Origin of the sequence: Thioalkalivibrio sp. ALMg13-2 (assembly GCF_000381185.1) — a bacterium.
Taxonomy (GTDB): domain Bacteria; phylum Pseudomonadota; class Gammaproteobacteria; order Ectothiorhodospirales; family Ectothiorhodospiraceae; genus Thioalkalivibrio; species Thioalkalivibrio versutus.
Genome location: NZ_KB906105.1, coordinates 56530 through 113275, shown reverse-complemented (window position 1 = coordinate 113275; position 56746 = coordinate 56530). Strand labels below are relative to the sequence as shown.

The 56746-nt window shown below is 66.2% G+C and carries 53 protein-coding genes and 4 tRNA genes (2 of these 57 running past the window's edge); 46 read left to right on the top strand and 11 right to left on the bottom strand.

Going from position 1 to position 56746, the window contains the following annotated elements:
* The 12 genes from F618_RS0106075 to arfB form a co-directional block, all read left to right on the top strand.
* Positions 1-1146, top strand: the 3' portion of a protein-coding gene (locus F618_RS0106075; RefSeq protein ID WP_019568047.1) for a DNA mismatch repair protein MutS. It extends 438 nt beyond the left edge of the window; the window shows 1146 of its 1584 coding nt (coding positions 439-1584); its start codon lies beyond the left edge, outside the window; the stop codon is at positions 1144-1146.
* Positions 1147-1476: 330 nt separating this feature from the next.
* Positions 1477-3195, top strand: coding sequence for a biosynthetic-type acetolactate synthase large subunit (ilvB, locus tag F618_RS0106070; protein ID WP_019568046.1), 1719 nt, complete (start codon positions 1477-1479; stop codon positions 3193-3195).
* A gap of 22 nt (positions 3196-3217) precedes the next feature.
* Positions 3218-3712, top strand: coding sequence for an acetolactate synthase small subunit (gene ilvN / locus F618_RS0106065; RefSeq protein ID WP_018143980.1), 495 nt, complete (start codon positions 3218-3220; stop codon positions 3710-3712).
* A gap of 85 nt (positions 3713-3797) precedes the next feature.
* Positions 3798-4814: a ketol-acid reductoisomerase gene (ilvC, locus tag F618_RS0106060; RefSeq protein ID WP_019563448.1), complete on the top strand. Its 1017-nt coding sequence runs from the start codon at positions 3798-3800 to the stop codon at positions 4812-4814.
* 61 nt (positions 4815-4875) lie between these two features.
* The gene (locus tag F618_RS0106055) at positions 4876-5550 is read left to right on the top strand and encodes a phosphatidylserine decarboxylase (RefSeq protein WP_018938865.1); all 675 of its coding nucleotides are present in this window, start codon (positions 4876-4878) and stop codon (positions 5548-5550) included.
* Entirely contained in the window at positions 5547-6377 is an 831-nt protein-coding gene (gene pssA / locus F618_RS0106050) for a CDP-diacylglycerol--serine O-phosphatidyltransferase (RefSeq protein ID WP_018176075.1), read from the top strand. The genes F618_RS0106055 and pssA overlap by 4 nt, the downstream gene beginning before the upstream one ends.
* Before the next feature lie 4 nt (positions 6378-6381).
* On the top strand, positions 6382-7125 hold the full coding sequence (locus F618_RS0106045) for a uracil-DNA glycosylase family protein (protein WP_019568045.1): 744 nt from the start codon (positions 6382-6384) through the stop codon (positions 7123-7125).
* A 91-nt stretch (positions 7126-7216) separates the two neighbouring features.
* A complete protein-coding gene (gene rimI / locus F618_RS0106040) occupies positions 7217-7696 on the top strand; it encodes a ribosomal protein S18-alanine N-acetyltransferase (protein WP_018938867.1) in 480 nt (159 codons plus the stop codon).
* 174 nt (positions 7697-7870) lie between these two features.
* Entirely contained in the window at positions 7871-8677 is an 807-nt protein-coding gene (locus tag F618_RS0106035; RefSeq protein WP_038050166.1) for a tetratricopeptide repeat protein, read from the top strand.
* 131 nt (positions 8678-8808) lie between these two features.
* Positions 8809-10401 (top strand): peptide chain release factor 3, encoded by a 1593-nt coding sequence (locus tag F618_RS0106030; protein ID WP_019563445.1) that lies wholly within the window; start codon positions 8809-8811, stop codon positions 10399-10401.
* 182 nt (positions 10402-10583) lie between these two features.
* Positions 10584-10898: a hypothetical protein gene (locus tag F618_RS0106025; RefSeq protein ID WP_019568044.1), complete on the top strand. Its 315-nt coding sequence runs from the start codon at positions 10584-10586 to the stop codon at positions 10896-10898.
* Between the two features lie 7 nt (positions 10899-10905).
* Positions 10906-11322, top strand: coding sequence for an alternative ribosome rescue aminoacyl-tRNA hydrolase ArfB (gene arfB, locus F618_RS0106020; protein ID WP_018143971.1), 417 nt, complete (start codon positions 10906-10908; stop codon positions 11320-11322).
* Positions 11323-11567: 245 nt separating this feature from the next.
* Here arfB and F618_RS0106015 read toward each other — a convergent pair whose 3' ends face one another.
* The 3 genes from F618_RS0106015 to F618_RS0106005 form a co-directional block, all read right to left on the bottom strand.
* A complete protein-coding gene (locus F618_RS0106015; protein ID WP_018951124.1) occupies positions 11568-13388 on the bottom strand; it encodes an ABC transporter ATP-binding protein/permease in 1821 nt (606 codons plus the stop codon).
* 171 nt (positions 13389-13559) lie between these two features.
* The gene (locus F618_RS0106010; protein WP_019568043.1) at positions 13560-14558 is read right to left on the bottom strand and encodes a diguanylate cyclase; all 999 of its coding nucleotides are present in this window, start codon (positions 14556-14558) and stop codon (positions 13560-13562) included.
* Positions 14559-14563: 5 nt separating this feature from the next.
* Positions 14564-15025, bottom strand: a complete 462-nt coding sequence (locus F618_RS0106005) for a c-type cytochrome (RefSeq protein WP_019568042.1) — start codon at positions 15023-15025, stop codon at positions 14564-14566.
* 199 nt (positions 15026-15224) lie between these two features.
* On the opposite strand from F618_RS0106005, the gene recQ reads away from it, so the two are divergent.
* Both recQ and F618_RS0105995 read left to right on the top strand, forming a co-directional pair.
* Positions 15225-17114, top strand: a complete 1890-nt coding sequence (gene recQ, locus F618_RS0106000; protein WP_019568041.1) for a DNA helicase RecQ — start codon at positions 15225-15227, stop codon at positions 17112-17114.
* Between the two features lie 43 nt (positions 17115-17157).
* Positions 17158-17913 (top strand): DUF3581 family protein, encoded by a 756-nt coding sequence (locus F618_RS0105995; protein WP_019563439.1) that lies wholly within the window; start codon positions 17158-17160, stop codon positions 17911-17913.
* A gap of 204 nt (positions 17914-18117) precedes the next feature.
* Here F618_RS0105995 and asd read toward each other — a convergent pair whose 3' ends face one another.
* Positions 18118-18972 carry an archaetidylserine decarboxylase gene (gene asd / locus F618_RS0105990; protein WP_019563438.1) on the bottom strand — a complete coding sequence of 285 codons (855 nt, stop codon included), beginning with the start codon at positions 18970-18972 and terminating at the stop codon, positions 18118-18120.
* A 78-nt stretch (positions 18973-19050) separates the two neighbouring features.
* Here asd and prmB point away from each other — a divergent pair, with 78 nt between their 5' ends.
* The 22 genes from prmB to F618_RS0105880 all read left to right on the top strand — a co-directional run bounded on the left by prmB (position 19051) and on the right by F618_RS0105880 (position 38764).
* Positions 19051-19947 carry a 50S ribosomal protein L3 N(5)-glutamine methyltransferase gene (prmB, locus tag F618_RS0105985; protein ID WP_019568040.1) on the top strand — a complete coding sequence of 299 codons (897 nt, stop codon included), beginning with the start codon at positions 19051-19053 and terminating at the stop codon, positions 19945-19947.
* Between the two features lie 87 nt (positions 19948-20034).
* A complete protein-coding gene (gene ruvB, locus F618_RS0105980) occupies positions 20035-21078 on the top strand; it encodes a Holliday junction branch migration DNA helicase RuvB (protein WP_026313016.1) in 1044 nt (347 codons plus the stop codon).
* Positions 21075-21494, top strand: a complete 420-nt coding sequence (ybgC, locus tag F618_RS0105975; protein WP_018143962.1) for a tol-pal system-associated acyl-CoA thioesterase — start codon at positions 21075-21077, stop codon at positions 21492-21494. Before ruvB ends, ybgC begins: the two co-directional genes overlap by 4 nt.
* 32 nt (positions 21495-21526) lie before the next feature.
* Positions 21527-22201, top strand: coding sequence for a protein TolQ (tolQ, locus tag F618_RS0105970; protein WP_018168448.1), 675 nt, complete (start codon positions 21527-21529; stop codon positions 22199-22201).
* Between the two features lie 3 nt (positions 22202-22204).
* Positions 22205-22657, top strand: coding sequence for a protein TolR (tolR, locus tag F618_RS0105965; protein ID WP_019568039.1), 453 nt, complete (start codon positions 22205-22207; stop codon positions 22655-22657).
* Positions 22658-22668: 11 nt separating this feature from the next.
* On the top strand, positions 22669-23682 hold the full coding sequence (tolA, locus tag F618_RS0105960; protein ID WP_018951117.1) for a cell envelope integrity protein TolA: 1014 nt from the start codon (positions 22669-22671) through the stop codon (positions 23680-23682).
* Positions 23683-23716: 34 nt separating this feature from the next.
* On the top strand, positions 23717-25003 hold the full coding sequence (gene tolB, locus F618_RS0105955) for a Tol-Pal system beta propeller repeat protein TolB (protein ID WP_026331166.1): 1287 nt from the start codon (positions 23717-23719) through the stop codon (positions 25001-25003).
* Positions 25004-25049: 46 nt separating this feature from the next.
* Positions 25050-25604, top strand: coding sequence for a peptidoglycan-associated lipoprotein Pal (pal, locus tag F618_RS0105950; RefSeq protein WP_018168451.1), 555 nt, complete (start codon positions 25050-25052; stop codon positions 25602-25604).
* Positions 25605-25619: 15 nt separating this feature from the next.
* A complete protein-coding gene (gene ybgF / locus F618_RS0105945) occupies positions 25620-26462 on the top strand; it encodes a tol-pal system protein YbgF (protein WP_019568037.1) in 843 nt (280 codons plus the stop codon).
* Positions 26459-27154, top strand: coding sequence for a 7-carboxy-7-deazaguanine synthase QueE (queE, locus tag F618_RS0105940; RefSeq protein WP_019568036.1), 696 nt, complete (start codon positions 26459-26461; stop codon positions 27152-27154). The genes ybgF and queE overlap by 4 nt, the downstream gene beginning before the upstream one ends.
* 1 nt (position 27155) lies before the next feature.
* Complete coding sequence (gene queC, locus F618_RS0105935; protein WP_019568035.1) at positions 27156-27842, top strand: 7-cyano-7-deazaguanine synthase QueC; 687 nt, start codon at positions 27156-27158, stop codon at positions 27840-27842.
* Positions 27843-27966: 124 nt separating this feature from the next.
* Positions 27967-29238: a YeeE/YedE family protein gene (locus F618_RS0105930; RefSeq protein WP_019568034.1), complete on the top strand. Its 1272-nt coding sequence runs from the start codon at positions 27967-27969 to the stop codon at positions 29236-29238.
* A 139-nt stretch (positions 29239-29377) separates the two neighbouring features.
* Positions 29378-29453, top strand: a tRNA-Lys gene (locus F618_RS0105925).
* Between the two features lie 122 nt (positions 29454-29575).
* A tRNA-Leu gene (locus F618_RS0105920) sits at positions 29576-29662 on the top strand.
* Between the two features lie 82 nt (positions 29663-29744).
* Positions 29745-31052 carry a trigger factor gene (gene tig / locus F618_RS0105915; protein WP_018938882.1) on the top strand — a complete coding sequence of 436 codons (1308 nt, stop codon included), beginning with the start codon at positions 29745-29747 and terminating at the stop codon, positions 31050-31052.
* Positions 31049-31687 (top strand): ATP-dependent Clp endopeptidase proteolytic subunit ClpP, encoded by a 639-nt coding sequence (gene clpP, locus F618_RS0105910; protein ID WP_018938883.1) that lies wholly within the window; start codon positions 31049-31051, stop codon positions 31685-31687. The genes tig and clpP overlap by 4 nt, the downstream gene beginning before the upstream one ends.
* A gap of 141 nt (positions 31688-31828) precedes the next feature.
* A complete protein-coding gene (gene clpX / locus F618_RS0105905) occupies positions 31829-33109 on the top strand; it encodes an ATP-dependent Clp protease ATP-binding subunit ClpX (RefSeq protein WP_018143950.1) in 1281 nt (426 codons plus the stop codon).
* An 82-nt stretch (positions 33110-33191) separates the two neighbouring features.
* Entirely contained in the window at positions 33192-35657 is a 2466-nt protein-coding gene (gene lon / locus F618_RS0105900) for an endopeptidase La (RefSeq protein ID WP_019568033.1), read from the top strand.
* A 260-nt stretch (positions 35658-35917) separates the two neighbouring features.
* Positions 35918-36190, top strand: a complete 273-nt coding sequence (locus tag F618_RS0105895; protein WP_018938885.1) for an HU family DNA-binding protein — start codon at positions 35918-35920, stop codon at positions 36188-36190.
* 11 nt (positions 36191-36201) lie between these two features.
* Positions 36202-36277 (top strand) — tRNA-Val (locus F618_RS0105890).
* Between the two features lie 36 nt (positions 36278-36313).
* Positions 36314-36390, top strand: a tRNA-Asp gene (locus F618_RS0105885).
* 484 nt (positions 36391-36874) lie between these two features.
* Complete coding sequence (locus F618_RS0105880; RefSeq protein ID WP_019568032.1) at positions 36875-38764, top strand: SurA N-terminal domain-containing protein; 1890 nt, start codon at positions 36875-36877, stop codon at positions 38762-38764.
* Positions 38765-38884: 120 nt separating this feature from the next.
* On the opposite strand, the gene F618_RS0105875 is transcribed toward F618_RS0105880, so the two are convergent.
* Positions 38885-39685 (bottom strand): enoyl-ACP reductase, encoded by an 801-nt coding sequence (locus F618_RS0105875; protein ID WP_018938774.1) that lies wholly within the window; start codon positions 39683-39685, stop codon positions 38885-38887.
* A 253-nt stretch (positions 39686-39938) separates the two neighbouring features.
* Here F618_RS0105875 and F618_RS0105870 point away from each other — a divergent pair, with 253 nt between their 5' ends.
* Genes F618_RS0105870 through F618_RS0105855 form a run of 4 tightly spaced genes read left to right on the top strand, consistent with a single transcriptional unit; the run spans position 39939 to position 46105 of the window.
* Positions 39939-41798: a peptide-binding protein gene (locus F618_RS0105870; protein WP_019568031.1), complete on the top strand. Its 1860-nt coding sequence runs from the start codon at positions 39939-39941 to the stop codon at positions 41796-41798.
* 47 nt (positions 41799-41845) lie between these two features.
* Positions 41846-43225, top strand: a complete 1380-nt coding sequence (locus F618_RS0105865; RefSeq protein WP_018143944.1) for an ABC transporter permease — start codon at positions 41846-41848, stop codon at positions 43223-43225.
* Positions 43218-44486: an ABC transporter permease gene (locus F618_RS0105860; protein WP_019568030.1), complete on the top strand. Its 1269-nt coding sequence runs from the start codon at positions 43218-43220 to the stop codon at positions 44484-44486. Before F618_RS0105865 ends, F618_RS0105860 begins: the two co-directional genes overlap by 8 nt.
* Before the next feature lie 2 nt (positions 44487-44488).
* On the top strand, positions 44489-46105 hold the full coding sequence (locus F618_RS0105855) for an ABC transporter ATP-binding protein (RefSeq protein WP_019568029.1): 1617 nt from the start codon (positions 44489-44491) through the stop codon (positions 46103-46105).
* 154 nt (positions 46106-46259) lie between these two features.
* Here F618_RS0105855 and mutM read toward each other — a convergent pair whose 3' ends face one another.
* The 3 genes from mutM to F618_RS0105840 are packed head-to-tail and all read right to left on the bottom strand — an operon-like array spanning position 46260 to position 49233.
* Complete coding sequence (gene mutM, locus F618_RS0105850) at positions 46260-47075, bottom strand: bifunctional DNA-formamidopyrimidine glycosylase/DNA-(apurinic or apyrimidinic site) lyase (RefSeq protein ID WP_019568028.1); 816 nt, start codon at positions 47073-47075, stop codon at positions 46260-46262.
* On the bottom strand, positions 47068-48018 hold the full coding sequence (locus F618_RS0105845; RefSeq protein WP_019568027.1) for a hypothetical protein: 951 nt from the start codon (positions 48016-48018) through the stop codon (positions 47068-47070). The genes mutM and F618_RS0105845 overlap by 8 nt, the downstream gene beginning before the upstream one ends.
* The gene (locus tag F618_RS0105840) at positions 48019-49233 is read right to left on the bottom strand and encodes an EAL and HDOD domain-containing protein (protein ID WP_019568026.1); all 1215 of its coding nucleotides are present in this window, start codon (positions 49231-49233) and stop codon (positions 48019-48021) included.
* Between the two features lie 374 nt (positions 49234-49607).
* On the opposite strand from F618_RS0105840, the gene F618_RS0105835 reads away from it, so the two are divergent.
* Positions 49608-49838, top strand: coding sequence for a hypothetical protein (locus F618_RS0105835; RefSeq protein WP_018143938.1), 231 nt, complete (start codon positions 49608-49610; stop codon positions 49836-49838).
* Positions 49839-50083: 245 nt separating this feature from the next.
* Here F618_RS0105835 and rpmG read toward each other — a convergent pair whose 3' ends face one another.
* The 3 genes from rpmG to F618_RS0105820 all read right to left on the bottom strand — a co-directional run bounded on the left by rpmG (position 50084) and on the right by F618_RS0105820 (position 52418).
* Positions 50084-50254 carry a 50S ribosomal protein L33 gene (rpmG, locus tag F618_RS0105830; RefSeq protein ID WP_017941410.1) on the bottom strand — a complete coding sequence of 57 codons (171 nt, stop codon included), beginning with the start codon at positions 50252-50254 and terminating at the stop codon, positions 50084-50086.
* A gap of 12 nt (positions 50255-50266) precedes the next feature.
* Positions 50267-50503, bottom strand: coding sequence for a 50S ribosomal protein L28 (rpmB, locus tag F618_RS0105825; RefSeq protein ID WP_018143937.1), 237 nt, complete (start codon positions 50501-50503; stop codon positions 50267-50269).
* A 169-nt stretch (positions 50504-50672) separates the two neighbouring features.
* A complete protein-coding gene (locus F618_RS0105820; protein ID WP_019568025.1) occupies positions 50673-52418 on the bottom strand; it encodes a bifunctional diguanylate cyclase/phosphodiesterase in 1746 nt (581 codons plus the stop codon).
* A 188-nt stretch (positions 52419-52606) separates the two neighbouring features.
* Here F618_RS0105820 and F618_RS0105815 point away from each other — a divergent pair, with 188 nt between their 5' ends.
* The 5 genes from F618_RS0105815 to F618_RS0105795 all read left to right on the top strand — a co-directional run.
* Positions 52607-53539 (top strand): LysR family transcriptional regulator, encoded by a 933-nt coding sequence (locus F618_RS0105815; RefSeq protein ID WP_018143935.1) that lies wholly within the window; start codon positions 52607-52609, stop codon positions 53537-53539.
* 6 nt (positions 53540-53545) lie between these two features.
* Positions 53546-54292 carry a type 1 glutamine amidotransferase gene (locus tag F618_RS0105810; RefSeq protein WP_018143934.1) on the top strand — a complete coding sequence of 249 codons (747 nt, stop codon included), beginning with the start codon at positions 53546-53548 and terminating at the stop codon, positions 54290-54292.
* A complete protein-coding gene (locus F618_RS0105805; RefSeq protein ID WP_019563487.1) occupies positions 54289-54777 on the top strand; it encodes a hypothetical protein in 489 nt (162 codons plus the stop codon). Before F618_RS0105810 ends, F618_RS0105805 begins: the two co-directional genes overlap by 4 nt.
* Entirely contained in the window at positions 54774-55883 is a 1110-nt protein-coding gene (locus tag F618_RS0105800) for an AI-2E family transporter (protein WP_019568024.1), read from the top strand. Before F618_RS0105805 ends, F618_RS0105800 begins: the two co-directional genes overlap by 4 nt.
* A gap of 77 nt (positions 55884-55960) precedes the next feature.
* Positions 55961-56746: the 5' portion of an Rne/Rng family ribonuclease gene (locus F618_RS0105795; protein ID WP_019568023.1), read on the top strand. It continues 756 nt past the right edge of the window; only the first 786 of its 1542 coding nucleotides appear in the window; it begins with the start codon at positions 55961-55963; its stop codon lies beyond the right edge, outside the window.

Sequence of the window (56746 nt, the reverse complement as noted above, 5' to 3'; positions counted from 1 at the left end):
GAGCTGGTCGAGGCCTTCGGGCAGCGCGGGCGGCTGCGTGACGAGGTCGAGGCGGTGGTGAAAAAGCGCCTGGCGGACTCCGATCTTGCGCAGAAGGGCGAGGATGCGCTGAAGGTGCAGTGGCACCAGGAGCGCGCAGTCATGGTGCTGCGCGGCGACGCGGCCGGGGCGGTCAAGGGTGTGCGTCGGGGCACCGCGATGGGTGGGCGCGACCAGATCGTGGAGCCGATCGAGGCGGTCCCGTTGAACAACCAGCTCGATACGGTCAACAGTCAGATCAACACCGAACAGCAGCGTCTGTTGCGCGAGCTGACCGATGGGGTGCGCCAGCATGGCGAGCCGTTGGACCTGATGCTGACCGCGCTGACCTGGATTGATCTGGCCTCGGCCGCCGCACAGCTTTCGGCGCAGATGAATGCCCATGCCCCGAGGCTGGAGCCCGAGGCCGGCGTGGAGCTGATCGAGGCCTACCACCCGCTGCTGCTGTTGCAGTTCGCCGAGGGGAACGGCCCGCAGCCGGTTCCCCTGTCGATCCGGCTGGATGGCGAGCAGCCGCTGTTGCTGATTACCGGCCCGAACACCGGCGGCAAGACGGTCGCGCTGAAGACCCTGGGCCTGCTGGTCACCATGGCCTGGTGCGGGCTGCATATCCCGGCCGAGCAGGACTGTCGCATCGGTCGTTTTGATCGGGTCATGGTCGATGTCGGTGATCATCAGAGCCTGTTCCACCATCTGTCGACCTTCGCCGGACATGTGGAGGTGCTCAAGCGGATCCTCGACCATGCGGGTTCCGAGAGCCTGATCCTGCTGGACGAGCTGGGTACCGGTACCGACCCCGACGAAGGTGCAGCCCTCGCCATGGCGATGCTGGACGAGCTGCGCGCCCGCGGTACGCGCGGGATCGTGAATACCCACCTGGCACCGCTGAAGGATTACGCGGCGCAGCATGCGGGCATCGTGAATGCCTCGATGCAGTTCGACGCGGACACCCTGTCGCCCACCTACCGGCTGCTGATCGGCGAGCCGGGGGTCTCCTTCGGGTTGACCATCGCCGAGAAGAACGGCCTGCCACCGCAGCTGGTGGCGCGGGCCCGCGAGCATTTCGCCGAGCTGCCCACCGCGCAGGCCGGGGGCGAGCACAGCTGACCTTGCCGCGCCCGCTCGGTTTGACGTCGGGGCCGCCCAAACAGATCGCCACGTCGCTGCGCTCCTCGCGATGACGGTGCTCGCAACCCCGTCATTGCGAGGCCCCGCCAGGGGCCGTGGCAATCTCGCGGGACCGGCAGGCCGGCGGGGTCAGCCAGCCCCGTTTGCAGGTGGCTACATCGCTGGCTCCTCGCGACGTCTGCCGCGTGCCCATCCGCTTTATGGCGTGAAATGGGGGCGATTTCATATTAGAATGGTGGGCTATTTTGATTTGTGGTGCGTGATCGCCCGACGATCGTGCACAAGCCCCCGGTAAGGAAGTCGACCACCATGTCCGAGTCCGCAAGCTCCGCCACCGCCATCACCGGCGCCGAAATCTTCTGTCGCAGCCTCCAGGCCGAGGGCGTCGAAGTCGTATTCGGGTATCCCGGTGGTGCGGTATTGCACATCTATGATGCGCTGTACCGGCAGGACAAGGTCTCCCACGTGCTGGTGCGCCACGAGCAGGGTGCGGTGCACGCGGCCGAGGGCTATGCCAAGTCCTCCGACAAGCCGGGCGTGGCCCTGGTCACCTCGGGCCCCGGCGCGACCAACGCGATTACCGGGATTGCCGATGCCTACATGGATTCGGTGCCGCTGGTGGTGTTCACCGGCCAGGTGCCGACCAGCATGATCGGCAACGACGCCTTCCAGGAAGTGGATACCGTGGGGATCACGCGTCCCTGCGTGAAGCACAACTTCCTGGTCAAGGACGTGAAGGACCTGGCGTCCACGATCAAGAAGGCCTTCTACGTGGCGACCACCGGGCGTCCCGGCCCGGTGGTGGTCGATATCCCGAAGGACGTGACCGCCGATACCTGCGTGTTCGAGTACCCGGAGAGCATCCACATGCGCTCCTACAACCCGACCACGAAGGGGCATACCGGCCAGATCCGCAAGGCGGTGGACCTGATCCTGTCGGCCAAGCAGCCGATGATCTACACCGGCGGCGGCGTGATCCTGGGGCGTGGCTCCGAGGCCCTGACCGAGTTCACCCGCCAGCTGGGCTATCCGATCACCAACACCCTGATGGGGCTGGGTGGCTATCCGGCGTCGGACAAGCAGTTCCTGGGCATGCTGGGCATGCACGGCACCTACGAGGCCAACATGGCCATGCACCACGCGGATGTGCTGATCGCCATTGGCGCGCGCTTCGATGACCGCGTGACCGGCAACATCGAGAAGTTCTGTCCGCATGCGAAGATCGTGCACGTGGATGTCGATCCGTCCTCCATCTCCAAGAACGTGAAGGTGGACGTGCCGATCGTCGGCGAGGTAGAGCCGGTGCTGCGCGAACTGATCAAGGGCCTGAACGAGGCCGGCGGCAAGCCGGACGCCGAGGCCCTGGCCACCTGGTGGAAACAGATCGCGGAATGGCAGGCGCAGGACTGCCTGAAGTACGACCAGACCTCCGGGCTGATCAAGCCGCAGTACGTGGTGCAGAAGTTCTGGGAACTGACCGAGGGCGATGCCTACGTGACCTCCGATGTCGGCCAGCACCAGATGTGGGCGGCGCAGTTCTATCGCTTCGACAAGCCCAATCGCTGGATCAACTCCGGTGGCCTGGGCACGATGGGCGTGGGTCTGCCGTTTGCGATGGGCGTGCAGTTCGCGCATCCGGAGGCGACGGTGGGCTGCATTACCGGCGAGGCCAGCATCCAGATGTGTATCCAGGAGCTGTCGACCTGCTTCCAGTACCAGCTGCCGCTGAAGATCCTGAACCTGAACAACCGCTACCTGGGCATGGTCCGGCAGTGGCAGGAGTTCTTCTATCAGGGCCGCTACGCCATGTCCTACATGGATGCGCTGCCGGACTTCGTGAAGCTGGCCGAGGCCTATGGCCACGTCGGTATCCAGATCACCCAGCCGGGCGACGTCGAGGGCGCGATCAAGGAGGCCCTGGCGCAGAAGGACCGCCTGGTGTTCATGGACTTCATTACCGACCAGTCCGAGAACGTGTATCCGATGATCCCGGCCGGTGCCGGCCAGAACGAAATGATCCTGGTCTGAGCCGGGTACAGGGAAGAGCCGTATGCGTCATATCATTAGTGTCCTGCTGGAAAACGAATCCGGTGCCCTCTCGCGGGTGGCCGGGCTGTTCTCCGCACGGGGTTACAACATCGAATCACTGACTGTCGCGCCGACCGACGACCCGTCGCTGTCGCGCATGACCATCGTCACCAGCGGTTCCGACGAGATCGTCGAGCAGATCACCAAGCAGCTGAACAAGCTGATCGACGTGATCAAGCTGCTGGACATGACCGCCTATCCGCACATCGAGCGCGAGATGGCGCTGGTCAAGGTGCGTGTGCCGGAGGCCGCCGAGCGCGAGGAGGTCAAGCGCCTGGCGGATATCTTCCGCGGCCGGATCATCGACGTGGCCCATGACAGCTACGTGATCGAGATCACCGGCGAGGGCTCCAAGCTGGACGCCTTCCTCGTGGCCCTCGACGCGTTTACTGTCCTGGAGGTCGTGCGCTCCGGCGTGATGGGCATCGCCCGGGGCGACGTCGCCCTGCAAATCTGAATCCCCGGGCCCGGCCCCCGTTGCGGGGGCGGGGCTCGTTTGTTTGCCATGGGCCCCGCTGGGGGCTGATATCAAGGAAATTGCGATGAATCTTTACTACGACAAAGACGCCGATCTCTCCATCATCAAGGGCATGAAGGTGGCCATCATCGGCTACGGTTCGCAGGGCCACGCCCATGCGAACAACCTGAAGGACTCCGGCGTGGACGTGACCGTCGGCCTGCGCGACGGCTCCAGCTCGCGCGCCAAGGCCGAAGAGGCCGGCCTGACGGTGGCCGATGTCGATGCCGCGACCGCCGGCGCCGACCTGATCATGGTGCTGGCCCCGGACGAGTACCAGGCCGCGCTGTACCGCGATGTGCTGGAGCCGAACCTGAAGCAGGGCGCGACCCTGGCCTTCGCCCACGGCTTCGCGATCCACTACAACCAGATCGAGCCGCGCAAGGACCTGGACGTGATCATGATCGCGCCCAAGGCCCCGGGCCACACCGTGCGTTCCGAGTTCGTGCGTGGCGGCGGCATCCCCGACCTGATCGCCATCCAGCAGGACGCCTCCGGCAAGGCGCGCGACATCGCCATGTCCTACGCCTCGGCGATCGGCGGCGGGCGTACTGGCATCATCGAGACCAGCTTCAAGGACGAGACCGAAACCGACCTGTTCGGCGAGCAGGCCGTGCTGTGTGGCGGTGCCGTGGAACTGGTCAAGGCGGGCTTCGAGACCCTGACCGAGGCCGGTTATGCCCCGGAGATGGCCTACTTCGAGTGCCTGCACGAGCTCAAGCTGATCGTCGACCTGATGTACGAGGGCGGCATCGCCAACATGAACTACTCGATCTCCAACAATGCCGAGTACGGCGAGTACGTGACCGGCCCGAAGGTGATCAACGAAGAGTCGCGCTGGGCCATGCGCGAGGCCCTGCGCAACATCCAGAACGGCGAGTACGCCAAGCAGTTCATCCTGGAAGGCGCGATGAACTACCCGTCGATGACCGCCAACCGACGCCTGAACGCCGCCCACGAGATCGAGCAGGTCGGCGAGCGTCTGCGCTCCATGATGCCGTGGATCACGGCCAACCAGCTGGTCGACAAGTCCCGCAACTGATGCGAGGCCCTGCGATGGACATTCCGGTCTGTCGCAGGGCGTCCTCTCTCTCGAGCACCCGATGCTGTTTCCGCTAGCTCCCGAAGGCCGTCTGTTCGTCATCATCGCCGCGTGGATGACGGTGATTACGCTGCTGGTCGGGGAGGCGGAGCTGGGCCTGTTCATGGTGATCCTCACCGTGGCCCTGATGGGGCTGTTCCGGAACGTGCGGCGCAAGGCCCCGGCACCGGCCCTGGGCGTGATCGCCCCGGCTGATGGGACGATCGAGTCGATTACCGAGACCCGGGATCCGTTTACGAAAAAGCCGGCGGTCTGCATCCGCCTGCGTCAGCGCCGCCTGGGCGAATACAACGTGCACGCCCCGCAGGAGGCCGAGATTCGCGAACGGGTCTGGCCCGGCAAGGAGACCGACGAGGTGCCGGATGCCCAGCTGGAGGGGCGTCTGGCCTATGCGCTGGAGACCGACGAGGGCACCCGGCTGACCCTGGCGCTCAGCGTCGATCACTGGCCCCGCATGGTGCGCATGCAGAACAACGTCCCCGGCAACCGCCTGGGACGCGGCAAGCGCATGGGCTTTGCCGGCTTTGGTGGTACCTTCGAGGTCTGGCTGCCGGTCGGCGCGCAGGTGATGGTCGAGCCGGGGCAGCGGGTCCTGGCGGGTTCGGCCTTGCTCGGCGGGTTACCCGAATCCGAGGCGACCGGGGACGACGAGAGCGCGGCGGAGGTGCTGCAATGAGTGCAGGGGACGAAGGCGACCGACGGACGGATCCCGAGCCGGACTACATCGAGGGCGAGGATACCGTCGCCGACGACCAGCCGCCGCATCGCCGGCGCCGCCGTGGGGTGTATCTGCTGCCCAACCTGTTCACCACCGGGGTGCTGTTCTCCGGATTCTTCGCCATCGTGTCCGCAATCAATGGCGAATACATCACCGCCGCCATCGCGATTTTCGTGGCCATGGTGCTGGACACCCTGGATGGCCGCGTCGCGCGCATGACCGATACCCAGAGCGAGTTCGGCGCGCAGTACGACTCGCTGTCGGATCTGGTGTCCTTCGGTGTGGCCCCGGCGCTGGTGGTCTACCTCTGGCAACTGCACGACCTCGGCAACTTCGGCTGGGTGGCGGCGTTCTTCTTTGCCACCGCCGCGGCCTTGCGCCTGGCGCGCTTCAACAGCCGGCTCGCGGTCAGCGACAAGCGCTTTTTCCAGGGGCTGCCAAGCCCCGCCAGCGCCGCGATCCTGGTGGGCATGGTCTGGGTGCTGGAGGACTGGGGCATCCCGGCGGAGCTGGCCGACCCCTATCTGGTGGGCATCCTGGTGGTCACCGTGCTCGCCGGGGCGGCGATGGTCAGCAACCTGACCTACTTCAGCTTCAAGGACATGGACTTCAAGCATCGGGTGCCTTTCCTGGCGATTGTCGGGGTGGTGCTGGCCCTGATGCTGCTGGCCCTGGATCCGCCCAAGGTCCTGCTGGCGGCCTTCGTCATCTATGCCCTGTCCGGGCCGCTACTGACCCTGGAGCGCTGGCGCCGGCATCGTCGCCGGGCGCCGTCGGGGGAGTAACCGCGTGTCGCTGTCGGTGCGCCAGCGCCGCATCCTCGCGGACATGGGCATTCCGGTGTGGCGCTCGCGCATCGCGCTGGAGGACAAGACCGAGGCTGCGGCGCCTCCGACGGAATCCGTCCCTGTGGTGGGCGAGCGCGCCGAGGTCGTGGATGCCGGGGCGCCGGACGCCGCGGTCGATACCCTGGACTGGGAGACCCTGGAGGCGCGGGTGCGCGGCTGCCATGCCTGCGCCGAGCTGGCCCGCGAACGCACGCAGACCGTGTTCGGGGTGGGCGACCCGCGCGCGCGCTGGCTGTTCGTCGGCGAGGCCCCGGGTGCGGAAGAGGACCGCCGTGGCGAGCCCTTCGTGGGTCGTGCGGGGCAACTGCTGGACAACATGCTGCGGGCGCTGGGCCTGGACCGGAGCCGCGACGTGTTTATCGCCAACGTGTTGAAGTGCCGCCCGCCCGGGAACCGTGACCCGAACCCCCAGGAGTCCGCGGCTTGCCGCGGGTTTCTCGATCGCCAGATCGAACTGATCCAGCCAGAGGTCATTGTGGCGCTGGGGCGTGTAGCGGCCCACGCCTTGCTGGCGACGGACGAGCCTCTCGGTCGGCTGCGCGGCACGGAGCAGCGCTACCAGGGCGTTCCTCTGGTCGTGACCTACCACCCGGCCTACCTGCTGCGAAAGCCGGGCGACAAGGCCCGTGCCTGGCAGGACCTGCAGCGCGCCCGGACCTGTCTGTCAAAACCGCTCACTGATTGAGGGATTGGGAACCTTGACCGAGTCGCAGGGTTCCGAACCAACGACACCTCGCCCCGTCCTTTCCTTCACTGCTGCTGGAGAAGCCTGCGTCATGAGTGCCGAACCCCGCGTCCAGCCCGAGTTGCGCCGCATGCAGGTGGCGGATGTGGAAGGCGTGATGCGCGTGGAGCGCGAGGCCTATGCGTACCCCTGGACCGCCCGCATCTTCGAGGACTGTCTTCGGGTGGGTTACGACTGCTGGGTGCTGGCGGTGGATGGTCGCCAGGTGGGGCATAGTGTACTGACGGTGGCCGCCGGCGAGGCCCACCTGCTCAACCTTACGGTGGACCCGCGCTGGCAGGGCAACGGGCTTGGCCGTTTCATGGTCCGTCGCCTGTTTGACTATGTCTGCAGTCAGGATGCAGAGGCGTTGTTCCTCGAGGTGCGCCCATCCAATGTGGCGGCGGTGCAGCTCTACCGCTCCGAGGGCTTTGAGCATATCGGTACCCGTCCGCGCTATTACCCGCTCCCCAGCGGCCGCGAGGATGCCTGGGTGCTGACGCGTCGCTGCGCCGCACCCGCCGGGGCATGATGTGTCGGTTCGGCGCCGGAGTGTGAAGTCAGTCACAGCGTCGGGTGCAAAATCCGTAACCCGGTCGGGTTTTGCCGCCTTGGGTTCTCGTCCCGGGATCTCCGCGTTGTGGCGGTCACCCCCCGGGTCTATGATCGAACTCGGTATTGGCCCCGACTCCGGATGAGGTAACCCATGTCCCGATCCCTACGTGCATTGTTTGTTTCGCTCCCCCTGGCGCTGCCGCTCCTGGCTACCGGAGGGCTTGCCCATGCCCAGCAGGCCTTCGGCTATGACGAGGCCGAGCGCCAGCAGGAGCTGCTGGAAGTCTGGTACGAGATCCGTGAAAGCAACGCACAGAAGGGCAATACGGCGGCGATGTTCGACGTGGGCATGGCGAACTACGCCGGGCGCGGCACGGCGGTGGACTACGATCAGGCCCTGCGCTGGTTTGCTCGCGCTGCGGATGCCGACCACGCCAGTGCGCATTACTATCTGGGTTACCTCTTCGCGACCGGCAAGGGCACCTCGGCCGACGCCGAACGCAGTCACGAACACTACTCCCGCGCGGCGGAACTGGGTCATGCCGATGCCCAGTACTGGCTGGGCAGCCATCTGGCCAATGGCGAGCAGGATCCGACCGCCGCACTCGAGTGGTTGGGCAAGGCGGCAGATCAGGGACTGCCTGCCGCGCAGTATTATGTGGGGTTGATGCACGAGAATGGTCAGGGCACCTCGCGTGATCCGGCCGCCGCCGCGCGCTGGTATACCGCTGCAGCGGAGCAGGGCTACCGGCATGCCCAGATCGGGCTGGGTCGCCTGCACCAGAACGGTCGCGGGGTCGAACGTGATCTGGTGCAGGCACATGTCTGGTACAGCATGGCGGACGACCGGGAACGCCTGGCCTCGCTGGAGACTCGCATGAACAACCGTGACCTGGTGACTGCCCAGGGGCGCCTCAAGGAACAGAACGCCGCGCTTCAGGCGGCCTCGGCGCGCTGATCGGGCAGCGCCTGAACCCATGCAAACGGCCCCGTTTTTCGGGGCCGTTTGCATGTTGGGCACCCGGAAAGATGAACCGGACCCGCGCTTTCGCGTTAAACTGACGGGCTTGATTCAAGCGGCCCGTATTCATGTCCTTTATCGAGGAAACCCGCCGACGCCGGACCTTCGCGATCATTTCGCACCCGGACGCCGGCAAGACCACCATGACCGAAAAGCTCCTGCTGTACGGCGGCGCGATCCAGCTCGCCGGTACGGTCAAGGGGCGCAAGTCAGCGCGCCATGCCACCTCCGACTGGATGGAGATGGAGAAATCGCGTGGCATCTCGGTCACCTCTTCCGTCATGCAGTACCCGTACAAGGGCCGCATGGTGAACCTGCTGGACACCCCGGGACACGCGGACTTCTCCGAGGACACCTATCGCACGCTGACCGCAGTGGACTCCGCGCTGATGGTGATCGACGCCGCCAAGGGTGTCGAGGAACGGACCATCAAGCTGATGGAGGTCTGCCGGCTGCGCGATACGCCGATCATGACCTTTGTGAACAAGATGGACCGCGAGGGCCGCGATCCGATCGAGTTGCTGGACGAGGTCGAGGAAGTGCTGAAGATCCAGTGCGCCCCGATCACCTGGCCGATCGGCTCGGGAAAGCGCTTCCGTGGCGTCTATCACCTCCGCCGCGACGCGGTGCATCTGTACGACCCCGAAGAAGGCGGCAAGAAGTCCACCGGCGAGATTATCGAGGGCCTGGGCAACCCGCGCCTGGACGAGGTGCTGGGGCCGCAGGCCGGGGAGCTGCGCGAGGAACTGGAGCTGGTGCAGGGCGCCTCGCACGCATTTGACCCGGAGGCCTACCTGAGCGGTGCGCAGACCCCGGTGTTCTTCGGCTCGGCGATCAACAACTTCGGGATCGAGGAACTGCTGGACGACTTCGTCGAGTATGCTCCGGGCCCGTTGCCGCGCCCGACCCACTCGCGCAAGGTAGAGCCGACCGAGGAGAAGTTCACCGGCTTCGTGTTCAAGATCCAGGCGAACATGGACCCGAACCACCGTGACCGCATCGCCTTCATGCGCATCTGCTCGGGCACCTTCGACAAGGGCGCCAAGCTGCGCCACGTGCGCATCGGGCGCGACGTGAAGATCCCGGACGCGCTGACCTTCCTGGCCTCCGACCGCGAGCATGTGGAGACGGCCTATCCCGGTGACATCATCGGCATCCACAATCACGGCACCATCCGCATTGGGGATACCTTCACCCAGGGCGAGGACCTCACCTTCACCGGGGTGCCGAACTTCGCCCCGGAGCTGTTCCGTCGCGCGCAGTTGAAGGACCCGCTGAAGATGAAGCAGCTCGCCAAGGGGCTGCAGGAGCTGTGCGAGGAGGGTGCGACCCAGCTCTATCGCCCGTTGACCAACAACGACCTGATCCTGGGGGCGGTCGGCGTGCTGCAGTTCGAGGTAGTCGCCGAACGCCTGCGCACCGAGTACAAGGTGGAGGCACAGTTCGAGAACGTGAACGTCCAGACGGCGCGCTGGGTCGAAAGCGATGATCCGAAGAAATTCGACGAGTTCAAGGAGAAGGCGGCGACCAACCTGGCCATCGACCACGGCGGCGATCTGGTCTATATCGCCCCGACCCGGGTCAACCTGCAGATGGCGCAGGAGAAGTGGCCGGAGATCCGCTTCCAGTCGACCCGCGAGCACGGCCAGCCGACGGAGTAACCTCCGCGCTCCTAACTACCCCCTCGGCGCGCGGGACATTGGCCCGTCATTGCGCGGAGCGAAGCGACGAAGCAATCTCCCGTGGGCTATCGGATCTAGCTGGGGTGCGAGCTTCTGGAGGGTGCCGCGGCGCCTTCGGCGCCTCGCAATGACGTTGCATCTTGCCTGCGCAGGAGGTTTGCATGGCGTTGAATTTCCGATGGACCCCGGCCCTGGTGGTTGTAGTGCTGGCGCTGGGCGTTGGTGCCTGTTCGGTGCACAAGACCGAGACCCGGGGTGACGGGCCCGAGCCGCGTCCGGGCACGGTCGAGCAGATGAACCCGTTCCTGCATTTTCTCGAGAGCCGCCCGACACCCGCGGAATTCGGGCGCGTCTACCCCGACGTGATGCTGGTGCTGCCCGGCGACATCGTGACCCAGGAATACCGCACCGATCACAGTCGGTTCTTCGCCGATCTGGACGACGACGGCCGGATCCTTGGCGGCGAGTTTCGCTGATCCCGCGATGCTGCAAATCTCCAACAGCGTGAGCGTCCCCGAGCACGAGATCGAGCTGATTCCGATCCGTGCCCAGGGGGCTGGCGGCCAGAACGTCAACAAGGTCGCTTCGGCCATTCACCTGCGCTTCGATATCCGCGCCTCCGGCCTGCCCGATGTCTACAAGGAACGCCTGCTGCGCCGCCGCGATCAGCGCATCAGCAAGGAGGGCGTGATCGTCATCAAGGCGCAGCAGTACCGTACCCAGGAGGCCAATCGCGAGGACGCGCTCGAACGCCTGGCGGAGCTGCTGCGCGAGGCGGGCCGCCCGATCAAGGCGCGCAAGGCCACGCGGCCGACCCGCGCATCCAAGCTGCGCCGCCTGGAGGGCAAGACCCAGCGCGGCCGCAAGAAGGCCCTGCGCGGCCGCGTCGACCCGGACTGATTCACTTCTCGGTTCACCACGAAGCGCACGAAGCAATGAAGGAATTCAAGGGCGTATTCAGCACGAAGGACAAGGAGAAATTCGAAAGGCTCTGATGTGCGTGATCCGTCAAGGGTGCGGGGTGCCGCCAAGCGCACGCAGCAGCGGCGGTTAACCGGCGGTAACCCGGGCTGCAATCAATACCCGTATCTCACTTCCACTTCCACTTCGCTGTTTTCTCTGTCCCCTCCGTGGTGAACAAGGGTTTAGTCCCCGGCGTTCGGGCTTGCGTTGGCGGTGGTGGGTTCGTGTTCCTGCTGGTGTTGCCACAGGCGGGCGTAGGCGCCGTTCCTGGCGAGGAGTTCGCGATGGGTGCCGCGTTCGACTACGCGGCCCTGATCCAGCACCACGATCTGTTCGGCGTCCTTCACGGTGGACAGGCGGTGGGCAATGACCAGCGTGGTGCGCCGCGCCGAGACCTCGTTCAGGGCCTGCAGGATGGCCTTCTCCGAGCCCGAGTCCAGTGACGAGGTGGCCTCGTCGAATACCAGGATCGGCGGGTCCTTGAGCAGCATGCGGGCGATGGCGATGCGCTGTTTCTCGCCGCCGGAGACCTTGAGCCCGCGTTCGCCGACCACCGTGTCCAGACCGTCGGGCAGGCGCTCGATGAAGTCGTCCAGGTGCGCCAGGTGGACCGCGCGCAAGATCGCCTCTTCGGACGCTTCCGGGTCGCCGTAGGCGATGTTGTAGCGAATGCTGGAGTTGAACAGCACGGTGTCCTGCGGGACCACGCCGATCGCGCGGCGCAGGCTCTGCTGGGTCACCTCGCGGATGTCCTGGCCGTCGATGGTGATGCGCCCGTCGGTCACGTCAAAGAAGCGGAACAGCAAACGCGCGAGCGTGGACTTGCCGGCCCCGCTGGGCCCGACCACCGCGAGCTTGTGCCCGGCGGGGATCTCGAGCGAGACGTCCGCGAGGATCGGGCGCTCCGGCTGGTAGTGGAAGGCGACCTGTTCAAAGCGCACCTGCCCGCTGGTGACCTCGAGATCCGGTGCGTCCGGCCGGTCCTCGACCTGCACGGGCTTCTCCAGCAGCCCGAACAGGCGCTCGATGTTCGCCAGCGACTGGCGGATCTCGCGATAGACGAAGCCAAGGAAGTTCAACGGCATGAACAGCTGGATCATGTAGGCGTTGACCATGACCAGGTCGCCCAGCGACATCTGCCCCGAGGCCACGCGGCTGGCGGCCAGCAGCATCATCACGGTGATCGCGCCGGCGATGATCAGGGCCTGCCCCGAGTTCAGCAGCACCAGCGACAGCACGTTCTTGGTGCGCGCCTGTTCCCAGGTGGCCAGGCCCTCGTCGTAGCGGCGGGCCTCGAAGCCCTCGTTGCCGAAGTACTTCACCGTCTCGTAGTTCAGCAGGCTGTCGATCGCGCGGGTGTTGGACTCGTTGTCGCGCTGGTTGGCCTCGCGGACGAAGCGGGTGCGCCACTCGGTAATCCACACCGACCAGGCAATGTAGGCCGCCACCGCGATGATCACCGTCAGGGTGAATACCGGGCCCACCGCGATCAGCAGGATGACCGCGACCATCGCGATCTCGATGATGGTCGGCAGGATGTTGAACACCATGAAGCGCAGCAGGAAGCTGATACCGCTGGTGCCGCGCTCGATGTCCCGCGCCAGCCCGCCGGTCTCGCGCGCCAGATGGAAGCTCAGCTCCAGCCGATGCAGATGTTCGAACACGCGCAGGGCCGCCCGCCGCATGGCGCGCTCGGCCACCCGCACGAAGACCGCGTCGCGCAGTTCCCCGAACAGGGTGCCGCCAAAGCGCAACAGGCCGTAGGCCACCACCAGTGCCACCGGTACTGTCACCAGCGCGTCGGTGCCGGAATCCTCGAAGTGATCGACGATGTATTTCAGTGCCAGCGGGACCAGCACGGTCGCCAGCTTGGCCAGGCCCATCAGCCCGAGGGCGAGGAACAGCCGCCCGCGGAACTCCGCGAGATAGGGGAACAGGGAGCGAACGATGCGCCAGTTGATCGCCTCGTCGGGCGCATCGTGCACGCTGGAATGACCGCGCATGGGGGAGTCCGGGGCTGGGTAGGTCGCTTACTTTAGAGAGGCGCGGCGGAATTCGCACATGGGCGCGCGTTGAGTAGCGGCTCATCCCTGCGTCCGAGGAAGGTCAGCGGTGGATGCGGTAGCCCTCGCCCCGGTCCTGTTCCAGGTCGACCCGCAGACGCCGGATCGAGTTCACGTGCCCTGTACCTGGTTGCGCCCGGCATTCTTGGCAGCGTACAGGGCGCGGTCGGCGCGATCGACCAGGGCCTCCGCGCTCTCGCCTGGGGTCAGCTGGGCCACGCCGAAGCTGGCGGTCAGCGTGTGTCCGGTGTCGAAGTCGGTGGCCTCAAGGGTGCGGCGCAGATCCTCGGCCAGTTGGCTCGTGGCCACGACATCGCCCTGCGGGCACAGGATGAGGAATTCCTCGCCACCCCAGCGGGCGGCCCGGTCGGTTTCGCGGATGCGGGCGGCGATCAGGCGACCGACCTCGGTGAGTACGGCATCGCCGCGACCGTGCCCCAGGGTGTCGTTGATCGGCTTGAAGTGGTCCAGATCCATCATGATCGCGCCAAGCAGGCCCCCGTGACGTTCGGCCCGCCGGATTTCGTCGGCCAGCATCTCGCTCGCCTTCATGCGGTTGTGCAGGCCCGTCAGCGGGTCGGTGGTGGCGAGACGTTCCAGGCGTCTCTGGGCCGCCTCCAGGGAGTGTGTTCGCTCCCGGACCAGGCGTTCGAGCACATGCGCGCGCTCCTCCAGCTCCTTGACCGGGTACGGCTCGTCGGCATCGTGGACGCTGGCGGGGAAGGAACCGTGCAGGTGTTCCAGGTGCCAGCCGTCGCCGGTCCGGTGCAGCAAGAGGCTGGCCCGCAGCCCGTTCAGTCGCACCCGTTGTCCGCGGGTGTCGAGCAGCATGTCGAATACCAGCATCACCAGGGCGACCTCATCCGTGGCGAGGCGGACGTCTTCGCGGTGTATCTCGTAGTCGAACGGTTCCGGGACCTGTTCGATGTCGCGTCCGACGACGCGCTCCACGTCCTCGGGTGTGAAGGCCGCTTCGTCGCCTCCGGTTCCGAAGCCACTGACCTGGGGTGCGTGCCACCCGAGTACGCGTGCGAGGTCGCGCTCACGCAGCCAGGCGTCGAGGTAACCGTGAACGACCTGGCGGATGGCGGCCTTGCCGTTGGAGGGCATCGAGATCAGTCGATGCCGACGGCGCGCTGCTCCTGGCGGATCCACGCGATGATGTGGGCGGTGTCCTCGCCGGATACGCCGGCTACCGGCGGCATCTCGCCAAATTCCCAGTGGTGCTGGTGCACGCCCAGGGCCACGGCACGATGGAAGGTGATATCCGGGTGGTGCGAGGGTTCGTAGATCCGGTGGATCAGCGGTGGACCCTGGTCGGTACCGCGGGCATCCTCCCCGTGGCACTGCATGCAGTTGGCCCGGAACAGCGAGCGGCCGGCCTCGGGGGCGGCGGCGAAATCCTCCGGCGGCAGGCTGTAGTCGAGCTGCGCCGTGGAGCCCGAGGCCGCGTTCGACTCGCTGGCGGGTGCCTGCGCGGCCGCGTCGCCGGTGTCCGAATCCGGAGCCTCGGAGCAGGCGGCGAGCGTCAATAGCGCGAGACAGACAACGGGCAGGAGGCGGACGGGGGTCGGCATTGGAACTCCGGAGAAGAGGGGCTGGGTTGGCAGTCTAGCGTGGCGGGTGTTATCGCGGAAAGGCGCAAAAAACCGAATCAGCGCCTTCTTGAAAGTGTCGGTTGCGGGCGGCGCAGGGTGATTCCGACGCCTGTCGCTTGCAGCGGTGCCGGGCATTCGGCAGTCTTGCCCGCCTGTCATCTTGTTTGGAGTGTATCCATTGGAACCCTCGGGTCTTGCAGCTGGAGAAGCGCAGGGAAGCGCTCCGGCGGCGGCGCTACTGGAGATCCTGCGCGAGACCTTCGGCTATACGGAATTTCGCGGCCAGCAGCAGGCGATCGTCGAGCACGTGACCGGTGGTGGCGACGCGGTGGTGCTGATGCCCACCGGCGGCGGCAAGTCGCTCTGCTACCAGATCCCGGCGCTGGCGCGATCCGGCTGCGGCATCGTGATCTCGCCCCTGATCGCGCTGATGCAGGATCAGGTCGCCGCCCTGCGCCAGAACGGCGTGGCCGCGGCCAGTCTCGACTCCGGCCAGAAGGCGGACGAGGCGCGTTCCGTGCTGGCGGCCCTGCACGCCGGCGAACTGGATCTCCTGTACATGTCGCCAGAGCGGCTGTTTGCCTCGGGCATGCTGGAACGCCTGGAAGGCATCGACCTCGCCCTGTTCGCGATTGACGAGGCGCACTGCGTCTCGCAGTGGGGGCATGACTTCCGCCCCGAATACAGTCAACTGGCGGTTCTGGCCGAGCGTTTTCCACAGGTGCCGCGCCTGGCCCTGACCGCGACCGCCGACGGCCCGACCCGCCAGGAGATCCGCGAACGGCTGTGCCTCGATCAGGCGCGCGCCTTCGTCAGTTCCTTCGACCGCCCCAATATCCGCTACCGCATCGCCCAGGCAGACGGCGGCCGGGGCGGCTCGGCACGTGATCGGCTGCTGCGCTTCATCCGCGAGGAACACGCCGGGGAGGCGGGGATCGTCTACTGCCTGTCGCGCAAGAAGGTGGACGCCGTGGCCGAATGGCTGGCGGAGCAGGGTGTCACCGCCCTGCCGTATCACGCCGGCCTGCCGGCCGCGACCCGCGCGGCGAACCAGACCCGCTTCCTGCGCGAGGAGGGCGTGGTGATGGTTGCCACCATCGCCTTCGGCATGGGCATCGACAAGCCGAACGTGCGCTTCGTCGCCCACCTGAACCTGCCGAAGAGTCTGGAGGGCTACTATCAGGAGACCGGTCGCGCCGGCCGCGACGGCCTGCCGGCCAATGCCTGGATGGTCTTTGGGTTGCAGGATGTCGTGACCCTGCGCCAGATGCTGGAGGGGTCGCAGGCCGGGGCCGAGCGCCAGCGGGTCGAACAGCAAAAGCTGGAGGCCATGTTGGGCTTCTGCGAAATTACCAGCTGCCGCCGCCAGGCCCTGCTGGGATATTTCGACGAGCACATGCCGGAACCCTGCGGGGCCTGCGACAACTGCCTGGAGCCTCCGGCGACCTGGGATGCCAGCGTGCCGGTGCAAAAGCTCCTGTCCTGCATCTATCGAACCGGCGAGCGCTTCGGCGCCGGGCATGTGATCGACGTGCTGCGCGGCTCGGCCAGTGAGCGCCTGACCCGTCTGGGGCACGATCGTCTGAGCACCTTCGGTATTGGCAAGGAACTCGACAAGGCGCAGTGGCGCGGCGTGGTCCGGCAGTTGCTGGCGCGTGGGCTGCTGCGCCTGGATGACGAGGGTTACGGCGGACTGAAGCTGGATCCGGCCTGTCGCCCGGTTCTGCGAGGAGAGGAGGGGATTCACCTGCGCGAGGAGGCGGCCCGTCCGGAGAAGGGGGCACGTACCGCCAGCCCGGCACGGCGTGATACGGCCCGTACAGTCGCGGCGATGGACACCGAGGATCGCTCCCTCTGGGAGGCGCTGAGGGGCCTGCGTACCGAGCTGGCGCGGGATCAGGGGGTGCCGCCCTACGTGATCTTCAGCGATGCCACATTGCTGGAGATGGTGGCGGCCGCGCCGCGCACCCATGACGAGATGGCCGGGATCTCCGGGGTCGGGCAGCACAAGCTGGAACGCTACGGCGATGCCTTTATCAAGGCCATCGAGGGGCATTTCGGGCTATAGTGGTGCGAAAAACCACACCAAATGATGCGTTCGGGGAGACCGCGTGACCGATACCCGCTTCCTTGAGGATTTCTACCGCCTTCGCGACGGTCAGCTGGTCGTAACCCCGGAGCAGGGCAGCGACTTCGCCAAGACCCTCGCGGGCGACTTCAATCCGATCCACGATGCCGACAACCGGCGCTTCTGCGTCCCGGGGGATCTACTGTTTGCCCTGGTGCTGGACACCTACGGCGCGAGCGCGGACATGCTTTTCCGTTTCACCGGCATGGTGGGAGGCAATGTGCCCCTGGTCTTTCCGGAAAACCCGGGCGCGGCCTTTGCCATTACCGACGAGAGTGGCAAGAGCGTAATCGAGGTCGAGCGTTCGGGGGCGGTGATCGACGAGCCCAGTGCGATCGGATCCCTGATCCGCAGCTATGTCGGCTTTTCCGGGCAGAACTTCCCGCACGTGCTGGTGCCGCTGATGGAGGAGCACGGCGTGATGGTGAACCCCAAGCGGCCGCTGGTGATGTATGAGCGCATGGGTTTTCATCTGCCCGAGCCGCTGGCAGCCAGCGCAGGGGTGCCGGAGCCCCGTCTGAAGGATGCAGTGATGACGGTCAATGGCAAGCGCGGAGAGATTCGTCTGGACTACGAACTGGTCATCGACCAGTCGGTGGTTGCCGACGGCAGCAAGCACCTGGTGCTGAGCGGGCTGCGCGCGTTCGATGCCGCCGACGTCGAGCGGCTCGTCGCCGACTACGAAAGCTGGAAGGCCGCCTATTTCAATCAGCCGGCCGGGACCCGCGCCCACGCTTGAACTTCAGGAGTCACCACGAAGCACACGAAGGCCCGAACAAAGGCCAGGTCAATCCGCCATCGACCTGGCCTTTCTTCGGTCGCTTGCTTGGTGGTGAAAACTCAGCTTGCTTGGTGGTGAAAACTCAGTAGGTCGTAGGATGGGATGAGCGCAGCGAATCCCATCAAGGAACTGGCAGCTCTTTGTGGGCTTCGTGGTGAAGGCTCAGTAGAACTGGCCAAGCGTCGAGCGCACCCGGACCTCGGTCTCGGGCGTTAGGTGTTCCGCGAGTTTCAGCGGGTGATCGGGCAGTAGCAGCACGACTGACGATCCCAGGTTGAAGCGTCCCATCTCCATCCCGCGCTCCAGTGTGATCTCGCGGTCGGGATACTCGCTCACACTGATCTCGCGACCATGGGGCGGGGTGACCTCGCCGGCCCAGACGGTCTCGATGGAACCGACGTTCTGGGCGCCGATCAAGGCCATAGCCATCGGTCCTACCGGGGTGTCGAAGCAGGTCACCACGCGTTCGTTGCGGGCGTACAGCCGCGGCACGTGACGCACGATGCGCGGGGCGACCGAGAACAGCCGTCCGGGCACATGGATCATGTGGGTCAGGGTGCCGGTCAGCGGCATGTGCAGTCGGTGGTAGTGACGCGGCGACAGGTACAGGGTCACGAAGTGCCCGTGACGGAAGGCCTCCGCGAGCTCGTCCTCCCCGCCCAGCAGTTCCCGGACCGTGTAGTGATGCCCCTTGGCCTGGAAGATCTGTCCGCCCTCGATGCGCCCGGCGGCGCTGACCCGGGAATCGGCCGGGCTGACCAGGGTATTCGCGTCCCCCTCCAGTGGCCGTGCGTCCTCGCGCAGGGCGCGGGTGAACAGCGCGTTGAAGCTGGGGTAGGTGGTCAGGTCCGGTTCCGCGGCCTCGTCCATGTTCAGGCCGAAGCGGCGCACGAAGGCGCGCAGCAGCGGTTGCAGCTGCGGCGACTCGATGCGCGCCAGACGATGCACCACGCGCGACAGGGCGTGCTGTGGCAGCAGGTGCGACAGGCGCGCCAGCCAGGGGTCGATCTTGCTCATGCGGGATCTCGTTCGGGCGTACACAGTGACATCGAGGCGGTATGATGACCGCCCCCGCACGCAACGGAAAGACCGGGCATGGATTCAACCACCGGATTGCGCACCTTGCGCGACTTCATTCGCTTCGGCGCCAGCCAGTTTCGCGGCGCCGGGCTGACCTTCGGCCATGGCACCGACAACGCCTTTGACGAGGCGGCCTGGCTGGTGCTGCACACCCTCCACCTGCCGCTGGATCTACCCGAGTCGTGGTGGGATTCGCGCCTGAGCGAGGCCGAGCGCACGCGGGTCGTGGCGGTGTTGCGCGAGCGCATCGCCACCCGCAAGCCGGCGGCGTACCTGACCCGCGAGGCCTGGTTTGCCGGGTTGCCGTTCTATGTCGACGAGCGCGTGCTGGTGCCGCGCTCGCCCCTGGCGGAGTTGATCGCCGCGGGCTTCGAGCCGTGGCTGGATCCCGATGGGGTGACTCGGGCCCTGGATCTTTGCACCGGGGGTGGTTGCATCGGTATCGCGATGGCGCTGGCCCTGCCGCAGGCGCAGGTGGACCTGGCGGATGTCTCGCCGGATGCGCTGGCGGTGGCTCGGATCAACATCGAGCGCCACCAGATGAGCGAACAAGTCCGCGCATTGCAGTCCGACGTGTTCGATGGGCTGCAAGCCGGTGACCGCTATGACCTGATCGTGTCCAATCCGCCGTACGTGGATGCCGAGGACATGGCGGCCTTGCCGGAGGAGTACCGCCACGAGCCGGCATTGGGACTGGCTGCCGGGGGCGACGGGCTGGATATCGTGCGCCGCATCCTGGACGGGGCCCGCGAGCACCTGACCGAGGACGGCGCGCTGATCGTGGAGGTCGGCAACAGCCAGGCCGCGGTGGAGGCGGCCTTCCCGGACCTGCCAATGATCTGGCTGGAGTTCCAGGCCGGCGGGCATGGCGTGTTCCTGGTCTACGCCCGCGACTTGCCCGCCAGCGCCTGACCACGCCGACCCACGCCCGGACCCCGGTCCGAAAACCCGGCAGAAGGCCCTGTAAACGGCGCCGGTGGCGATGCATACTGCGAGGCTATGGAATCACGTCTGGTGGATATGCAGAGTCGGTCCGAGGAAGAGCGGGCGGAGGTCAGCCTGCGCCCGAAACGGCTCGCGGACTACACCGGTCAGCCGCGCGTGGTCGAGCAACTGGGGCTGTTCATCGAGGCCGCCCGCGGGCGTGACGAGGCTCTGGACCATACGCTGGTCGCCGGCCCGCCCGGGCTGGGCAAGACGACCCTCGCGCATATCATTGCCAACGAACTGGGGGTGGGCCTGCGTCAGACCTCCGGCCCGGTGCTGGAGCGCGCCGGCGACCTGGCGGCGATCCTCACCGCGCTGGAGCCGCGCGATGTCCTGTTCGTTGACGAGATCCACCGCCTGCCGACGGTGGTGGAAGAGATCCTGTATCCCGCCCTGGAGGATGGCCAGCTGGATATCGTGATCGGCGAGGGTCCGGCCGCGCGTTCGATCAAGGTGGACCTGCCGCCGTTCACGCTGGTGGGGGCCACCACCCGCGCCGGGCTGCTCTCGGCCCCGTTACGTGACCGGTTCGGTATCGTCCAGCGCCTCGATCATTACACTGTCCCCGATCTCGCGCATATCGTGAATCGCGCCGCCGGCTTGCTGGGCGTGGGGATCGAGGCCGAGGGCGCGACCGAGATCGCGCGCCGCGGGCGCGGCACGCCGCGTCTGGCCAATCGTCTGTTGCGGCGGGTGCGCGATTTCGCCCAGGTGCGGGCCGACGGCGTGGTGACGCTCGATGTGGCCGCGCAGGCGCTGGACCTGCTGGCGATCGATGCCTCGGGGCTGGATGCCCAGGACCGCCGTCTGCTGGAGGTGCTGGTGGAGAAGTTTGATGGCGGCCCGGTCGGGGTCGAGAGTCTGGCCACCGCGATGAACGAGGACCGCGGCACGCTGGAGGATGTGGTCGAGCCGTTCCTGATCCAGCAGGGCTATCTGCAGCGCACCCCGCGCGGGCGCCAGGCGACCCGCCGCACGCTGGCCATGTTTGGTCTGGCGCGCACGGAGGAGGGTGACTTGCTGACGCCGATGGCCGAGGGCGCGCGCCAGCCATGACGACGGATTTCGAATGGCCGGTGCGGGTGTATTACGAGGACACCGATGCCGGTGGCGTGGTCTACCACGCGAATTATCTGAAATTCATGGAGCGCGCGCGGACCGAATGGCTGCGTGCGCTGGGCTTCGAGCAGGACCGGCTGCGCGCCGAGTACGGAATTGTGTTCGCCGTGCGGCGTCTGTCTGTGGAGATGCAGCGCCCCGCCCATTTCAACGAGGCCCTGACGGTGACCTGCCGGGTGCAGCGTCTGCGCCGCGCCAGCATCGAATTCGCGCAGGCGGTGCAGCGTGACGCGGCGGTGCTGGTGACCGGCGAGGTCGGCATTGCCTGTGTGGACGTGGCCCGGCAGGCGCCGGTGGCAATCCCCGATGAAGTGACGCACGCGCTGCGTGCGGCGGATGGAACAAAGGCATAACGGGAGATGGACAAGTGACAGTCGACTTTTCAATGTACCAGCTGATCATGGACGCGAGTCTGATCGTGCAGCTGGTCATGGTGATCCTGGTGGTCGCCTCGGTGCTCTCCTGGCTGGTGATTATCATCAAGGCGCGTTCCCTCAACGCGGCCCACCGCGCCAGCGATGAATTCGAGGAGCGCTTCTGGTCCGGCGCCGACCTGTCGCATCTGTACGAGGGGGTGCGGCGCAAGTCGGAGATGTCCGGCATGGAGCATGTCTTCTCCTCGGGCTTCAAGGAATTCCTGCGGGCCCGCCAGCACGGCATGGCGCCCGGCGAGCCCGCGCACCGCGCGATGCGTGTGGCCATCGCGCGCGAGACCGACGAGATGGAGCGCTACCTGCAGTTCCTCGCCACGGTCGGTTCGACCAGCCCGTACATCGGCCTGTTCGGGACGGTGTGGGGCATCATGCATGCCTTTCTGGGGCTGTCCGGGGTGCAGCAGGCCACGCTGGCGATGGTGGCCCCCGGGATTGCCGAGGCCCTGATCGCGACCGCGCTTGGCCTGTTCGCCGCCATCCCGGCGGTGATCGCCTACAATCGCTTCGCCGGGGATGTTGACCGCGTGGCCTCGCGCCTGGAGAACTTCGGCGACGAGTTCGTGGCCCTGCTGAATCGCCAGGGGGCGGGCAAGCCTGCCGAGGGTGCCGCCGGGGCGCCGGCCTAAGCCATGGCCGAGTCGCGTCGCAACAGTCGCCGCCTGCGGCGGCCCATGTCGCAGATCAACGTCGTGCCGTTCATCGACGTGATGCTCGTTCTGCTGATCATCTTCATGATCACCGCGCCCATGCTGCAGCAGGGCGTGGATGTCGACCTCCCGGAGGCCGATGCCGAGGCCATGGAAGAGGACCCGCAGGCGGCCGAGCCGCTGGTGGTCACGGTGGATGCCGGCGGCGCCATGAGCCTGAACCAGGGGCCCTATGTGAACGAGCCGCTGGCGCCGCAGGAGATGACCGAGATCGTGCGCGAGTTCCTCGCCGAAAATCCGGGTACCCAGACCTTCGTGCGCGGTGACCGCAATGTCGATTACGGCCGCGTGATCGATGCCATGGTTGCCCTGCAGCGTGCCGGAGGCGGCCGGGTCGGGCTGATCACCGAGCCGCCGCGCGACAACCAGGACTGAGCCGCCCCGCCGTGTTCGAGCTCCTGCGTCGTCATCCCTTGAGCCTGGTCCTCGTCCTGCTTCTGCATGGCGTGTTGTTTGCGGCGTTGTTGCTGAATGTCAGCCTCGTCTCGCCGACCTCCACCCGTGCCGCTGTCGAGATCGCGGTGCAGGAGGATATCGAGGTGATCGACGCGGTCGCGGTGGATGCCGAGACCTTCGATCGCATCGAACACCAGCGCGAAGTCGCCGAGCAGGAGCAGGTCGCCGAACAGCTGCGCGCCGAAGAGGAACGCCGCCGCGCCGAGGAACAGGCCCGGCGCGAGGAAGAGCGCCGCCAGGCCGAGGAGCAACGCCGCCGCGAGGAACAGGAGCGCGCGCGCCAGCAGGCCCTGGAGGATGCCGAACAGGCCCGCCGCGAGGCCGAGGAGGAGCGTCGCCAGGCGCGCGAGGAGGCCGAGGCCGAACGCGAGCGTATCCGCCAGGAGCGCGAGGCTGCGGAACAGGCCCGGCGTGAGGCCGAGGAGGCGCGCGAGCGTGAGGCGGCGGAACGGCGGGAGCGCGAGGAAGCGGAGCGTCAGGCGCAGGAAGAGGCGGAGCGCCGCGAGCGCGAGGCGGCCGAACGCCGCGAACGGGAAGAGGCCGAGCGCCGCGCCGAGCAGGAGCGCGAACTGGAAGAGCAGCGCCGCCGCGAGGCGATGGAGCGCGAGCAGGAGCGCATGGCCGAGGCGCAGGCCCGGCGCGAGGCCGCGGAACGCCAGGCACAGGCGGATCGTGAGCTGAACGAATGGCGCGCGCAGGTGCAGTCGGTGGTGCAGCGACGCTGGCGCCAGCCATCGGGGCTGGATGCCTCGGATCGTGCCATCGTTCTCGTGCGCGTCAACGAGACCGGGCGTATCATCAATTTCGACATCGAGAGCTGCTCCGGCGGGCCCGCCTTCTGCGACTCGGTCCGTCAGACCATGGATCGCCTGTCGTCGCTGCCGCGCCCACCGGATGCGGATGCCGTGCGCGGTGGGGTGCGCATCCGCTTCGAGCCCGACTGACCGGGCCGGCGCAAGCCGGTCCACGAGGAAACACATGCAACGAATGATTCATACGATGCTGCTGGGGTTGGCGCTGCTTTGGTCGGCGCAGGCCCAGGCGGTACTGGAAGTGACGGTAACCGAGGGGGTGACGGGTGCGATCCCGGTGGCCGTGGCTCCGTTCACCTGGGACGGCGACGGGCGTCCGGGCGAGGATGTGGACCAGATCCTGGCCGCGAATCTGACCCGGAGCGGGCTGTTTGACGTCGAACGCGACGGTTTGCCCCAAGCACCCTCGGGCCCAGCCGACTTCCTTGCCCAGCCCTGGGCCGAGGCGGGTCTGGAGTACCTGGTGGTCGGCTCGATGCGCCCCGACGGCGACAACGTGCTGGTCGAGTTCCACGTGTTCGACGTGCTGGCCGAGGAACGCCTGGGCGGCTGGCGTATCCCGGTGCCGGCGGACATGCTGCGCCGCGGCGCGCATCGCGTGTCGGATATCGTCTACGAGCAGATCACCGGCGACCCGGGTGCCTTCAGTGCGCGTATCGCGTTTGTCAGCGTCGAGCGCCGCAACGACTCGCGCGAGTTTCGCCTGGAGGTCGCGGACTCCGACGGCGCCAATCCGCGTACCCTGTTCCGGTCGCGGGATCCGATCATGTCGCCGGACTGGTCGCCGGACGGTCGTGAGCTGGTCTACGTCTCCTTCGAGAATCGCCGCTCCGAGGTGTTCCGTCAGAATGTGGAGACCGGCGAGCGCAACCGGATCGCGAGTTTTACCGGCATTAACAGCGCCCCGGCCTGGTCCCCGGACGGCCGCCAGCTGGCGCTGAGCCTTTCGCGCGACGGCTCGCCGAATATCTACGTGATGGATCTGGACTCAGGCGATCTGCGTCAACTGACGCGCTCCAGCGCGATCGAGACCGAGCCGGTCTGGTCACCCGACGGCGACACCATCTACTTCACCTCGGATCGTGCGGGCGCGCCGCAAATCTATGCCCAGCCGGCCAGCGGTGGCAATGCGCGCCGTCTCACCTTCGAGAGCGGCTACGCGGCGGCGGCCACGATTTCCCCGGATGGCCGCTCATTGGTGTACGTCCATGGGGGCGATGGCGGATTTCAGCTGGCACGTCTCGATCTGGATGATCGCCGTGTGACGCGCCTCACGGACGGGCGCGATGCAGAGTCGCCAAGCTTTGCACCCAATGGCAGCATGATTCTGTATGCCATGACGGATGGGGGGCGAGGCGTGCTCGGCTCCGTCAGTCGCGACGGCCAGGTGCACCAGCGGTTGGCCGCCCGCGAAGGCGAAGTGCGCGAACCTGCCTGGTCGCCCCTGAACTGATGTCCCCGGACCTATTTACTGTCCCTTTTTCGAGGAAACGAACGCCATGAATAACCTGTTTCGCCTGGCCCTTGCGGCTGTCGTCATTGCGGCCCTGTCGGCCTGTGCCACACCCACGCGCGATGCCGAGGATGCCGAACGTGCCGCCGAGCGCGAGGCGGCCGCCGAACAGGCGCGTGCCGAACGCGAGGCCGCCGAGGCCCGCGGCCTGGGTCGAGATCGCGATTTCGACGCGGCGGCTCTGGACGATCCGGAAAGCCCGCTGGCCGAACGCCTGGTGTATTTCGAGTTCGACCGCGACGAGGTCAAGTCCGAATACATGCCGATGCTGGAGGCGCATGCCGCCTACCTCTCGCAGAATTCGGGTGCGCGCCTGCGTCTGGAAGGGCATACCGACGAGCGCGGCACGCGCGAGTACAACCTGGCTCTGGGCGAACGCCGGGCGCAGTCGGTGCGCCGGGTGCTGAATCTGAACGGCGCCTCGGATGACCAGCTCGAGGTCATCAGTTATGGTGAAGAGATGCCGGTGGCCTTCCAGCAGAACGAGGAGGCCTGGGCCAAGAATCGCCGGGTCGAGCTGGTCTACGAATCCCGGCGCTAAGCGACGGGAAGCCAGATGCAATCAAAGCTCGACAAGTCTTGCGGAAATGCCCCCTCGGGGGCATTTCTGTTTCGGTGCCCGGGACGTCCGGGCCTTCTTTCTGGTGTCATTCTGGCCGTAACCTTTGCCCTGGCCCCGCTGGCCCTGGTGCCGGGCACGGCCGGGGCCCAGGACGACACGGTGTTCGCCACCCAGTCGCAGATCCGCCAGCTCGAACGCCGCCTCGAGCGCGTCGAGCGGGTGCTGGATTCCAGTGCGATGAACGAACTGCTGCAGGTCTCGGAGTCGCTGAGTCGGGACCTGCGCGAACTGCGTGGCGAGGTGGAAACCCTGCGCCACGAGATGAACCGTCTCAGCACCCGCCAGCGCGATCAGTTCCGTCATCTGGATGAGCGGGTGGGCGCGTTCGAGAGCGGGGCGGTAGCCACGGATGCCGCTCCGCGGGAGGAAGTGGTCGAACTGGACCTGCCGGAAGCGGACGAGCAGGCCGCCTATCAGGCAGCGTTTGACGACCTGATGGCCGGGGATTACACCACGGCCATGCGCAAGCTAGAGCAGTTCATCGAGGACTACCCCGAGGGCAACTTCACCGCCAATGCCTGGTACTGGCTGGCCGAGGCGAAATACGCCAGCGGCGAGTTCGAAGCAGCGCTGGAGGATTTCGAGCGTCTGCGCGAGGAGTTCCCCGAAAGCGACAAGGGTGGGGATGCCCTGCTGAAGATCGGCTACGCCCACTACGAACTGCAGAACTTCGACGCGGCGCGCGAGGCCCTGGAGGCGGTTCGGGCCGACTACGGCGGGACCACCCTGGATCGCCTGGCCCGTGAGCGCCTGCGGCGGATCGAAGACAGCCAATGACCACGGACACGCTGCGCGATGCCCGGGGCGCCGGGGTGATCGACCCGGCCGCGGTGCGGCTGAGGATCACCGAGATGTTCGTCTCCCTGCAGGGGGAGGCGGCGCAGGTAGGCTGGCCCACCGCCTTCGTGCGCCTGACCGGTTGCCCGCTGCGCTGTCGCTGGTGTGACAGCGAATACGCCTTCGAGGGGGGCGAGGCCCTGATGCTGGCGACGATCCTTGACTGGGTCGGGCGCGCCGGGGTTCGGCATGTCTGCGTGACGGGTGGCGAGCCGCTCGCGCAGCCGGGCTGCCTGCCGCTGCTGGAGGGCCTGTGCGATGCCGGTTTCAGCGTTTCGCTGGAGACCAGCGGGGCGATGGAGATCGCGGGTGTCGATCCGCGGGTGGCCATCGTGATGGACTGGAAGGCGCCGGCCTCGCAGGAGTCCGCTCGCAATCGCCCTGAAAATATCCCCCGGCTGAAGGCCGGCGACCAGCTGAAGTTCGTGCTGGCCGGGCGCGAGGACTTTGACTGGGCGCGAGCCGAGCTGGAGCGTCTGGGGCTGGCCCCGGAGGTCGAGGTCCTCTTCTCGCCGGTGTACGGCGAACTGGAACCGAGGGCCCTGGCCGACTGGATCATCGCGGAACGCCTCCCGGTTCGCTTTCAGCTGCAGCTGCACAAGCTCCTCTGGGGCGACCAGCCAGGGCGCTGAGATGAGTGAGCGCGCGGAGAAGGCCGTGGTGCTGCTCTCGGGCGGGCTCGACTCGGCGACTTGCCTGGCCATGGCCCGCGCCGAGGGGCTGGACTGTCACGCCCTGTCGATCGACTACGGTCAACGCCATCACACGGAGCTGGACGCTGCGCGGCGCGTAGCCGCCGCCCAGGGCGTGACGGATCACCGCGTAGTGGCGGTGGATCTGAGCGCGATTGGTGGGTCCGCACTGACGGACGCCGCGATCGCCGTGCCCACGGCACCGACCGAGGGCATCCCCGTGACCTACGTGCCGGCACGCAACACGGTGTTTCTGGCGCTCGCCCTGGGGTTTGCCGAGACCCTGGACGCGCGCCTGCTGTATGTGGGGGCCAATGCGGTGGACTACTCCGGCTACCCGGATTGTCGTCCGGCCTTCATCGAAGCCTTCCGCGACCTCGCCCGGGTGGCGACCCGCAGCGGGGTGGAGGGCACGCCCTGGGAGGTGCGGGCGCCGCTGATGCACTGCTCCAAGGCCGAGATCATCCAGGCCGGGGTCCGCCTCGGGGTCGACTACAGCCAGACGGTCAGCTGCTACCAGGCCGATGCCGCCGGCCGCGCATGCGGGCGCTGCGACAGCTGCCGCATCCGCCGTGAGGGCTTCGCGGCCGCCGGTGTCCCCGACCCGACTCGCTATGTCCCCGACTGAGCCGCGGCCCCGGAATGCCTCGGGCAGGAATGAAAGCGGGCTCGATCTCGTCTAGCGTCCGATGTATGCTGCGCACCCCATGGGTGCAGGCGTGCCCTGAAATCTTTCATTGAGAGGATACGCGATGGAATTCTCCAGCTTTTCAACCGCCGCATTGGCGTTCCTCGGCGGGACGTTCATTCTCGCCTTCATCATGGGTGCGGTCGCGAACAAGACCAACTTCTGCACCATGGGTGCGGTCTCCGACTGGGTAAACATGGGTGATACTGGGCGCATGCGCTCCTGGTTGCTGGCCATTGCCGTGGCCATGCTGGGTGTGGCGGTGCTCGAATTCTTCGGTGTGTTGAGTGCCGAGGGCTCGTTCCCTCCCTACCGTGGGTCCAACTTCAACTGGCTGGGCCATGTGCTGGGCGGTTTCCTGTTCGGGATCGGCATGACCTATGCGTCGGGCTGCGGTAACAAGACGCTGGTGCGTGTCGGTGGCGGTAACCTCAAGTCCGTGATGGTCATGATCATCATCGGCGTGATTGCCTTCTGGTTGACCAGCCGCGAGACGGTGTTTGGCACGGGCCAGACCCTGTTCCAGCTGCTGTTCGGCTGGATGGACAGCGTCGCCGTCCAGATGGAAAACGGCCAGGATCTGGGTTCCATCATCGCCGGCGAGAACGCGCTGACTGCGCGCCTGGTGCTGGGTCTGGTGATCGGCGTGCTGCTGCTGGCCCTGATCTTCAAGGCCGCGGACTTCCGCAAGAGCTTTGACAACATCCTGGGCGGTCTGGTGATCGGCCTGGTCGTGATCGGTGCCTGGTGGTTGACTAGCAACATCCAGGTCGACGACGGCATGGGCGGCGTGTACAGCACCCAGGAATACATCCAGGAATGGGATTTCGTGTCCGATGCGGATGATGGCGAGCGTCCGGCGCTGTCCGCGCCTTGGGCCAATCAATCGTTTACCTTCATTAACCCGATGGGGCAGAGCGTGGGCTATGTGTCCAGCGGCTTCGACCGCACCCTGCTGTACTTCGGCGTGTTGGCTCTGGCGGGCGTTATCTTGGGTTCGTTCTTCTGGGCCCTGGTGTCGCGCAGCTTCCGTTTCGAGTGGTTCTCGTCCTTCCGCGACTTCGCCAATCACTTCGTTGGTGGCGTCCTGATGGGCGTTGGCGGCATCCTGGCGCTTGGCTGCACCATAGGTCAGGCGGTGACGGGGGTCTCCGCGCTGGCACTGGGTGGCTTCTTCACCTTCGCCTTCATCGTGTTCGGCTCTGCGCTGACCATGAAGATCCAGTACTACAAGATGGTCTACGAAGACGAGGCCAGCTTCGGCAAGGCGCTGATCACCTCGCTGGTGGACATGAAGCTGCTGCCGGGCGGCATGCGCAAGCTGGAAGCCATCTGATGGCATAGCGACGGGGGCACGTCTTGCGTTTTCCCCGTCGCGCCGTAAACTACGCGGCACTGGAGGCCCGGCGATCCCGGGCCTTCGACTTTGCAACGGCCAGGGCGATTCAGATGTTCGCTCCGGGCCGAACCGAAAAGGGTCGTTAGCTCAGTTGGTAGAGCAGTTGGCTTTTAACCAATTGGTCGTAGGTTCGAATCCTACACGACCCACCATTTTCTCCGGTCCCCGCACCGGCACAAGGGCCCGTCTATACGGGCTCTTTGTGTTTGTGGGTGGGGAACACGCTAGAATGCGCGGCTAACGCGCGAACGCAACAAGAGTTTTCTGCAAGATTGCGAAAGTGGCGGAACTGGTAGACGCGCTGGGTTTAGGTCCCAGTGGGGTAAAACCCGTGAGAGTTCGAGTCTCTCCTTTCGCACCACTGTCTGCATTCCGACCAGCCATGAAGGTTACCACTGCGATCGGCAGGGATGACCGATTACCGAACTATGACGAGGCCCTCCATGCAAGTTTCTGTTGAAGCCACCGGCAACCTGGAACGCAAGATGACCATCCAGGTCCCCTCCGAGCGGATCGATACCGAGGTCGACAATCGCCTGAAGTCCCTCGCCAAGCGGGTCAAGCTGGACGGCTTCCGCCCGGGCAAGGTCCCGCTGAAGGTCGTGCGCCAGCGCTACGGCACCGGTGTGTATCAGGAGGTTCTGAGCGAGGTCCTGCAGGAAAGCTACCGCGAGGCGGTGCAGCAGGAGGGCCTGGAGCCGGCCGGTAACCCGAGCATCGAGCCGACCAATCTGGAAGGCACCGACGCGATCGAATTCACCGCCAGCTTCCAGGTGTTCCCGGAAGTGGAGGTGGCCGACTTCTCCGGCGTCGAGATCGAGCGCCCGGTGGCCGAGGTCGGGGACGAGGACATCGATCGCGTGATCGACTCCCTGCGCGAGCAGAACAAGGAGTGGGCCGAGGTCAAACGCAAGGCGAAGAAAGGCGACCGGGTGACGCTGGACTTCGTCGGCTCGCTGAACGGCGAGGAGTTCGAGGGCGGCAAGGCCGACGACTTCCAGATCGAGCTTGGTGCCGGGCGCCTGATCGAGGACTTCGAGAAACAGCTCAAGGGTGTGAAGACCGGCGAGGAGCCGACCATCGATGTCACCTTCCCCGACGACTACCCGGCGGAGAACCTGAAGGGCCAGACCGCACAGTTCGCGCTGACCATCAAGCAGGTCGAAGGCCCCAAGCTGCCGGAGGTCGATGAGGAATTTGCGAAGAAATTCGGCATCGAGGACGGCTCGGTCGAGAAACTTCGCGCCGATGTGCGGTCCAATATGGAGCGGGAACTGCGTCAGGCCCTGAAGGGTCGGGTCAAGCAACAGGTGCTGGAGGCCGTGGTCGACAAGCACGACTTCGATCTTCCGGAGGCCCTGGTGAAGTCGGAGGTCAACCGCCTGCGCGAAGAGGCCGAGAAGCGTTTCGGCGGCGCGCAGCAGACCCAGCCGCTGCCGGACAGCCTGTTCGAGGAAGAAGCCAAGCGTCGCGTGCGCCTGGGCCTGGCGCTGCGCGCCATCATCGAACAGAAGGGGTTCGAGGTGGACGCCGAGCGGGTCGAGCGCGATCTCGAGGAGATGGCCGCAACCTACGAGGATCCGGAAGAGGTGAAGCAGTACTACCGCTCCAATCCCCAGGCGAAGAGCAACCTGGAGTCACTGGTGCTGGAAGATCAGGTCGTTGACTGGGTGCTCGAGCAGGGCAAGGTCACCGAGAAGGAAACCAGCTTCCAGGACGTGATGAATCCGAACAAGGAGTCGACTGAATGAGCCACGATATGGCCGACCAGGGCGCACAACACGCCCAGGGGCTGAACCTGGTACCGATGGTGGTCGAGCAGACCGCCCGCGGCGAGCGCGCCTACGACATCTACTCCCGCCTGCTGAAGGATCGAGTGATCTTCTGCGTGGGTCCGGTCGAGGACTACATGGCCAATGTGATCGTGGCCCAGCTGCTGTTCCTCGAGTCGGAAAATCCGGACAAGGAAATCAGTCTGTACATCAATTCCCCGGGCGGTGCGGTCACCGCTGGCATGGCGATCTACGACACCATGCAGTTCATCAAGCCCGAGGTCAGCACGCTGTGCGTCGGCCAGGCGGCCAGCATGGGCGCCGTGCTGCTGGCGGGCGGTGCCGCTGGCAAGCGGCACACCCTGCCGCATTCACGGGTGATGATCCATCAGCCGCTGGGCGGATTCTCGGGCCAGGCCTCGGATATCGACATCCACGCCCGCGAGATCCTGAAGATCCGTGATGAACTGAACAATGTGCTGGCCCACCACACCGGCCAGCCGGTGGAGAAGATCGCGGAGGACACCGATCGCGACCGTTTCCTGACCGCGACCGAGGCGAAGGAATACGGCCTGGTCGACCACGTGCTGACCCACCGCGACTCCGCGAGCTGAGTCCGCGTCCTTCGCAACTGCGCCCTGGAGCACCGCTGCGGGGCGCGGCTTCAATACCGGACTTCCGCTTGGCTCGTTTGCAACTGCCAGGCAAACGGGGCATGTTCTGAAGAACACTGAAATCGCAACCGAGGCAAACGGATGAGCGACGAAACCACCCCCCCCGCCGACGGCAAGCTCCTGTACTGTTCTTTCTGCGGAAAGAGCCAGCACGAGGTGCGCAAGCTGATCGCCGGGCCATCCGTATTCATCTGCGACGAGTGCGTCGAACTGTGCAACGACATCATCCGCGAGGAGATGCAGGAAGCGGGGCACGCCGAGCGTGATTCCCTGCCGACGCCGCACGAGATCCGCGCGATCCTCGACGACTACGTGATCGGCCAGAACTCCGCGAAGAAGATCCTTTCGGTCGCGGTGTACAACCACTACAAGCGCTTGCAGGCCCGGGCCGGCAAGGACGATGTCGAGCTGTCCAAGTCGAACATTATGCTGATCGGCCCCACCGGCTCCGGCAAGACGCTGCTGGCCGAGACCCTGGCGCGGGTACTGAATGTCCCGTTCACCATCGCCGATGCCACCACGCTGACCGAGGCTGGCTACGTGGGCGAGGATGTCGAGAACATCATCCAGAAGCTGCTGCAGAAGTGCGACTACGACGTCGAGAAGGCCGAGAACGGCATTGTCTACATCGACGAGATCGACAAGGTCTCGCGCAAGTCGGACAACCCGTCCATCACCCGTGACGTCTCGGGCGAGGGCGTGCAGCAGGCCCTGCTGAAGCTGATCGAGGGCACCACCGCCTCGGTGCCGCCGCAGGGCGGGCGCAAGCACCCGCAGCAGGAATTCCTGCAGGTCGATACCAGCAATATCCTGTTCATCTGTGGCGGTGCCTTCTCCGGGCTGGAGAAGGTGATCCAGCAGCGCGCCGAGAAGGGCGGGATCGGCTTTGGCGCCGAGTTGCGCACCACCGAGGCGGCCAAGTCCGGTGGCCAGTGGTTGAAGCAGCTGGAGGCCGATGACCTGGTGCGCTATGGCCTGATCCCCGAGTTCGTTGGCCGTCTGCCGGTGCAGGCGACGCTGGACGAGCTCGACGAGGACGCACTGATCACGATCCTGACCCAGCCGAAGAACGCCCTGATCAAGCAGTACGCGCGCCTGTTCGAGATGGAGGGCGTGGAGCTCGAGTTCCGCGACGATGCCCTGTCCGCGATCGCCCACAAGGCGATGGCCCGCAAGACCGGTGCGCGCGGTCTGCGCACCATCATGGAGAACATCCTGCTCGACACCATGTACGAGCTGCCTTCCATGGAGGGGGTCAGCAAGGTGGTGATCGACGAGGCGGTGATCCGTGGCGATGCCGAGCCGTACCTGGTCTACGAGAACGACTCGTTCGCGAAGAAGCAGGCTGCCGCGGATTCCTGAGCGGAAGTGTTGCGGCGCCCTTGAAACGGGCGCCGCCGCCCCCACTTCCTCCTGTACATTCGTCCAGCCCTTAGGGGGCAACATGACCGATACCCACTCCTCCCAGAACGAGGTGGACTCCCCCGTCAAGCGCGTCGCGGTCCTGCCGCTGCGCGATGTCGTGGTTTATCCCCACATGGTCATCCCGCTGTTCGTGGGTCGCGAGAAGTCGATCCGGGCGCTGGATTCGGCCATGGCCGAGAACAAGCAGGTGCTGCTGGTCGCGCAGAAGAGCGCGGAGGTCGACGAGCCGGAGGCCGGCGATCTGCACCAGATTGGCACCCTGGGCAATATCCTGCAGCTGCTGCGCCTGCCCGACGGCACCATCAAGGTGCTGGTGGAGGGTGCCCAGCGCGCGCATGTGATGGATATCTCCACGACCGGCAATGTCGAGAAGGAAGAGGACTACTTCGTCTCCGACATCCGGTTGATCGACGAGGAATACGACACCGAGGACAAGGAGCTGGAGATCCTCGGCCGCTCCGCGCTGAATCAGTTCGAGCAGTACATCAAGCTGAACAAGAAGGTCCCGCCGGAGATCCTGACCTCGCTGGCCGGGATCGACGACACCTCGCGCCTGGCCGACACCATTGCCGCGCACATGTCGCTGAAGCTGGAGGAAAAGCAGGAAGTCCTCGAGATCGCCAATGTGCGCGCGCGCCTGGAGCACCTGGTCGCCAAGATCGAGGGCGAGATGGATGTGCTGCAGATCGAGAAGAAGATCCGTGGCCGCGTGAAGCAGCAGATGGAGAAGTCCCAGCGCGAGTACTACCTGAATGAGCAGATGAAGGCCATTCAGAAGGAACTGGGGGATCTCGAGGACGCGCCGAACGAGCAGGAAGACCTGGCCGACAAGATCGAGAAGGCGGGGATGCCGGAGGAGGCCAAGAAGAAGGCCACCGCCGAGCTGAACAAGCTGAAGATGATGTCTCCGATGTCGGCCGAGGCCACCGTCGTGCGCAGCTACATCGACTGGCTGGTCAACGTCCCGTGGAAGAAAAAGACCCGGGTCAGCAAGGACCTGACGCGCGCCGAGAAGATCCTCAACGAGGACCACTACGGCCTGGAAGAGGTCAAGGAACGCATCCTCGAGTATCTCGCGGTGCAGTCCCGCGTGCGCAAGCTGAAGGGCCCGATCCTGTGCCTGGTCGGCCCGCCCGGGGTTGGCAAGACCTCGCTGGGGCAATCCATCGCCCGCGCGACCAATCGCAAGTTCATGCGCATGGCGCTGGGCGGCGTACGCGACGAGGCCGAGATCCGCGGCCATCGCCGAACCTACATTGGCTCGCTGCCGGGCAAGATCATCCAGAACCTGGCCAAGGTCGGTGTGCGCAACCCGCTGTTCCTGCTGGACGAAATCGACAAGATGGCGATGGACTTCCGGGGTGACCCGGCCTCGGCGATGCTCGAGGTGCTGGATCCGGAACAGAACCACACGTTTAGCGACCACTACCTGGAGGTCGATTTCGACCTGTCGGACGTGATGTTCGTGGCCACGGCCAACAGCATGCACATCCCGGGGCCGTTGCTGGACCGCATGGAGGTCATCCGCCTGTCCGGCTACACCGAGGACGAAAAGGTCCACATCGCGCACAACTATCTGCTGACCAAGCAGATCAAGGCCAACGGCCTGAAGCCGGCCGAGATCCAGATCTCCGATTCGGCGGTGCGCGACATGGTGCGGTACTACACCCGCGAGGCCGGCGTGCGCTCGCTGGAGCGCGAGATCGCCAAGGTCTGCCGCAAGGTGGCCAAGCAGCGTCTGCTGGCCAGCGAGAAGGAGCGGGCACGCACCACCTCGGTCTCGCCCAAGACGCTGGAGAAATATCTCGGCGTGCGTCGCTTCCGCTTCGGCCTGGCCGAGGAAAACGATCAGGTCGGGCAGGTCACGGGCCTCGCCTGGACCGAGGTCGGCGGCGAGTTGCTGACCATCGAGGCCAGCGTGGTCCCGGGCAAGGGCAAGACCCAGCAGACCGGCAAGCTCGGCGACGTGATGCAGGAATCGATCCACGCCGCCCTGACCGTGGTTCGCTCGCGCGCCGAGGCCCTGGGCCTGGAGGAGAACTTCCACGAGAAGAAGGACCTGCACATCCACGTGCCGGAGGGCGCGACGCCGAAGGATGGCCCGTCCGCGGGCATCGGCATGTGCACCGCGATCGTCTCGGCACTGACCGGTATCCCGGTGCGGGCGGATGTCGCGATGACCGGCGAGATTACGCTGCGTGGTCAGGTTCTGCCGATCGGGGGCCTGAAGGAGAAGTTGCTGGCCGCCCACCGCGGAGGGATTCGCACCGTCCTGATCCCGGAAGAGAACGAGAAGGACCTGGTCGACATCCCGAAGAACATCAAGCAGAAGCTGGATATTCGTCCGGTGCGCTGGATCGACGAGGTCCTCGAGCTCGCGCTGACCCACATGCCCGAAGGCAAGGCCGGGGAAACGCCAGAGAAGGTCGAGGAAGTCGTCAAGCCGGCCAAGGAATCCGGTCGCCGTCGGGTCCGGCATCACTAAGCATCTGTAATTGGAGAGAAACCGCGGGCGCTGGATTCATCGGCGCCCGCGGTTTTTTGTGTGCGGGTTCACGCCCGGCCGAGCGCCCCGCCGGACGGGCGTTTGACACTTTTTCGGGGGGCTTGCTATAACCCCATGCGCATCATCTGATTTCGTGCCGAGGGCAGTCGAGGGACCATGGAGAAAAGGTCCCCGGCTGGTGTAAGCTAGGCCCCGTCCGGCAGAAAGCCTGAGTCACCACTGAGATAAGGAAGCGCTTCATGAATAAATCCGAATTGATCGACGCGATCGCGGCGGAAGCCGATGTTCCCAAGGCCCAGGCCGGCAAGATCGTGGATGCCATGGTGAGTGTGGTCGGCGATACCCTCGCCAAGGGTGACCAGGTCTCCCTCGTGGGCTTTGGTACCTTCCTGGTGCGCGAGCGTGAAGCCCGCACCGGCCGTAACCCGCGTACCGGTCAGAGCATCCAGATTGCCGCCTCGAAAACGCCTTCGTTCAAGGCTGGTAAAGCGCTCAAGGATCGAGTAAACTAGCGCGCTTTATCGGGTGCTTAGCTCAGTTGGTAGAGCGTCGCCTTTACACGGCGAATGTCGGCGGTTCGAACCCGTCAGCACCCACCAAGTGCAACCCTGACCCTGGTTGCGCTGCACGAATACGGAGCGGTAGTTCAGCTGGTTAGAATACCGGCCTGTCACGCCGGGGGTCGCGGGTTCGAGTCCCGTCCGCTCCGCCATCTTTGAGAAAGGCGCCCTTGTGGCGCCTTTTTCTTTGTTGACCACCACGAAGCGCTCGAAGCCACACCTTTGGGCCAGACTTGGGTCCATAGCAGTCGACCGCAATGTGGGAAGGGCAGAACCAAGCCCGAGCCACATTTTCGGGAGTCCGGGGCCGGGCACTGTCATCGCGCGAGCGCATCGAATGCGAGGCCCGATCCTCCAGGCCGACGGTTCCGAGGTATGTCCCCAGTGTTCGGCGCCGGCACGAGAGTGGGCCAGGCTTCATGCGAGGAGACCGGTCCAGGAGCTCAGGTTTTCGCCGCGCCTCCCTTCCAGTCGTCTCATCTGCCTGTAGACGCTCTTGGTCGGGCCTTTCTTCTTGTCAGCGCGCGCTGCGTGGCAGACACCGCCGCCCAGGCGCAGACGCGCGCGGGCGTGCCTGCTACCATCGGCCGCTGATTCCCGTTTTCCTCCCAATTGCCGGAGTGAGCAGAGACCATCATGTTGCAAGCGATTCGTGACCGGGCGAGCGGCTGGCTCGCCTATGTGATCATTGGCCTGATCACCATCCCCTTTGCCCTGTGGGGCCTGGGCGAGTATTTCGGCGGGGCGGGCCCGCTGGTCGCCGCCGAGGTGAACGGCACGGATATCGCGGTGCGCGACGTGCACCAGGAGGCCCGCGCCCAGCGCGACGAGATGGCGCGCATGTTTGGCGGCGAGATCCCGGATGACGTGCTGGACGAGCAGGGCATCCGCCTGCAGGCGATGGAGACCCTGATCCGTCAGGAACTGCTGCGCCAGGCGGCCGATTCCGCCGGCTTCAAGGCGGCGGGCGACAGCGTATTGCGCGAGATCCGCGGCATGCCGGTGTTTCAGGAGGAGGGCCGCTTCAGCCGCGAACGCTACAGCCAGTTGTTGAATGCTCAGCGCATCAGCCCGGCCGACTTCGAGCAGGACATCGCCCGCAGTATTGTGATGTCGCAAATTCAGCGTGGCATCCAGGCCACGGGGGTGGTGCCGGAAGCCTTGGTGGAGGATTATAGCCGCCTGCGCAACCAGACGCGGGTTGCGAGCTGGAAGGTCTTCGCCGCGGACGACTTTGATCGTCCCGATGTGGTGGATGACGACGCGATCCGCGACTATTACGACGCCAATCCGGAAGACTTCACGACCACGGAGCGGGTGCGGGTGAGCTATCTGCGCCTGGACCCGGAAGGCCTCGAGGCCGGGGTCGATGTCACCGAGGATCAGGTGCGCGAACACTACCGGGTCAATCGCAGCCGCTACGAAGAGCCGGAACTGCGCGAGGTGCGCCAGATCCGCATCCAGGATACCGACGAGGACGGCGAGGCGCGTATCCGCGAACTGCGTAGTCGCCTGGATGATGGCGAGGACTTCGGCGATCTGGCGGAGGAATACTCCGAAGACAGCCTGACGGCCGACCGTGGTGGCAGCCTGGGCGAGGTCGCCCGGGGCGATCTGGATTCCACCCTGGAGACCGTCATTTTCACCCTGCCGAAGGATCTCATCAGCCAGCCGGTACGAACGGAACGCGGCTGGTTCATCCTTGAGGTGACCTCGATTCAGGAATCCCGGGCGCAGCCGTTCGAAGACGTGCGCGAGGAGGTCGAGCAGGATCTGCGCGACCGGACGGCCGAGCAGATGCAGATCGACGCCCTGGACGACCTGATGGCACTGGCAATCGAGTTTCCGGACACTCTGGAGCCGGCCGCCGACGCCACGGGCCTGGAGGTCCAGACCAGCGACTGGTTCTCCCGCGGCTCGGGCGATGGCATCGCCCGCCATCGGTCCATCCGCGATGCGGCGTTTGACCCGCGGGTACTGGAAGACGGCAACAACAGCGACGCGATCGACCTGCAGGACCGTTCCACCGTGATCCTGCGTGTCGATGAGCACGAGCCGGCCGAGGTGCGCCCGCTGGCGGAAGTGGAGGACGAGATCCGCGAGCGCCTGCAGCGTCAGGCCGCCGCGGATGCCGCGCGTGAGGCGGGAGAGGCCCTGATCGAGCGACTGCGCGAAGCCGATGACTGGACCGCCGAGGCCGGGGAGAACGGAGAATGGAGTCGGTCGGTCGAGATCACCCGTGAACGGGCGGCCGATCTGCCAACCGGGTTGCAGGACCACCTGTTCCGGCTGGCGGCGCCAGGCGAGGGCGCAGTGGAGATTGCCGGCGCCCGGGTCGGGGAGGGTGACTTCGCGGTGACCGTGCTGGAAGCCGTACGCATGGGCGAGGATGCAGTGGATGCCGCGGCGCGCCAGCAGGCGCGCGACCAGATTGGCAACGCCTACGGGAGTGCCGAATTCCGGTCCTATCTCGCATGGCTGGAAGAGCAGGCGGAGATCAAGCGCTTCCCCGACGCGCTCGACTAGTCGCCGCAGAACCGCGAGGGGGCGCTTGGTGCGCTCCCGACCACGAAAAAGCCCGGCCCGCTTGCGCGGTGCCGGGCTTTTTTCTGGTACCCGGAATCGCCCGGGTACCGCCGGGTCGCCTTATTTTTCGAGGCCGATCTCGGCGGCGCCCAGCCCGACCGTGTTGTAGCCGGAGTCGACGTACATCACTTCGCCGGTGATCCCGGAGGCAAGATCGGAGCAGAGGAAGGCGCCGGCGTTGCCGACCTGATCCGTGGTGACGTTGCGGCGCAGCGGCGCGTTGGCCTGGACGTGATCCAGGATGCGCTTGAAGTCGCCGATGCCGGAGGCCGCCAGGGTGCGGATCGGACCCGCGGAGATCGCGTTCACCCGGGTGCTTTCCGGCCCCAGGGTGTAGGCCAGGTAACGCACATTGGCCTCCAGGCTCGCCTTGGCCAGGCCCATCACGTTGTAGTTGGGCATCGAGCGCTCGGCGCCCAGATAGCTGAGGGTGAGGATGGAGGCGTCGCGGTCCTTCATCATGCCGCGCCCGGCCTTGGCCAGCGCGGCCAGGCTGTAGGAGCTGACATCGTGCGCGATGCGGAAGCCGTCGCGGGTCATGTTGTCGAGGAAGTCCCCCTCCAGCTGCTCCTTGGGCGCGAAAGCGACCGAGTGCACCAGGATGTCGACCCCGTCCCAGTAATTGTCCAGGTGCTCGAAGACCTGTTCGATCTCGCGATCGTCCTCGACGTTACAGGGCACGAGGATGTCGGAGTCGAAATCCGCAACCAGCTTCTCGACGCGATCGCGCAGGCGTTCGTTCTGGTAGGTGAAGGCGAGTTCGGCGCCCTCGCGATGCATGGCCGCGGCAATGCCGTAGGCGATGGAGCGGTTGCTGGCCACGCCGACGATCAGTGCGCGTTTGCCCTTGAGAAAACCCATGTAAAACTCCTTGATTCTGATCCGTGCCGACGCACCCGGGCGGGTCGTCTCGACGGCGCCCGACCGCGAGCGGAACCGGGGACGGACGCGACTGTCTTCGGGATCATACCGATGTGCCGCAAGTGCGGCCAGCATCCGATGAGCCGGAGGGAATGGCTTGCTATAGTGCGAACACTTGCGGTCTTCAGGGCCGCCCACCCGGCGTCCCGGAATCGGGCCTGCCGGACTGCCACCGCAGCAACCCGGAGGCCTTGTGAGTCGTCATTTTGGTTGGATCGTGACCCTGATCGTGCTGGGTATCCTGCTGTTGCTGGTGATGGTCCAGATCGACCGCCAGTGGCAACGCATGGCCTCCATGCAGAACACCATGACCGAGCAGGCCCGGGACCTTCGTGCATTGCGGCGCAGCCTGCAGGGCCTGGAATCCGACCTTGCCTCCGGGCGCTTCGCCGGGATGGATGGCGAGCGTGCCGCGCGGGCGGACGACGTCCCCTCGGCGTTCCGGCGAGCGGCGCGCGCGGCCGAGCAGGAGGACTACGCCGAGGGTGACTGGCTGGTGCAGGCCTTTGGCACGGGCCTGGCGACCATCACGCCGTATGTCTCCTCCGATGCCTATGCCTCCGAGGTGCAGAACTACGTGCTGGAGTCGCTGGTGGTGCGTGACCCGGAGACGCTGGAGTGGCAGGGGTTGCTGGCCGAATCCTGGGGGTTCGACGATACCGGTACCGAGCTGACCTTCCGCCTGCGCCCGGGGCTGCAGTTCTCCGATGGGGAACCGCTGACGGCCGAGGATATCCGCTTCACCTTCGATTTCCTGATGACCGACGCCATCGCGGTGCCGCGGGCGAGGGCCTTCCTGGAAAAGATCGAGGCGGTCGAGGCCGTCGACGCGCGCACGGTGCGGTTCGTGTTCGAGGAGCCATACTTCGACGCCATGCGGGTGGCGGGCGGCCTGGATGTCCTGCCGGAACACTTCTATGGGCGCTACCTGGAGGATCCGGAGACCTTCAACGAGTCGCGCGGCATCCTGCTGGGGTCCGGACCCTACCGCATGGAGGATCCGACCGGCTGGACCCCGGATGCCGGCCGTATCGAACTGGAGCGCAACCCGCGTTACTGGGGACCGGTGGAGCCGTCGCTGGATCGGCTTGTGTGGCGGGTCATCCAGAATGACAGTGCGCGCCTGACCACCTTCCGCAATCGCGATATTGACGTCTACGGGGCGCGTCCACGCGAATATGCCCGGCTGCGCGACGACGAGGCCCTGCGCGAGCGCGCGGATACCCACGAGTACATGAGCCCCACGGCCGGCTATTCCTACATTGCCTGGAACCAGCAGCGCGATGGCGAGCCGACGCGTTTCGCCGACCCGCGGGTGCGCAAGGCGATGAGCTACCTGACCGACGTTGACCGGCTGATCGAGGAGGTCATGCTGGGGTATGCCGAGCGCGCGATCTCTCCGTTTTCGCCGCGCAGCGATCAGCACAATCCGGATCTCGATCCGATCCCCTATGATGTCGAGCGTGCCCTGGAACTGCTGGCCGAGGCCGGCTTCCGCGAACGCAATCGCGATGGCGTGCTGGTCAACGAGGACGGCGAGCCGTTCTCCTTCGAGTTGTCGTATTTCCAGGACAACGAGGACACCCGCCGCATCGCGCTGTTCCTGCGCGACCTCTTTGCGCGGGCCGGGATCGAGATGCGCCCGTCGCCGACCGAGTGGTCGGTGATGCTGGAACAAATCACCCGCCAGGATTTCGATGCCATCACCCTGGGCTGGACCAGCGGTGTGGAGGTGGATATCTACCAGATGTTCCACTCCAGTCAGGTGGTTTCCGGTGGCGACAACTTCATCCACTACCAGAACCCCGAGCTGGATGCGGTGATCGAGGCGGCGCGTGGCGAGGTGGACGAGCCCGCGCGCATGGAGCTTTGGCGCGAGGCCGAGCGCATCCTGCACGAGGACCAGCCGTATACCTTCCTGATGCGGCGCCAGACCCTGGCCTTCATCGACCGGCGCATCCAGAACCTGGAGCAGACCGCGCTGGGGCTCAACCTGGGGGCGGTGCCGCTGGAGATCTACGTCCCGTTCGAATCGCAGCGGTACGGGCAGTAGCCGGCGATGCCCATGGAAGCTGAAGCGGCAGGGGAGCGCCGCACGCGATGCTGACCTACATCCTGCGCCGCATGCTCCTGATGGTGCCGACCCTGTTCGGGATCACCGTGGTCGTGTTTGCGGTGATGGCGGCCGCGCCCGGTGGGATCAGCGCCCTGACGCTGGTCGAAGGGCAGGGCCTGGAGCCCCAGGCACAGAAGGCGATGGAGGACTACTACAACCAGCTCTACGGGCTGGATCAGCCGGCCCCGGTGCAGTTCGGGCGCTGGCTGAACAACATCTCGCCGATCGGATTTGCCCAGGACGCGGATGGCTCGCTGACCGGCTGGCCACACTTCAAGGTCCCCAATCTGGGCACCAGTTTCCGCTATGGCCGGCCGGTGATCGATCTGGTGGCCGAACGCTTGCCGATCACGTTGCTGCTGAACGTACTCTCCATCCCGCTGATCTACATCGTCGCGGTCGCGGTGGGGGTGCGCGCGGCCACCCAGCATGGCCAGGCCTTCGATTCGCAGTCTGGCGTCGTGCTGCTGGCCCTGTGGTCGGTGCCGACCATGCTGGCCGGCGTGTTGCTGATCGGCTTCTTTGCCTCCGACCAGTTCTGGCAGTGGTTCCCCACCGGGGGGCTCAGCCAGCGCGCGGCGCTGGACATGACCTTCCTGCCCACGGTGGAGGTGGTCTGGGCGTTGCCGTTGTTGCTGATCCTGCCGTTTCTGGGGGTGGCGCTGGGGATCTACCTTGCGCGCTACCTGCCCGCCCGTATCCGCGGCGGAGTCGGGGCGGCACTCGGGGCCGTGTGTGGCTGGCTGATGTTCCGCGATCTGGCACCGGCCGGGATGGTCAGTACCGCAGTGGCCGTGCTTCTCGGGGGCGGGGTGGGCTGGATGATGGCGCACAGCGACTGGGGCGTCCTGCGCGGGTTTTATCTGGGCACCCTGGGGCTGGGTGCCGGGCTGGCGCTGGCGCTGGGTCTGGCGCCGGGCCATATGGTGCCGGGCTTCCTGCTGGACCGGGCCTGGCACCTGGTATTGCCAGTGCTGTGCCTGTCCTACGGCGGGTTGGCATTCCTGGCCAAGCTTTCGCGTTCGGCGGTCCTGGAGAACCTGACCTCGGATTATGCGCGTACGGCGCGCGCCAAGGGGGTGGCCGAGCACGACGTGCTGTGGCGTCACGTGTTCCGCAATTCCCTGCTGCCCCTGATCACCGTGTCGGCCACGCTGCTGCCCTCGCTGCTGGCCGGCTCGGTGATCGTGGAGGCGATCTTCTCCATTGATGGCATGGGCAAGCTGGCGGTGGAGGCCGTGCAGACGCGCGACCGCGAGCTGGTGTTGTCGATCACCCTGATCTCCGGCGTGCTGACCCTGGTGGGCTATCTGCTGGCGGATCTGGCCTACGCCATCGTCGACCCGCGGGTGAGCTATGACTGAGACCGCGCACAACACGCAGCAGGCGGAGCGCCGCAGCCGTTCCTGGGCCCGGCGCGTGGTGGGCGAGATCCTGCTGCGCTGGGGTGCCCGCCTCGGGATTGGCTGGATCGCGCTGCTGACCCTGGTTGCGGTCCTCGCGCCGGTGCTGGCGAATTCCCACCCGCTGCTGGTGCAGACCGCCGACGGCGCGTGGGCGCTGCCGTTTCTGCGCTACCTGACGGCGGCGGACGTCACCCTGTTTGGTTTGCTGGTGCTGGCACTGATCTTCTGGCGTCTGCCCGGGCGGCCATGGCGGCGCTTCGGTCTCTGGGCTGTGCTGGGCGCGGTGCTGGGCGTGGTGGCCTGGCAGACGGTGTCGCCGCCGTCGCTGGTGATTCACGAGCAGTACCGCGAGGCCGAGGTGATGGGCGAGTATCAGCGGGTAATCCGCGCGCCGATCCCGTACTCGCCGCGCGACTACCTGCGCGATTACGCCGATACCGGGCTGGAGGCCCCGCGCGAGTCCCCGGATCGGGTGCACTGGTTCGGTACGGACGATACCGGCGCCGACGTGCTCTCGCGCATGATCCACGCCACGCGCATCGCGCTGTCCATAGGCTTCATCGCGACCGGGATTGCGCTGGGGATCGGGGTGATCCTGGGTGGGCTGATGGGCTATTTCTCGGGGATCGTGGACATGATCGGGATGCGCCTGGTGGAGATCTTCGAGGCCATCCCGACGCTGTTCCTGCTGTTGACCTTCGTCGCCTTCTTCGGCCGTTCGCTGTACCTGATGATGCTGATCATCGGCCTGACCTCATGGTCCGGCTACGCCCGTTATGTGCGTGCCGAGTTCCTGCGCCTGCGCCAGCAGGATTTCGTGCAGGGGGCCATCGCCTCGGGGCTGTCGCTGCCGTCCATCCTGTTCCGGCATATGCTGCCGAACGGCATCGCGCCGATCCTGGTTGCGGCCAGTTTTGGCGTCGCCTCCGCGATCCTCGCCGAGGCGACCCTGTCGTTCCTCGGCCTCGGCCTGGTGGATGACCCCTCCTGGGGCCAGATGCTGAACCAGGCGGTGCAGAGCTCCACCTTCAACTGGTGGATGGCGGCCTTCCCCGGGGGCGCGATCTTCCTGACCGTGTTCGCCTACAACCTCATCGGCGAGGCCCTGCGTGACGCAGTGGACCCGCATGCCCGCTCCGCCGCGCGCACCGCCAATCGCGATGATGGTGCACGCCCGGCGGCCGGTGCCACCAGCGCCACCAGTGGCGGGGTGCGCTGACCATGCTGGAGGTGCGCAATCTGCAGATTCGCCACCGCGACGGCGAGGCGGCGCTGGTGGAGGATGTGAGCTTCGCCATCCGCGAGGGCGAGCTGTTTGCCCTGGTCGGGGAGTCGGGCTCCGGCAAGTCGATCACGGCGCTGGCCATCATGCGTCTGCTGGATGCGGGCTTCGAAAGGCCCTCGGGCGAGGCCTGGCTGGCCGGACGCGAAGGCCGCCAGGAGTTGCTGGGGCTTCCCAGCGCGGCGATGCAGCATGTGCGCGGCGACCGCGTCGGCATGATCTTCCAGGAGCCGATGACCTCCCTGAACCCGGTGCTGAAGGTGGGCGATCAGATCGAGGAGGTGCTGCGCCTGCATCGCCCGCAGATGAGTCCGGAGCAGCGCGCGGCGCGCACCCTCGAGGTCTTGAGCGAGGTGCAGTTGCCGAACCCCGAACAGCGCCGCGACGAGTACCCGCACAAGCTCTCCGGCGGCCAGCGCCAGCGCGTGATGATTGCCATGGCCCTGGTTGCCGAGCCGGATCTGCTGATCGCGGACGAGCCGACGACCGCGCTGGACGTGACCATTCAGGCCGAGATCCTGAAGCTGATCGACCACCTGCGCGAGAAGAACGGCATGGCGGTGCTGCTGATCACCCACGACTTCGGCGTGGTGGCCTCGGTGGCCGACCGCGTGGCGGTGATGCGCCAGGGGCGCCTGGTGGAGCAGGGTGAATGCCTGCCGCTGCTGCGCGCTCCGCAGGACGCCTACACCCGCAAGCTGATCCAGGCACTGCCGGAGAACCTGCCACCGCTGCCGCCGGTGCCGGGCGCGGGGCGCGAAGCGCTGTTGCAGGTGTCCGGCCTGCAGGTGCACTTCCCGGTGCTGAAGGGCCTGATGCGTCGCCAGGTGGATGTGGTGCGGGCGGTGGATGACGTCAGTTTCGAGCTGGAGAACGGCGAGGTGCTGGCCGTGGTGGGGGAGTCCGGCTGTGGCAAGACCACCCTGGGCCGCGCGATCCTGCGCCTGATCGAGCCGACCGGTGGCGAGATCCGCTACCGGGGCGAGTCGTTGACCCACATGGCACGCAAGCCGTTGCGCCGGCTGCGGCGGCACCTGCAGGTGGTGTTCCAGGACCCGGCCTCGTCGCTGAACCCGCGCCTGAACGTGCTGACGCTGCTGACCGAGCCGATGGCGGTGCATGGCATCGGCGCCAATCAGGATGAGCGGATCGCCCTGGCCGGCCAGGTGCTGGATCAGGTGGCGTTACCGGAGGACACCCTGTGGCGCTATCCGCACGAGTTCTCCGGTGGTCAGCGCCAGCGTATCGCGATCGCGCGGGCCCTGGTGCTGGACCCGGACGTGATCATCTGCGACGAGGTGACCAGCGCGCTGGACGTATCCGTCCAGGCAGAGGTGCTGCAGATCCTGGGCCGGCTACGCGCGGAGCGACGTCTGGCGATGATCTTCATCACCCACGACATGGGCGTGGTCGAGTACTTCTCCGACCGCATGCTGGTGATGCACGACGGGCGTATGGAGGAGATCGGCGCCACCGCCGAGGTGCTGGCCAATCCGCAGGCCGACTACACCCGCCACCTGCTGGATGCCGTGCCGCGCGTCTCGCGTTATCTGTAAGCCCGCCCGCCCGCGCTGTGCGGTGCACGGCCGCCGTCTGGCGGTTGCGGGTCGCTTACCGTAGCGAATCCTTTCCTGGTGTTCTCTGCGTGTGTTCCGTGCCCTGTGCGGTGAACAACGGCCTTTCCGCTCTGCTGACCCGTGTGGGGTCGATCTACTTCTGGCAGGCGGGGCAGTAGCTGCTGGCGCGCTGGCCGATGCGGCGCGTGCGCAATACCTCGGCGCAGACCGGGCAAGGCTCGCCGGCGCGGCCGTAGACGCGCAGCGACTGGCGGAAGTAGCCGTGGGTGCCGTCCTCGTGCAGGAAGTCGCGCAGGGTGGTCCCGCCCTGTTCAATGGCCGCCGCCAGCACCGCCTTGATGTGACTTGCCAGGCGCTCGTATTCGGCGCGCGTGACGCGTCCGGCCGCGCGCCCGGGCCGAACGCCGGCGAGGAACAGGGCCTCGGTGGCGTAGATGTTGCCCACTCCTACCACGATCGCCTGATCCATGATGAAGGCCTTGACCGGGCCCCGGCGGCCGCGGCTGCGGCGGAACAGGGAGTCGCCATCGAATTCTGGGTCCAGGGGTTCCGGGCCGAGGTCGGCCAGCAAGGTGTGGGATAAGCCGCCCTCGGGGAGCGGCAGGCAACAGCCGAAGCGGCGCGGGTCGTGCAGTCGAACCTGGTAGCCGTTGTCCAGGTGCAGGGTCAGGTGATCGTGCCGGCGCAAAGGCGTCTCGGGCGTGCAGTGGCGCAGGCTCCCGGACATCCCGAGATGCAGCAGGAGGCCGGTACGATCGGTCTCCAGCAACAGGTATTTGGCGCGCCGGGTCAGGCTGCGGACCTCGGCGCCGGCCAGTTGCTGCACCAGCTCCGGCGGCACCGGCCAGCGCAGGCGCGGCTCGCGGACCTCGAAGGCCGTGATGCGGCGCCCGGCCAGCAGGGGGGCGAGCCCGCGCCGGGTGGTCTCGACCTCGGGCAGTTCAGGCATGCACGCCCTCGATTTCCAGCAGCAGCTCGCGCCGGCAGACGTCGCCGCGGACCCACTGGACGATCGGCCCCGGATGGACGTCGTGGTAGTGCTCGGCGAGGACCGCGGCGACCTTGGCCCGGTCTTCCGGGTGTCGCAGGTAGACGCGCAGCCAGGCCGGGCGTGGCAGTTCGTGGCCAGCGGTGTCATGCAGGGACCGCAAGTTGGCCAGGGTCTCGCGTGTCTGGGCGACGACGTCGTCAGGGTGACGGCTCTCGTGGCCGACGATGCTGGCGGTACCGGAGAGCAGGATGAGTGGGCCGCCCGCGGTTTCCAGGCGGGTCGCGCGGGCGAAGGTCGGGCTCTTCGGGCTGTAGCGCGCCGGGTAATGATAGGCGCTGACCTGACGCGGGTTCTCCAGGGACTCGGCCGGGGTGCGAGTGGCGATCAGGTAGATGACCAGCTGGCGCTGGTCGCTCCCGATGGCCGTGGCGGCGGGCATGCTGGTCAGCGGGATCTCCAGGGTCTCAAGCGCGGTGGCGCGGCCCATGCAGAAGGCCTGATAGCGTTCCAGCCCGTCCTCCTCGGCATGGATGTCGCCAAAGTAGTTCCATACGCGTGCCAAATGCTCGAAGCCGCGCGCTCGGCAGGCGGCCAGCAGGGCGCGGTAGGCGTGTTCGGTCTGCTCCCGGAGGCCGTTATCCGGTCCGCTCCAGGTCGCGAAGAGGACGTCCTCGTGCTCCAGCAGGCGGACGGGCCCCTCGTGGATCGGCGTTGGCGTGCCGCTGGCGGTCCAGTACTCGACATAGTGATCCGGCGCCAGGGGGCGCAGGCCCGGGCGGATCTCCAGGTGGCCGGGCCCGCTGTCGATCCCGGCGGGTTCGCGCAGCCGGATGTGCATTCCCGTTTCGGGGCCGGCGGCGGCTTCCGGCATGAGCTGGCTGCGCAGGGTAAGGGGGGGCATCTAGTTCTCCGCCAGCGAGGCGAGCAAATCTTCGGTCCAGCGTACGGCCTCCAGGTAAAGACGGCTGGAGACCGGCGCCGGGACCGGGGCATTCGTGTTGTCCAGCGGGGGTGTCGGGCCTTCGAAGGCGGCGATGGTCGCCAGCAGCGGTGCCAGCGGTCCTGTGCCTTCCATCAGGGCCTGTTCCATTTCGGTGGACAGGCGGAGTTCGCCCAGGATGTGTCGCAGCGGTACCCCCAGCACGCGATCCATCCCGGAGAGCATGCCGAGGGTGAAGTAGCGCTCGCACTCCTCGGGGTGCAGGCCCAGGGCGCGCGCCATCAGCATGCCCATACGGGCACGGATCATGACCTGCTCGAGCCCGTGGGTGGGATTGCCGGTACCTCGCAGTACCATCAGCATCGCCAGGCGTTTGATGCGCCCCTGGCCCAGGCGCAGGATCGCGTTGTAAAGCGAATCGGTCGGGCGAGAGCCGCGATAGGCCGGGCTGTTGGCGATGCGCAGCAGCTGGATCGCGAGCCCGGGCTCGGCGGCGATCAGTTCCTCCAGCTCGGCCGGCGTCGGATCCGGCGCCTGTAGCGCCCGCAGGAGGCGCAGCAGGGCCACTTCCAGGCTCTCCAGGCGCTGCCCCTCGATCACGTGGGGGAAGGACAGGTGAAAGCCCTGGAACAGGCTGAAGCCAAGGGCCTGGCAGCGAGCATAGGCCTCGGCCGTTTCGACCTTCTCGGCCAGCAGTTCCACGTCGAAGGCGCCCAGGGTGGTGACTTCCTGTTCCAGGCGCTGGCCGCCCAGGGCGAGCACATCGAGCTTGACCAGATCCGCCAGTTCGACCAGCTCGGAATGGCTCTCCTGAAACTGGTAGTCATCCAGTGCGATGCGAAAGCCCCGGCCCTTCAGTCGGCGTACCGCGGCGATGACCTCGGCGTCGATCTCGATATCCTCGAGGATCTCCAGCACTACCTGTTCCGGTGGCAGGCTGGTGATGACCTCGTGTTCGAGAAAGCCGCGGGTGAGATTGACGAAGGCCAGGTGTTCGCCGACCAGGTGTTGGAGACCGATGTCGATGAAGGCGCTGCGCAGGAGATCGGAGGTGGCCAGGTCGCCGTCGGTGACCGAGGCGGCATCCAGATGCCCGGCGCGAAAGAGGAGCTCGAAGCCGATCAGATTCTCCTGATCGTCAAAGATGGGTTGCCGGCCGACAAAAATTGGTTGCATGCTTGCGCTAGGGAAACACTGATTAATGTACACGCTCGCGCTCGAGTCGCTTTGGCGTGCGAACAAGGCGCGGTGATGGCCGTGCAGTCAGTCTGCACAAGAGGGCCGCAAGGCTGTGCGTCCGCCCGTTTTCGTCAACAACGGGCGGACCAGCCTCGGTGTTCAATCGCTTGCGGGGTTGGTGTCCCGGGTTCCCCGATCCTGCGGTGCGCCGCTTGCGGGTGGCATCACTCCCCGCTGCTCGACGCGCCGGGTCGCGGAAAACCTGAGGTACCAACGCGAGCGTGTACATTAATCAGTGTTTCCCTTGGTCAAAAACGGATGGTCGGCCACGACTGCGTGCGGCAGGCCGGCTCGGGAGGGACATAAGCACCATGGATTCGATTGATGCGCCATTTGGAGAAGTCGTGGAGTTGCGCCAGATCCTGCACGACTCGGGGGTCCCGCTGCTGCGGGTCATTATCCGCGATGGCGGGCGTTATACCAAGATCGAACTGGACCCGGCGACGGCTCACCGCTGGGGCCGCGTGATGACGCGCTGGGCGGAAACCGCCGCCGAGGGTGCCGCGACGCCAGGGGATGGCGGACAGCCGGATCCGGTCTGAGCCCGCATCAACGGGGGATATGGCTGGATGCATACGCGCTCGAGGCGATCTCGAGCGCGGACCGGGCGCGCTGAGCGAGGCGTGCCCGAGCCCCGCGAGCCGATTGCAAGTGGTAAACGGTGCGCTAACGCGAATGCGTTTGCCGGTTCGTTTCTCGCTCGCGCCAACGCAAAAAGGCCCGGAACCGCGTAGGCGGGCCGGGCCTTTTTTCGCCTGCTGTCAGGCAATCGAGCCGATAGGCGCGATTACTTGATCTTGGCTTCCTTGTACATCACGTGCTTGCGGACGACGGGATCAAACTTCTTGATCTCCATCTTCTCGGGCATATTCCGCTTGTTCTTGGACGTGGTGTAGAAGTGCCCGGTGCCGGCGGAGGACACCAGGCGGATCTTGTCGCGTGCGGACTTGGCAGCCATCGTGAAGCCTCCTTAGACCTTTTCACCGCGGGCACGGCAGTCCGCCAGGACCGCGTCGATGCCGCGCTTGTCGATAATCCGCATGCCCTTGCAGCTAAGGCGCAGGCGTACGAAGCGGTTCTCGCTCTCCACCCAGAAACGGTGGAAATGCAGATTGGGCAGGAAGCGCCGCCGCGTCTTGCGGTGAGCGTGAGAAACGTTGTTACCGGTCGCCGGGCGTTTGCCGGTCACCTGACATACTCGGGCCATCGGGGGACTCCGGAATTTGGGTCTACCAGAAAGACGGCGGACTATAGCGTAGCCCCGGGGCGGGTGCAAGGGAGGCGCTGATCAATTCGGGAACATTCGCGGCGGTTTTGGGGCAGGACGCCGTGCCCCGAAAGGCCAATCGGTTCGAGTGTGAACGTGAACGAGCCGGTTAGCGGTTGTTTGCTCGCTTGAGGGCCGCTCCCTCATCGGTCTCCGGGCACAGGCCGGGTACGAGGCCCCGGTCGTGGGCCCAGGCGATGATCGCCTCCAGTGGCATCGGGCGGGCGATGCCGAAGCCCTGAGCCGCGTTGCATCCGTAGTCGCGCAGCCGCGCCAGGGTGGCCGCGTCCTCGGCCCCCTCGGCGACCACCTTGAGGCCCAGGTCCCGGGCCAGGCTGATGCTGGCGCGAGTAATCTGCTCGTCGACCGGGTGCTCCAGCATTTGCCGTACAAAGGCCTGATCGATCTTGAGAGTCGTCACCGGCATGCGTTTGAGGTAGGCCAGCGACGAATAACCGGTGCCGAAGTCGTCGATGGCGAGTTCCAGTCCGGCCTCGGTCAGGCGACGCAGGGCCCGGATCACCTCGTCCGGGTCCGCCATCAGGGCGGTCTCGGTGAATTCGAGTTCCAGGGCGCAGGGTGGAAGCCCCGAGACGCGAACCTTCTCCAGCAGGCGATCGGCAAATCCGGGGTCGAGGAAGTTGCGCGCCGAGATGTTCACGCTGACGGGCATGTCCAGGCCTTCGGCGCGCAGGCGGGCGATGTCGGCCAGTGCGAGATCAAGGACCTGGTCGGTGAGGTTGTGGATCAGTCCGGTGCGCTCGGCCGGCGGGATGAACTGGTTGGGAGGGATGCGGCCGCGAACCGGGTGTTCCCAGCGTAGCAGGGCCTCCAGGCCCATCACCTGATCGCTCGCGAGATTGACCTTCGGCTGGTAGTGCAGGCTTAGCTGGCCGTCGTCCAGTGCGCTTTGCAACTCGCCCAGGAGTTCCACGGTGTACAGGCTGTGCTCGTTGCTGCGGCGGTTGTAACTGCGGTAGCGGCGCCCCGAGTGACTGGCCTCGTGCATCGCCATCCAGGCCTTGGTCAGCAGTCGGGTGGGTTCATCCTGCTCGTGAAAGGGGAAGGAGGAGACGCCCGCGTGGGCCCCGAGATAGACCGGGATCTCGAAGACCTCGAAAGGCGTTTGCAGGCATTCGATCGCGGCGCGTGTGACGGCGAGGGTCTCTTTGCGGCTGCGGTGCGGCAGGATCAGGGCGAAGTGATCGTCGTGGATGTGGAACACGGTCGCCCCGGCGGGCTCGGCCACTGCCTGCAGGCGCTCGGCAATGGATCGCAGCAGCGGACGCTCGGCGGCGAAGCCCAGGGCGCCAATGCTGTCCGGGTAGTTGTCCATCTGCAGGCTGATGACGAACACGCGGGTGGCCGCGGCTTGCGGGGCGTCGGCCTGGTGCATCAGTTGCCGGGCGTATTGTTCCAGTGACTCGCGATTCGGCAGGCCGGTAACCGGATTGTTGTAGGCCTGTTCCAGAAGCCGTTCGGAGTGGCGGCGCAGGGTGTCGAACAGCCAGCCAGAGAATCCCCCGAGGACGATGTAGATGCCGGTGCGCGTGAGCCAGTTCAATGCGGGTTGAGCCGCCCCGGTGGCGGTATCCAGGGGCATGAACGGACCCAGGAGCAGCCCCGCCAGCAGCCCGAAGGCCAGCCCGCCCCACAGCCCGAACAGGGCGGCCCCCAGCAGCACCGGGATGAGGATGAAGTTGAGGTAGGCAGTGGAGGTGCCGCCGGTCTCGTATACGATCAGCGCGACCAGCGCCATCAGGAGCGGGACGGCAGCGGCCCCGGCGAGTCGCCAGCCTCCGGGGATCCCCTGTGAGCGGGCATGCGACCAGGCGGAAAACGGAGGCGGCGCCATTTCGCTTCCTTCGGCTTGCGCCATTGGGTTGCCGCCTCGTTTATAGACGTTACGGTCGGGTTTTGTGTATGCGGTCCGGAATCGCCGCGTCGCGAGAAGTGGTCGCTGTTGCCGGTCGCGGGGGCTTGGTAGCATTCCTCGACCAGGGTTTCCCTGATTGTCTGGAACCTTCTACTTGGCGGAGCGGCATGGCCGATCGGCGTTTGCAGGTCTTTCTTACGGTGGCACGGTTGCTGTCCTTCACCCGCGCCGCCGAGGTGCTGCACATGACGCAGCCCGCGGTCACCTTTCAGGTGCGCCAGTTGGAGGAACAGCTGGATACCCGACTGTTCGACCGCAACCACAATCGAGTCACCCTGACCGATGCCGGACGGCTGGTACAACGATATGCCGAACGCATCTTTGACACCTATGGCGAGATGGAGGCCGCGCTGCGCGAACTGAAGGGCGCGGACGGCGGGGCGCTGGTGATCGGCGCCAGTACCACGGTGGCGGAATACATGCTGCCGGCGCTGCTGGGCGCATTCCGCCGCGAGCATCCGGATATCGGCATACGCCTGCGGGTGGGCAATACCGAGAATGTCGTGGTGATGGTCGAGGAGGGCAGTGTCGATCTCGGCATCGTCGAGGCCCCGGTGACCCACCGCAGCCTGCAGGTCCAGCCCTGTCTGGTGGACCAGCTGCGGCTGATCGTGCCGCCGGAACACGAGCTGGCCCGGCGCGACACGGTGACCGTCGCCGACTTCATCGAACGCCCATTCATATGCCGCGAGGAGGGTTCCGGGACCCGCGAGGTCATCATGGAGTACCTTGGGCGCGCCGGATACGACCGCAGCAGTCTGCGCGGCTGCATGGAACTGGGCAGCCCGGAGGCAATCAAGGGCGCGGTGGTGGCCGGCATGGGGGTCTCGGTGCTGTCCGAGGCGGTGGTGGCCAAGGAACTGGCCCTTGGCGAACTGGTGGCGTTGCCGCTGTCGCCGCCGCTGGAACGGCCGATCTCGCTGGTGCATGCGCGGCAGAAGTTCCGCGTACCCACGCTGGAGGTGCTGATGCAGTTCCTGCGCGGGTACTGCACCGGTCAGCGTCCGCTCGCCCCCGCATCAGAACTCAAACAGGATTGACGTGACATGAAGAACTACTGCGTGGTGCAGCATACCTATTCCGAGTTTCTCGGCCTGATCGAGTCGCAGCTGGAGAAGCGCGACATCGGCTTCTCCTACTACCGACCGTTCGTGGGGCAGGACCTGCCGGGCTCCGCGGCCCAGTTCGACGGGCTGTGGCTGCTGGGTGGCGCCTGGCCGACGGCGGATCACGAGGAGAATCCGCAGGTCCCGGACGAGCTGTCGCTGATCGATATCTTCCGCCGCTCGAAGCGTCCGGTGGTGGGCGTCGGTATGGGCGGGCTGCTGGTGGCCGAGCAGGCCGGTGGCACCGCGCATGAGGACCCGATGTACCGCGCCCGCTTCGTGACCGCGCACAAGACCGCGGCCGGGGAAGGCGACGCACTGGCCGAGGCCCTGGATGGCCGGCGGGTGCTGCAGCTGGTCAACGGCCGCGTCGACCTGCCGGAGGACGTGCAGCCGATCCTGGTGGACGACGACGGCGACTGGCTGGCGATCCGGCCGGACGAGCTGACCTATGGCATGCTGTTCCGACCCGAGGTGAAGCCCGGGATGCTCGAGGACATCATCATGGAGGCGCGGCACAATCCGCCGCCGAACATGGGCGAGCTCCTGGGCGAGGCGCGCATGGAATGGGGCGAGATGCAGAAGGTGACCGAGGACGTGCTGGTGGCCCTGGTGAAGACGCTGGGCCTGATGCAGGAACGCCGCAAGATGCCGGTGTTCAGCCTGAAGATCGAGGACGAGGGATGATCCCACCCCTGGGCATGGGCAACGAGGGGGGCCTGTCCGGGGGCGATCTCGGGTCGGTGCTCGGCGGTGCGCGCAAGAAGGGCCGGGAAGACCCGGCCAAGGCGATCGCCGAGATCGCCGCGCGGCTGTCGCCCGAGGATCAGGCCAGCCTGCTGAAATTCGCCCGCTTTTTGGAGCAGGAGTCTCCGGCCCCCGCGCCGGAACCGGTCCCCGAGCCGGAGCCGATCCCGCGTCCGGAGAGCGAGTCGGTAATTAAGGCGATGCGCCGGCTCTCCGCGACCTATCACATGCTGGATCGCTCCAAACTGCTGAACGAGACCTCGGCCCTGATGGGCCAGCACGTGATGCAGGGGCGCCCGGCGGTGGAGGTGATCGACGAGCTGGAGGTGGTCTTTCGGACTCATTACGAGAAGGCCGTCGTCCAGGATCCGACCCGACAGACGGATGCCGACCATGACGAGGCGCCGGGAGGGGCCTCGCAATGATCGATATCCTGCGCCAGTGGTACCAGCGTCATTTCACCGACCCGCAGGTGGTGATCCTGGCGTTTCTGCTGCTCGCGGGATTCCTGATCATCGTTTTTGCCGGGCGCATCCTGGCGCCGCTGCTGGCCTCGTTGATCATTGCCTATCTGCTGGAGGGCGCGGTCAAGAAGCTGACTCGGGTCCATGTGCCGCGGCTGCTGGCGGTCACCCTCGTGCTGATCGCCTTCCTGGCGCTGACGGTGGCGGCGCTGTTCAGCGTGGTGCCGCTGCTATCGGCCCAGGTGACCCAACTGGTGCGCGAGCTGCCGGGGATGATCCGTGAGGGACAGTCCCTGCTGCTGCAGCTTCCGGAGCACTATCCACAGCTGATCACCGACGAACAGGTGCGGGACTTGATGGGAGCGATCCAGGCCGAGGCGACCCTGCTGGGCCAGCGCGTGCTGTCGTTCTCGCTGTCCTCGGCGCGGCATATTGTCGACGTGGTGATCTATTTGATCGTGGTCCCGCTGATGGTGTTCTTCATGTTGAAGGACCGCGATCTGATCCTGAACTGGATCCGCGGCTTTATGCCCCAGGACACCCACCTGGCCAGCGAGGTCTGGACCGAGGTGAACCTGAAGATCGCCAGCTACGTGCGCGGCAAATTCATCGAGATCGTGATCGTCTGGGCGGTCACCTTCCTTACCTTCAACTGGTTCGGGCTGGAATACGCCGTGCTGTTGTCGTTCATGGTGGGCATCTCGGTGATCATTCCGTACATCGGCGCGGCCGTGGTGACCATCCCGGTGGCGGCGGTCGCATACTTCCAGTTCGGCCTGAGCTCCGAGTTCGCCTGGGTACTGATTGCCTACGGGGTGATCCAGTTTATCGACGGCAACGTGCTGGTGCCGCTGCTGTTTTCGGAGGTCGTCAACCTGCACCCGGTGGCGATCATCGCCGCGGTGTTCGTGTTCGGCGGCATCTGGGGGCTTTGGGGGGTATTCTTTGCCATCCCGCTGGCGACGCTGGTGCATGCGGTGATCAAGTCCTGGCCGCGCGCCCAGCGGCCGCCGCCGGAGTCCTCTGGAGAGCCGGCGGCCGCCGCGGCCGAAGCCGCCACCAAGTAGCCCGACATCCCTGATCGCCGGCCCGCCCGTGTGCGGGTTCGGCGGTCTGCCCGTGACATCAAGAACAAGAAGAACGCATGACCGGAACCGAGATCCTGATGAACGTGACACCCCAGGAGAGCCGAGTGGCCCTGGTGGAAAATGGCGTCCTGACCGAACTGCACCTGGAGCGCGCCCGCCGCCGCGGGATCGTGGGGAACATCTACAAGGGCCGGGTGGTGCGGGTACTGCCGGGCATGGATGCGGCCTTCGTCGATATCGGGCTGGAGCGCACGGCCTTTCTGCATGCCTCCGACGTGGCCCCGGTGGAGCGCGAGGAGCTCAATGGCAACGGCCCGTCTGCCGGCGACGCCCCTGCGGCGCCCGTGGCCGGCGGCAATGGCACCGGCACGCCGGCCCCGGTGGTGCGCGAGGGTATCCGCGAGCTGCTGCGCGAGGGGCAGGAGGTCCTGGTACAGGCAGTCAAGGACCCGCTGGGCTCCAAGGGCGCGCGGCTTACCACCTATATCACCCTGCCGTCGCGCAATCTGGTGCTGATGCCGAACCAGTCCAATGTCGGTGTGAGTACGCGCATCGAGGACGAGGGCGTGCGCGCACGGCTGCGTGCATCCATCGAGCAGTTGCGTGACGAGCTGGCGCCGCAGCACGGCTTTATCGTGCGCACGGCCGCAGAGCTGGCCGACCACGAGGCCATGTATAACGACACGGCGTTCCTGAAGAAGGTCTGGGATACCCTGCAGGAGCAGGCGGTCGGGGCCCCGCCGGGGACCGAGGTCTACGCCGATCTGCCGCTGGTGGAGCGCATCCTGCGCGACATGGTGGGGGGCGATATCGAGCGTATCCGCATCGATTCGCGCGAGACC

Bases quoted from the DNA above. Each gene is read 5' to 3' on its own strand.
- clpP (WP_018938883.1), top strand. From the start codon at position 31,049: ATGAGCCACGATATGGCCGACCAGGGCGCACAACACGCCCAGGGGCTG.
- F618_RS0106015 (WP_018951124.1), bottom strand. From the start codon at position 13,388: ATGCGCGGTCATTCCAGCGTGCACGATGCGCCCGACGAGGCGATCAAC.
- F618_RS0105805 (WP_019563487.1), top strand. From the start codon at position 54,289: ATGATCCCACCCCTGGGCATGGGCAACGAGGGGGGCCTGTCCGGGGGC.
- F618_RS0105815 (WP_018143935.1), top strand. From the start codon at position 52,607: ATGGCCGATCGGCGTTTGCAGGTCTTTCTTACGGTGGCACGGTTGCTG.
- F618_RS0105845 (WP_019568027.1), bottom strand. From the start codon at position 48,018: ATGCCCCCCCTTACCCTGCGCAGCCAGCTCATGCCGGAAGCCGCCGCC.
- pal (WP_018168451.1), top strand. From the start codon at position 25,050: ATGAATAACCTGTTTCGCCTGGCCCTTGCGGCTGTCGTCATTGCGGCC.
- rpmB (WP_018143937.1), bottom strand. From the start codon at position 50,503: ATGGCCCGAGTATGTCAGGTGACCGGCAAACGCCCGGCGACCGGTAAC.
- pssA (WP_018176075.1), top strand. From the start codon at position 5,547: ATGAGTGCAGGGGACGAAGGCGACCGACGGACGGATCCCGAGCCGGAC.
- F618_RS0105930 (WP_019568034.1), top strand. From the start codon at position 27,967: ATGGAATTCTCCAGCTTTTCAACCGCCGCATTGGCGTTCCTCGGCGGG.
- F618_RS0105865 (WP_018143944.1), top strand. From the start codon at position 41,846: ATGCTGACCTACATCCTGCGCCGCATGCTCCTGATGGTGCCGACCCTG.
- prmB (WP_019568040.1), top strand. From the start codon at position 19,051: ATGGATTCAACCACCGGATTGCGCACCTTGCGCGACTTCATTCGCTTC.
- ruvB (WP_026313016.1), top strand. From the start codon at position 20,035: ATGGAATCACGTCTGGTGGATATGCAGAGTCGGTCCGAGGAAGAGCGG.
- asd (WP_019563438.1), bottom strand. From the start codon at position 18,972: ATGAGCAAGATCGACCCCTGGCTGGCGCGCCTGTCGCACCTGCTGCCA.
- arfB (WP_018143971.1), top strand. From the start codon at position 10,906: ATGCTGCAAATCTCCAACAGCGTGAGCGTCCCCGAGCACGAGATCGAG.
- queE (WP_019568036.1), top strand. From the start codon at position 26,459: ATGACCACGGACACGCTGCGCGATGCCCGGGGCGCCGGGGTGATCGAC.
- F618_RS0105880 (WP_019568032.1), top strand. From the start codon at position 36,875: ATGTTGCAAGCGATTCGTGACCGGGCGAGCGGCTGGCTCGCCTATGTG.
- rimI (WP_018938867.1), top strand. From the start codon at position 7,217: ATGAGTGCCGAACCCCGCGTCCAGCCCGAGTTGCGCCGCATGCAGGTG.
- tolB (WP_026331166.1), top strand. From the start codon at position 23,717: ATGCAACGAATGATTCATACGATGCTGCTGGGGTTGGCGCTGCTTTGG.
- F618_RS0106005 (WP_019568042.1), bottom strand. From the start codon at position 15,025: ATGCCGACCCCCGTCCGCCTCCTGCCCGTTGTCTGTCTCGCGCTATTG.
- ybgC (WP_018143962.1), top strand. From the start codon at position 21,075: ATGACGACGGATTTCGAATGGCCGGTGCGGGTGTATTACGAGGACACC.
- F618_RS0105840 (WP_019568026.1), bottom strand. From the start codon at position 49,233: ATGCAACCAATTTTTGTCGGCCGGCAACCCATCTTTGACGATCAGGAG.
- ybgF (WP_019568037.1), top strand. From the start codon at position 25,620: ATGCAATCAAAGCTCGACAAGTCTTGCGGAAATGCCCCCTCGGGGGCA.
- queC (WP_019568035.1), top strand. From the start codon at position 27,156: ATGAGTGAGCGCGCGGAGAAGGCCGTGGTGCTGCTCTCGGGCGGGCTC.
- clpX (WP_018143950.1), top strand. From the start codon at position 31,829: ATGAGCGACGAAACCACCCCCCCCGCCGACGGCAAGCTCCTGTACTGT.
- F618_RS0106035 (WP_038050166.1), top strand. From the start codon at position 7,871: ATGTCCCGATCCCTACGTGCATTGTTTGTTTCGCTCCCCCTGGCGCTG.
- rpmG (WP_017941410.1), bottom strand. From the start codon at position 50,254: ATGGCTGCCAAGTCCGCACGCGACAAGATCCGCCTGGTGTCCTCCGCC.
- ilvB (WP_019568046.1), top strand. From the start codon at position 1,477: ATGTCCGAGTCCGCAAGCTCCGCCACCGCCATCACCGGCGCCGAAATC.
- mutM (WP_019568028.1), bottom strand. From the start codon at position 47,075: ATGCCTGAACTGCCCGAGGTCGAGACCACCCGGCGCGGGCTCGCCCCC.
- tolQ (WP_018168448.1), top strand. From the start codon at position 21,527: ATGTACCAGCTGATCATGGACGCGAGTCTGATCGTGCAGCTGGTCATG.
- tolR (WP_019568039.1), top strand. From the start codon at position 22,205: ATGGCCGAGTCGCGTCGCAACAGTCGCCGCCTGCGGCGGCCCATGTCG.
- F618_RS0105800 (WP_019568024.1), top strand. From the start codon at position 54,774: ATGATCGATATCCTGCGCCAGTGGTACCAGCGTCATTTCACCGACCCG.
- F618_RS0105855 (WP_019568029.1), top strand. From the start codon at position 44,489: ATGCTGGAGGTGCGCAATCTGCAGATTCGCCACCGCGACGGCGAGGCG.
- F618_RS0105835 (WP_018143938.1), top strand. From the start codon at position 49,608: ATGGATTCGATTGATGCGCCATTTGGAGAAGTCGTGGAGTTGCGCCAG.
- F618_RS0106055 (WP_018938865.1), top strand. From the start codon at position 4,876: ATGCTGTTTCCGCTAGCTCCCGAAGGCCGTCTGTTCGTCATCATCGCC.
- F618_RS0105860 (WP_019568030.1), top strand. From the start codon at position 43,218: ATGACTGAGACCGCGCACAACACGCAGCAGGCGGAGCGCCGCAGCCGT.
- F618_RS0106030 (WP_019563445.1), top strand. From the start codon at position 8,809: ATGTCCTTTATCGAGGAAACCCGCCGACGCCGGACCTTCGCGATCATT.
- F618_RS0105895 (WP_018938885.1), top strand. From the start codon at position 35,918: ATGAATAAATCCGAATTGATCGACGCGATCGCGGCGGAAGCCGATGTT.
- F618_RS0106010 (WP_019568043.1), bottom strand. From the start codon at position 14,558: ATGCCCTCCAACGGCAAGGCCGCCATCCGCCAGGTCGTTCACGGTTAC.
- tig (WP_018938882.1), top strand. From the start codon at position 29,745: ATGCAAGTTTCTGTTGAAGCCACCGGCAACCTGGAACGCAAGATGACC.
- ilvN (WP_018143980.1), top strand. From the start codon at position 3,218: ATGCGTCATATCATTAGTGTCCTGCTGGAAAACGAATCCGGTGCCCTC.
- F618_RS0106025 (WP_019568044.1), top strand. From the start codon at position 10,584: ATGGCGTTGAATTTCCGATGGACCCCGGCCCTGGTGGTTGTAGTGCTG.
- lon (WP_019568033.1), top strand. From the start codon at position 33,192: ATGACCGATACCCACTCCTCCCAGAACGAGGTGGACTCCCCCGTCAAG.
- F618_RS0105820 (WP_019568025.1), bottom strand. From the start codon at position 52,418: ATGGCGCCGCCTCCGTTTTCCGCCTGGTCGCATGCCCGCTCACAGGGG.
- F618_RS0105875 (WP_018938774.1), bottom strand. From the start codon at position 39,685: ATGGGTTTTCTCAAGGGCAAACGCGCACTGATCGTCGGCGTGGCCAGC.
- F618_RS0105810 (WP_018143934.1), top strand. From the start codon at position 53,546: ATGAAGAACTACTGCGTGGTGCAGCATACCTATTCCGAGTTTCTCGGC.
- ilvC (WP_019563448.1), top strand. From the start codon at position 3,798: ATGAATCTTTACTACGACAAAGACGCCGATCTCTCCATCATCAAGGGC.